This is a genomic window from Butyricimonas sp. (genome assembly GCF_019423355.1).
Classification (GTDB): Bacteria; Bacteroidota; Bacteroidia; order Bacteroidales; family Marinifilaceae; genus Butyricimonas; species Butyricimonas faecihominis.
Genome location: NZ_JAHZBP010000004.1, coordinates 115,343 through 173,013 on the forward strand (window position 1 = coordinate 115,343; position 57,671 = coordinate 173,013).

Annotated in this window: 48 protein-coding genes and 1 tRNA gene (2 of these 49 running past the window's edge); 25 read left to right on the plus strand and 24 right to left on the minus strand. The window is 43.0% G+C overall.

The features are described 5' to 3' along the window. From QVC79_RS07005 to QVC79_RS07060, 12 genes are all read right to left on the minus strand, one after another. Positions 1-377: the 5' portion of a NigD1/NigD2 family lipoprotein gene (locus QVC79_RS07005; protein WP_270592163.1), read on the minus strand. Its footprint begins 301 nt before the window's first position; 377 of the gene's 678 nt are visible here — the first part of the coding sequence; it begins with the start codon at positions 375-377; its stop codon lies beyond the left edge, outside the window. Positions 378-535: 158 nt separating this feature from the next. Then, complete coding sequence (gene phoR / locus QVC79_RS07010; protein ID WP_270592164.1) at positions 536-2,296, minus strand: sensor histidine kinase; 1,761 nt, start codon at positions 2,294-2,296, stop codon at positions 536-538. Positions 2,297-2,320: 24 nt separating this feature from the next. Further along, a complete protein-coding gene (gene phoB, locus QVC79_RS07015) occupies positions 2,321-3,004 on the minus strand; it encodes a two-component system response regulator PhoB (RefSeq protein WP_124316720.1) in 684 nt (227 codons plus the stop codon). Positions 3,005-3,015: 11 nt separating this feature from the next. Beyond that, entirely contained in the window at positions 3,016-3,693 is a 678-nt protein-coding gene (locus tag QVC79_RS07020; RefSeq protein ID WP_270592167.1) for a phosphate signaling complex PhoU family protein, read from the minus strand. Between the two features lie 90 nt (positions 3,694-3,783). After that, positions 3,784-4,551, minus strand: a complete 768-nt coding sequence (gene pstB / locus QVC79_RS07025; RefSeq protein WP_270592169.1) for a phosphate ABC transporter ATP-binding protein PstB — start codon at positions 4,549-4,551, stop codon at positions 3,784-3,786. 78 nt (positions 4,552-4,629) lie between these two features. After that, a complete protein-coding gene (pstA, locus tag QVC79_RS07030; protein ID WP_087420782.1) occupies positions 4,630-5,493 on the minus strand; it encodes a phosphate ABC transporter permease PstA in 864 nt (287 codons plus the stop codon). An 8-nt stretch (positions 5,494-5,501) separates the two neighbouring features. Then, positions 5,502-6,353 (minus strand): phosphate ABC transporter permease subunit PstC, encoded by an 852-nt coding sequence (gene pstC / locus QVC79_RS07035; RefSeq protein ID WP_087420783.1) that lies wholly within the window; start codon positions 6,351-6,353, stop codon positions 5,502-5,504. A gap of 75 nt (positions 6,354-6,428) precedes the next feature. Then, the gene (pstS, locus tag QVC79_RS07040; protein WP_270592170.1) at positions 6,429-7,487 is read right to left on the minus strand and encodes a phosphate ABC transporter substrate-binding protein PstS; all 1,059 of its coding nucleotides are present in this window, start codon (positions 7,485-7,487) and stop codon (positions 6,429-6,431) included. A 99-nt stretch (positions 7,488-7,586) separates the two neighbouring features. Further along, positions 7,587-8,573, minus strand: coding sequence for a porin (locus tag QVC79_RS07045; RefSeq protein WP_087420785.1), 987 nt, complete (start codon positions 8,571-8,573; stop codon positions 7,587-7,589). Positions 8,574-8,695: 122 nt separating this feature from the next. Then, on the minus strand, positions 8,696-9,235 hold the full coding sequence (locus QVC79_RS07050; protein WP_124318301.1) for an RsmD family RNA methyltransferase: 540 nt from the start codon (positions 9,233-9,235) through the stop codon (positions 8,696-8,698). Further along, positions 9,223-10,065: a DUF3822 family protein gene (locus QVC79_RS07055; RefSeq protein WP_270592175.1), complete on the minus strand. Its 843-nt coding sequence runs from the start codon at positions 10,063-10,065 to the stop codon at positions 9,223-9,225. The genes QVC79_RS07050 and QVC79_RS07055 overlap by 13 nt, the downstream gene beginning before the upstream one ends. A 26-nt stretch (positions 10,066-10,091) precedes the next feature. After that, positions 10,092-10,736 (minus strand): hypothetical protein, encoded by a 645-nt coding sequence (locus QVC79_RS07060; RefSeq protein WP_124318299.1) that lies wholly within the window; start codon positions 10,734-10,736, stop codon positions 10,092-10,094. 184 nt (positions 10,737-10,920) lie between these two features. Here QVC79_RS07060 and QVC79_RS07065 point away from each other — a divergent pair, with 184 nt between their 5' ends. Continuing rightward, the gene (locus tag QVC79_RS07065; RefSeq protein WP_270592179.1) at positions 10,921-12,342 is read left to right on the plus strand and encodes an ATP-dependent DNA helicase; all 1,422 of its coding nucleotides are present in this window, start codon (positions 10,921-10,923) and stop codon (positions 12,340-12,342) included. Between the two features lie 187 nt (positions 12,343-12,529). On the opposite strand, the gene QVC79_RS07070 is transcribed toward QVC79_RS07065, so the two are convergent. From QVC79_RS07070 to QVC79_RS07105, 8 genes are all read right to left on the minus strand, one after another. Beyond that, entirely contained in the window at positions 12,530-14,272 is a 1,743-nt protein-coding gene (locus tag QVC79_RS07070; RefSeq protein WP_270592181.1) for a phospho-sugar mutase, read from the minus strand. Positions 14,273-14,436: 164 nt separating this feature from the next. Then, positions 14,437-14,790, minus strand: coding sequence for a 50S ribosomal protein L19 (rplS, locus tag QVC79_RS07075; protein ID WP_027200792.1), 354 nt, complete (start codon positions 14,788-14,790; stop codon positions 14,437-14,439). A gap of 148 nt (positions 14,791-14,938) precedes the next feature. Then, positions 14,939-16,636, minus strand: coding sequence for a dipeptidase (locus QVC79_RS07080; RefSeq protein ID WP_270592183.1), 1,698 nt, complete (start codon positions 16,634-16,636; stop codon positions 14,939-14,941). A 32-nt stretch (positions 16,637-16,668) separates the two neighbouring features. Further along, positions 16,669-17,130 (minus strand): DUF4293 domain-containing protein, encoded by a 462-nt coding sequence (locus QVC79_RS07085; RefSeq protein WP_124317607.1) that lies wholly within the window; start codon positions 17,128-17,130, stop codon positions 16,669-16,671. A gap of 13 nt (positions 17,131-17,143) precedes the next feature. After that, positions 17,144-18,022 (minus strand): nucleoside phosphorylase, encoded by an 879-nt coding sequence (locus tag QVC79_RS07090; RefSeq protein ID WP_270592186.1) that lies wholly within the window; start codon positions 18,020-18,022, stop codon positions 17,144-17,146. Positions 18,023-18,202: 180 nt separating this feature from the next. Continuing rightward, complete coding sequence (gene rny, locus QVC79_RS07095; RefSeq protein WP_087420794.1) at positions 18,203-19,738, minus strand: ribonuclease Y; 1,536 nt, start codon at positions 19,736-19,738, stop codon at positions 18,203-18,205. 272 nt (positions 19,739-20,010) lie between these two features. Next, positions 20,011-20,298 carry a cell division protein ZapA gene (locus QVC79_RS07100; RefSeq protein WP_027200797.1) on the minus strand — a complete coding sequence of 96 codons (288 nt, stop codon included), beginning with the start codon at positions 20,296-20,298 and terminating at the stop codon, positions 20,011-20,013. 2 nt (positions 20,299-20,300) lie between these two features. After that, entirely contained in the window at positions 20,301-20,591 is a 291-nt protein-coding gene (locus tag QVC79_RS07105; RefSeq protein ID WP_087420795.1) for a coiled-coil domain-containing protein, read from the minus strand. Positions 20,592-20,679: 88 nt separating this feature from the next. On the opposite strand from QVC79_RS07105, the gene QVC79_RS07110 reads away from it, so the two are divergent. Both QVC79_RS07110 and QVC79_RS07115 read left to right on the plus strand, forming a co-directional pair. Continuing rightward, entirely contained in the window at positions 20,680-22,353 is a 1,674-nt protein-coding gene (locus QVC79_RS07110) for a M23 family metallopeptidase (protein WP_270592189.1), read from the plus strand. 8 nt (positions 22,354-22,361) lie between these two features. Next, entirely contained in the window at positions 22,362-22,637 is a 276-nt protein-coding gene (locus tag QVC79_RS07115; protein ID WP_124318352.1) for a tetratricopeptide repeat protein, read from the plus strand. Positions 22,638-23,076: 439 nt separating this feature from the next. Here QVC79_RS07115 and QVC79_RS07120 read toward each other — a convergent pair whose 3' ends face one another. Next, positions 23,077-23,403, minus strand: a complete 327-nt coding sequence (locus QVC79_RS07120) for a DNA-directed RNA polymerase subunit alpha C-terminal domain-containing protein (RefSeq protein WP_124318353.1) — start codon at positions 23,401-23,403, stop codon at positions 23,077-23,079. 940 nt (positions 23,404-24,343) lie between these two features. Between QVC79_RS07120 and rpsU the strand changes: the two genes are divergently transcribed. From rpsU to QVC79_RS07190, 14 genes are all read left to right on the plus strand, one after another. Continuing rightward, positions 24,344-24,535, plus strand: coding sequence for a 30S ribosomal protein S21 (gene rpsU / locus QVC79_RS07125; protein WP_027200801.1), 192 nt, complete (start codon positions 24,344-24,346; stop codon positions 24,533-24,535). 66 nt (positions 24,536-24,601) lie between these two features. After that, positions 24,602-25,513 (plus strand): tyrosine-type recombinase/integrase, encoded by a 912-nt coding sequence (locus QVC79_RS07130; protein WP_270592191.1) that lies wholly within the window; start codon positions 24,602-24,604, stop codon positions 25,511-25,513. A gap of 18 nt (positions 25,514-25,531) precedes the next feature. Continuing rightward, positions 25,532-25,828 carry a ribosome hibernation-promoting factor, HPF/YfiA family gene (hpf, locus tag QVC79_RS07135; RefSeq protein WP_027200803.1) on the plus strand — a complete coding sequence of 99 codons (297 nt, stop codon included), beginning with the start codon at positions 25,532-25,534 and terminating at the stop codon, positions 25,826-25,828. 172 nt (positions 25,829-26,000) lie between these two features. Then, complete coding sequence (gene tuf / locus QVC79_RS07140) at positions 26,001-27,188, plus strand: elongation factor Tu (protein ID WP_151411504.1); 1,188 nt, start codon at positions 26,001-26,003, stop codon at positions 27,186-27,188. Between the two features lie 89 nt (positions 27,189-27,277). Then, positions 27,278-27,350, plus strand: a tRNA-Trp gene (locus QVC79_RS07145). 19 nt (positions 27,351-27,369) lie between these two features. Further along, positions 27,370-27,561, plus strand: coding sequence for a preprotein translocase subunit SecE (secE, locus tag QVC79_RS07150; RefSeq protein WP_027200805.1), 192 nt, complete (start codon positions 27,370-27,372; stop codon positions 27,559-27,561). Positions 27,562-27,579: 18 nt separating this feature from the next. Continuing rightward, entirely contained in the window at positions 27,580-28,128 is a 549-nt protein-coding gene (gene nusG / locus QVC79_RS07155; RefSeq protein ID WP_087420801.1) for a transcription termination/antitermination protein NusG, read from the plus strand. A gap of 23 nt (positions 28,129-28,151) precedes the next feature. Then, positions 28,152-28,589: a 50S ribosomal protein L11 gene (gene rplK / locus QVC79_RS07160; RefSeq protein WP_027200807.1), complete on the plus strand. Its 438-nt coding sequence runs from the start codon at positions 28,152-28,154 to the stop codon at positions 28,587-28,589. A gap of 24 nt (positions 28,590-28,613) precedes the next feature. Then, positions 28,614-29,309, plus strand: a complete 696-nt coding sequence (gene rplA / locus QVC79_RS07165; protein WP_027200808.1) for a 50S ribosomal protein L1 — start codon at positions 28,614-28,616, stop codon at positions 29,307-29,309. Between the two features lie 29 nt (positions 29,310-29,338). Further along, complete coding sequence (gene rplJ / locus QVC79_RS07170; protein ID WP_124316710.1) at positions 29,339-29,857, plus strand: 50S ribosomal protein L10; 519 nt, start codon at positions 29,339-29,341, stop codon at positions 29,855-29,857. A gap of 42 nt (positions 29,858-29,899) precedes the next feature. Next, complete coding sequence (gene rplL, locus QVC79_RS07175) at positions 29,900-30,277, plus strand: 50S ribosomal protein L7/L12 (RefSeq protein ID WP_124316711.1); 378 nt, start codon at positions 29,900-29,902, stop codon at positions 30,275-30,277. Between the two features lie 93 nt (positions 30,278-30,370). Continuing rightward, entirely contained in the window at positions 30,371-34,183 is a 3,813-nt protein-coding gene (gene rpoB, locus QVC79_RS07180) for a DNA-directed RNA polymerase subunit beta (RefSeq protein ID WP_124316712.1), read from the plus strand. Positions 34,184-34,273: 90 nt separating this feature from the next. Continuing rightward, positions 34,274-38,518, plus strand: coding sequence for a DNA-directed RNA polymerase subunit beta' (rpoC, locus tag QVC79_RS07185; protein ID WP_124316713.1), 4,245 nt, complete (start codon positions 34,274-34,276; stop codon positions 38,516-38,518). A gap of 59 nt (positions 38,519-38,577) precedes the next feature. Continuing rightward, the gene (locus QVC79_RS07190) at positions 38,578-38,892 is read left to right on the plus strand and encodes a DUF3467 domain-containing protein (protein ID WP_124316714.1); all 315 of its coding nucleotides are present in this window, start codon (positions 38,578-38,580) and stop codon (positions 38,890-38,892) included. 70 nt (positions 38,893-38,962) lie between these two features. Here the strand turns inward: QVC79_RS07190 and corA are convergent, their stop codons facing one another. Together corA and QVC79_RS07200 are read right to left on the minus strand one after the other, a co-directional pair. Continuing rightward, complete coding sequence (corA, locus tag QVC79_RS07195; protein ID WP_270592197.1) at positions 38,963-40,024, minus strand: magnesium/cobalt transporter CorA; 1,062 nt, start codon at positions 40,022-40,024, stop codon at positions 38,963-38,965. Positions 40,025-40,063: 39 nt separating this feature from the next. Beyond that, a complete protein-coding gene (locus tag QVC79_RS07200) occupies positions 40,064-41,602 on the minus strand; it encodes a mechanosensitive ion channel family protein (RefSeq protein ID WP_206513579.1) in 1,539 nt (512 codons plus the stop codon). Positions 41,603-41,996: 394 nt separating this feature from the next. Between QVC79_RS07200 and QVC79_RS07205 the strand changes: the two genes are divergently transcribed. Together QVC79_RS07205 and QVC79_RS07210 are read left to right on the plus strand one after the other, a co-directional pair. Next, complete coding sequence (locus tag QVC79_RS07205; protein ID WP_124315988.1) at positions 41,997-43,841, plus strand: 2-oxoacid:acceptor oxidoreductase subunit alpha; 1,845 nt, start codon at positions 41,997-41,999, stop codon at positions 43,839-43,841. Positions 43,842-43,843: 2 nt separating this feature from the next. Further along, positions 43,844-44,860: a 2-oxoacid:ferredoxin oxidoreductase subunit beta gene (locus QVC79_RS07210; protein WP_124315987.1), complete on the plus strand. Its 1,017-nt coding sequence runs from the start codon at positions 43,844-43,846 to the stop codon at positions 44,858-44,860. A gap of 54 nt (positions 44,861-44,914) precedes the next feature. Here the strand turns inward: QVC79_RS07210 and QVC79_RS07215 are convergent, their stop codons facing one another. Continuing rightward, positions 44,915-47,287: a GH92 family glycosyl hydrolase gene (locus QVC79_RS07215; protein WP_270592201.1), complete on the minus strand. Its 2,373-nt coding sequence runs from the start codon at positions 47,285-47,287 to the stop codon at positions 44,915-44,917. A gap of 117 nt (positions 47,288-47,404) precedes the next feature. Between QVC79_RS07215 and QVC79_RS07220 the strand changes: the two genes are divergently transcribed. The 6 genes from QVC79_RS07220 to QVC79_RS07245 all read left to right on the plus strand — a co-directional run. After that, positions 47,405-49,558, plus strand: a complete 2,154-nt coding sequence (locus QVC79_RS07220) for a cation:proton antiporter (protein ID WP_270592202.1) — start codon at positions 47,405-47,407, stop codon at positions 49,556-49,558. A 17-nt stretch (positions 49,559-49,575) separates the two neighbouring features. Then, positions 49,576-52,185, plus strand: a complete 2,610-nt coding sequence (locus QVC79_RS07225; protein ID WP_270592203.1) for a hypothetical protein — start codon at positions 49,576-49,578, stop codon at positions 52,183-52,185. Positions 52,186-52,242: 57 nt separating this feature from the next. Continuing rightward, complete coding sequence (locus tag QVC79_RS07230; RefSeq protein WP_270592205.1) at positions 52,243-52,839, plus strand: RNA polymerase sigma factor; 597 nt, start codon at positions 52,243-52,245, stop codon at positions 52,837-52,839. Between the two features lie 58 nt (positions 52,840-52,897). Continuing rightward, on the plus strand, positions 52,898-54,100 hold the full coding sequence (locus QVC79_RS07235) for a FecR family protein (protein ID WP_270592207.1): 1,203 nt from the start codon (positions 52,898-52,900) through the stop codon (positions 54,098-54,100). A gap of 151 nt (positions 54,101-54,251) precedes the next feature. Then, positions 54,252-57,617: a TonB-dependent receptor gene (locus tag QVC79_RS07240; protein WP_270592208.1), complete on the plus strand. Its 3,366-nt coding sequence runs from the start codon at positions 54,252-54,254 to the stop codon at positions 57,615-57,617. A gap of 7 nt (positions 57,618-57,624) precedes the next feature. Then, positions 57,625-57,671, plus strand: partial view of a RagB/SusD family nutrient uptake outer membrane protein gene (locus QVC79_RS07245; protein ID WP_270592209.1) — the 5' end (the start) only. 1,366 nt of this gene lie beyond the right edge of the window; the window shows 47 of its 1,413 coding nt (coding positions 1-47); it begins with the start codon at positions 57,625-57,627; its stop codon lies off the right edge, out of view.

Below are 57,671 nucleotides of genomic sequence, written 5' to 3' on the forward strand. Positions count from 1 at the left end.
TCAATCGGATCCATACCCAAGCTGTCACTAATGGCTTCGGTATAGGGTACAATAGGTTTGGTAAGAAGCTTTTGCAGGTCGTTTACTCGCACGTAATGATCTACACTACTTCCCGGATTTGCATCTTGCAAGATGGTAAAATCCGCGTACACACGCATATTATTTTCTAAGTAACGTACCGGTACATTTGAAACGGATGGATACAATACAGGACCTTTGTCCAGTATAATTCTGTAATCCTGATCACTTGTTTTTTCAATCGTACCGACTTCTAACCAGAATTTGTCCAAGCTATACCCGTCGTCATTACAAGATGTGAAGGCGAATGTTGCCGAGAGCAAAAGAATAATTAGTGTCACTACTTTTTGATACTTCATTTTAAACCCCTTTTTATTACTCGTTGTTTTTTAGTTTTCATTACTTAGATGGATAATTGCGTGAATGGTTGCGTCTAATAATGTTAAAATCAATGGAAAAAGGCTATCATACATCGTATGATAGCCTTGATCCCTTGTTTTTGCCGGGATTTATGAATTTAGAAAAGAGTTTTTTTCAGGGAGAACAGGAATTCCAATCCCCCGTCTTTTCTATTTTTTGCCGAAATGTCTCCTTTATGGAAAAGAACGGCGTTCTTCACGATGGAGAGTCCTAGGCCGGAACCACCGTTTTGCCTGCTGCGTCCTTCGCATACACGATAGAAACGTTCGAAAATCCGGTTCAAGTGATTTTCTTCTATTCCTTGCCCCGTGTCATAGTAGGAGAAATAATAAAATTCCTTGTCTTCCATGTAGTTGTTTACCCCGATCGAAATATGATCTCCGGCATAATTGATGGAATTTTCAATGAGATTCCGGAATATAGCATAAACCAGCGTTTTATTTCCCTCGATAACCGTCTGGGGATTTATCTCGTTCTTCACGTTGATCCCGTGTGCTACGATCGGGGAATGCAGGTCATTAATGACCTCCTGCAAGGTGTTGTGAACATTCACTTGTTCCTTGTCAAAAAGTTCGGATGCCTCTTCCGTCTTGGTGATCAAGGCAATATCCCGGATTAAGTCGGATAGGCGAACGATTTGTGAATGCGTACGTTCCAAAAAGAAATGTTGCTTGTCCGGGGTAATATGGGGTTGTTCCAAAAGGGTCTCGATATAACCGCGAATACTGCTTACCGGAGTTTTTAGCTCGTGGGCGATATTATTCGTCATCTCCTGTTTTAGGAGCCTGTTTTTCTCGTTATCAGAGATGTTGTTTAGGGTGATTTCGAAACTGTTATCCGTGAAAATCAATAGTTTTACGGCAAAATGCTTGCCAGCCTTGCTGATCTTGTTCTGGTACACGGGGATGTTGGTGGTATTTGGGTTTACCGGGGTGTTCTTTTGCAAGAATTCGTTTAGTTCTTTGAAATCCGGTTGTTCCAGAAGTTTTTCGACTTTGAATGTCGGTTCGTCTAGGATAATGTTCAAGTACTGGATAAAATGCGTGTTGGCATATATCTTTTCCCGGTTAGCGGAGAAGATGGCAATTCCCTCGTCGGAGTAGTGGAAGTGACGGAGAAGTTTCTCCTGTTCCACGTTGATCTGCTTGTTGCTCTCTTCTAAAAGTTGATAGTTATGAATGATCTTTTCACCGATCTCTCCCAGTTCCGTATTCGGGAAATGAATATTGTTGTAATTAATGTTGTGATTGTCGGCCGAAACGATAAAATCTTTCAGTCCGGAAATTGCTTTCCCGAAACGATCGGAGATATAAATCAGCGAGATCAGCGTGATAAAGAATAGTAGCGTGATAAAATACAGGAATATGTTGTCCGTCTTTAAAAAGTTCTGGATCTCGATGTCGTAAGGGAGAGCCACCCGGATAAAATAATTCATGTAGTCTTTGGCAAAATAATAGTACTCGACCCCGGTACTTTTAGAAAGCCGGATGGCGGTTCCTGTTTTTTGGATTAATGCCGTTTGGATTTCCGGACGCTGCAAGTGGTTTTCGATCTCTTGTTCCTTGTCGAGACTATTGTCATAAAGAACTTTACCATCATGATCCACTATTGTTAATCGTAAGTTGGAGGGCATAAGTACGAGTACATTCTTTAAAGAATCCATTTGCCCGTTGTTTATCAGATGATGTTGTTGAACGTAACGGGCGATGATGTCGGAATAATCGTCCAGCGTGGTACGCAAGGTCTCCGTTTTATAGGCTTTTTCCCGGTTCTGTTGGAAAAAGGTAATGACAACCGTGAAGACGGCGAATACAATGAAGAAGTAAATGAACAACTTCTGTTTATAGGATAATTTCATTGGAAATAGTTTTTGTATTAACGTTTAAAGTTCCACGCAATAGCCGTACCCGGAACGATTTGCGATATGTTTTCCCTGTTCGCCCAGTTTTTTTCTCAGTCGGGTGATGTGTACGTCGACGGTGCGTTCAAGCACGTAGCTGTCGTCACTCCATACCTTATTGAGAATGTCTTCGCGGGAGAATATTTTTCCGGGAGATTGTGCCAGCATGTTTAATATTTCAAATTCCTTTTTGGTAATCGGGATGAGCCGATCGTGGATGGAGACACATTTTGTACTTAAATCGATGTGCATCTCACCTATATCGATCACCTGTTTTTTATTGGCAGCATTCAACGAACCTGCTCTTTTCAAGACGGCTTTCACTCTTGCCGAAACTTCCTTGATCGAGAAAGGTTTGGATATATAGTCGTCGCCCCCGATATTGAAACCGGTGAGCATGTCATTTTCCGTGTCTTTGGCCGTCAGAAAGATGATCGGGGTTGAGTTGTGAAGATCTTTCCGAAGTTTCTCCGCCATCTTGAACCCTGACATTCCTCCCATCATCACGTCCAGCAGGATTAGATCATATTCCTCGGTCAGCATCTTTAGAGCCTCTTCCGCGGAGGGTGCGGTGTCAACTAGGTAACCTTCGCTCTCCAAGTTGAATTTTAAAATTTCTCTCAGGTCCTCTTCATCGTCAACCACTAATATCCGTTGTTTATCCATTGCTCTAAAATTTAGTTGTTATGAATATGTTTCGCGTTCTTCCCTTCCATCAGATAAATGGCCGCTTCAGCAATGTTTGTGGCGTTGTCCCCGATTCGTTCAATGTTGTATGACATTCCACTAAGGGAAAGGGCATCCAGCATATCTTGATCTTTGATCGTTTTGCCGACAAAGTGAAGAGGTATCCCGTGAATGATTTCTTTGTGGTTGTTGTCCACGAGGTCATCCGTCCGGATAATCTCTTTTGCCAAATTCTCGTCTTCACACGTAAAGGCAAAGATAGCATTTTGTGTCATTTTTTTTACCGTTTCCAATTGTAATAAAATGGTCGGGTGGAAAGATGCGTAAAGAGAACCCTGTAATTCAACTTCCCGGAGGAAGTCGGCAATATTGAGCAACAGGTCACCGATACGTTCCAAGTAGGCCGTCATATCATGATAGGACATGATCTTTCGGCAATCACTGGCTCTGGGGCAGTAAAGTACGATGGAGTTGATGACTTCATCCCTGATTTTTACTTCCAGACCGTCAATGATAACTTCATTATGTTCGATCTTCGTGTATAATTCACCGTCTTTGTTGTTGTGGGTTGCGGTGATAACGAGTTCCATCTGTTGTAGTACGATGGTGGATAAGACTTCAAAGTCTTCTTTAATCTTTTCTAGGTATTTTTCTCTTATGGTAGTCATGTGGTGTAAGCTAAAAGTTATAAGCTAAAAGTTAATAAGGAATGTGTTTATAGAGGGAGTTCGATCTAAACTCATAAATCAAAAATTGTTTTATCCGAATTGTCCCGTCAAGTACTCTTCCGTGCGTTTGTCACTTGGGTTTGTGAACATTTTCTGGGTTTCGTCATATTCGATTAAATGACCGAGGTACATGAACATCGAGTAATCCGATATACGAGCTGCCTGTGACATATTATGTGTGACAATCAAGATTGTGAATTCGTTTTTCAGATCCAGCAACAACTCTTCGATTCGATTGGTGGCAATCGGGTCCAAGGCTGAGGTCGGCTCATCCATTAGCAAAACTTTCGGTTTTAGTGAAAGAGCCCGGGCAATGCATAACCGTTGCTGCTGACCACCGGAAAGGAAGGTCCCTTTCTTGAATAGGGAGTCTTTCACTTCGTCCCATAATCCCACGTTTTTAAGGCTTTCCTCTACTAACTGGTCTTTTTCCTGCTTGGGAAGAGAAATCCCGTTCAATTTATACCCGGCGATCACGTTGTCATAAATGCTCATCGTGGGGAACGGGTTCGGGCGTTGGAATACCATTCCCGTCATGCGTCGTACTTCCATGGGGTTTGTCTTTAATATATTTTTTCCGTTCAGGAGAATCTCTCCCGTGGTCTTGATGTCCGGGTACAATTCGTGCATCCGGTTGATCGCCCGTAACAAGGTACTCTTTCCACATCCGGAGGGGCCCATGATAGCCGTGATTTTCTTTTCTGCAATATCCGCGCTAACTTCTTCTACCGCGTTTTTTCCCGGGGTGTACGAAATGGAAACTTTTTTAAGTTGTAATATAGGATTTGTGATAACCATGATTAATTTTAGATTTTAGATTTTAAATTTTAGATTGAAAGCCTGTTTGTAATGCAATTTAAAATTTAAAATTTACAATTATTGAACTCTCCATTTTTTTGCAATTTGTTTTGCTATAATATTGAGGGTCAGAATTAACATTAACAGGAAGAGGGAGGAACTCCAGATCATGTCGATCAGGTTCGGGTCATTGTAAAACTCCCAGATCAACAAGGGAACCGCGCTCGTGGGTTTCAACACGTCCCAGTTGATAGCGGTGCTACCCAAGGCTGTTAACATCAGGGGTGCGGTTTCGCCCATAACCCGGGAGATAGCCAGCAAGATACCCGTGAACAATCCCCCGAAGGCTGCGGGTAACAATACTTTTAGAATGACACTGGTGTAGGAGGCTCCTAATGCAAGTCCGGCCTCTTTCAAACTTCCCGGGAGCATTTTTAACGTCTCTTCCGTGGAACGCACGATTAACGGGAGCATCATGATACTAAGGGCGACACTTCCCGCGAGGGCGGAATAACTACCTAGGGGTTTCACGACCCATGCATAAGCGATAATACCGATTACGATGGAAGGGCTACCTTGAATCAGATCTGTCAAGAAACGAGTGATGTTCGAAAATTTGGTCTTCGGGTGTTCCGAGAGATGAATGCCGACCATGATTCCGATAGGGATAGCAATAATTGCGGCTAGGACAACCATGAGTAACGTACCGGTAATCCCGTTTGCAATTCCGCCCGGAATAATGTCTCCCGTACCTCTGGCCAGCATGGCGTCCAAGGTACTTGGAGCGCTCTCCGTGAAAAAGTTCCAATTAATCTGTTTGTAGCCTTTTTTGATTAATTCCCAGATGATGGCGAATAACGGGATTACCGTCAGAGAGGCCAGAAAACAGGTCGTGTAGAAAAAGACCTTGTTTTTTATCGTTCTATATCTTAAACTACTCATTGTTGCAATCAATTAAGTTTCTTGATGATGAGTTTTGCCACTAGATTGATGATTGCCGTGATCAGGAATAATAGTAACCCGATGGCAATCAAGGAGCTTAATTTTAACCCGTCTGCCTCTCCGAACTGGTTTGCGATGATACTGGCCATCGTGTTACCCGTGTCTGCCAGTGAGGTGGGCAAGTTATTCGTGTTGCCGATAAGCATGGTTACTGCCATGGTTTCTCCAAGAGCCCGTCCCAGAGCTAGGATATAGCTGGCAAATACTCCGGAACCGGCAGAGGGAAAAGTGACTGTTCTGATCACCTCGTAGCGGGTGGCTCCCAAACTATATGCAGCCTCTTTCAGTTCGTTGGGAACCATGGATATGAACTCGCCACTGAGGGAGGATGCATAGGGGATGATCATGATTGCCAGAATAATGGATGAGGTCAATACTCCGAATCCTTGTGAATTGACTCCCATCTCGATGATAATCGGGCGGAAGGTATAAAATCCCCATAATCCGTACACGATCGAGGGAATTCCCGCGAGTAAATCTATAATGGAACTGATGAACGTGGCAATCTTTTTACCTCGAAAGAATTCACCCGTGAAAAGTGCCACGGGCAGAGAAAATGGGATACAGAATATAAGTGCCAGAAAAGAGGTTAGGAGGGTTCCCACGATAAAGGAAAGGGCTCCATAAGTTTCTCTGTCCGGATGGGGATCCCATTCTGTTGACCCGATAAACTGGAAGAATCCGTAATGGCTGAGAGCCGGGATCGAGCCGCTGACCAGTGAATAAATCATGCCGGCACTAATCAGTAGAATCAGGATACAACAAATAGAGAGTAGCCGTTTAAAAATAAGATCACGCATAGTTAGTTACAAGTTACAGGTTACAAGTTACAGGTTGGCAAGATTCAACTTGCAACCTGTAAACTTGTAACTTTATTAATTCAGGACTTTTTTGCCCTCGAAACTTATAGAGTTTAATAGTGTTTTGGCGTTAGCCACGGCTGATTGGGGAAGGGGAGAGTAATGAACTTTTGTAGTCAATGCTTGTGCTTCCGGGCTTAACATCCAATCGAGTAATTTCACGGTTGCCTGTGCTTGTGCTAGGCTTCTGTTTGCATAGGCTTGTTCCTTGTAAAGGATAATCCATGTGAAACAACTGATGGGGTAAGCGTCCGGTGCGGAAGAGTTCGTGATCATGGTACGGGTATCTGCCGGCATTTCGCCTTTTGCTGCTGCGGAAATACTTTCTGTATTCGGCATGATGAAGTTGCCGGAAGCGTTTTTCATTTGGGCCATCGGAATATTCAAGGAAAAAGCGTACTCTGATCCCACGTATCCGATCGCTCCGAGGGTTTGGCTGATTGTTCCGGCTACACCGGGATTACCTTTAGCTGCCAAGCCTGCCGGCCATTTCAATGATTTACCTGTACCCACGTTTTCTTTCCAATCATTGCTTACTTTCGTCAAGTAATCACTGAAAACGAAGGTGGTACCGCTACCATCTGAACGGTATACCGGGGTTAATTCTTTGTCCGGAAGAGTTACTCCGGGATTTAATTCCTGAATTTTAGCATCATTCCATTTGGTGATTTTGCCCAGATAGATGTCGGCAACCACCTCTCCGGAAAGTTTTAATTCTTTCACTTCCGGTAAATTGTAAGCCATAACCACGGCTCCCATACAAGTCGGGATGTGTACCGTTGCGTAGGGCATCTCTTGCATCTCCGCGTCAGACAGGTAGGCATCCGATCCCCCGAAATCAACAATCTTGTCTTTCAGGCTTCTGATACCACCGCCACTACCAATACCCCCGTAAGTCACGGCGTTACCCGTTTTCTCTTGGTAGGTCTTGAATGCCAAGTTGTAGAATGGTAAGGGGAAAGTAGCTCCGGCTGCAGCGATGTTCATTTTTTTGCTCTCGGACTCTTTGTTCTTCTTCGAGTTCCCGCAAGATGCAATAGCGATAGCTAAAATAAGGATCAATAAATTTTTCATTTCTGATAGTATTAATTTCAACGTCTTCTGATTCATTTATTACACTGCAAGTTTAGATGAATCTTGTTACACGAATGTTGCGCATTTGTTACATTAATGTTACAACTTGAATTCGATGTTCAGATAGACGAAAGAGCTTGATTTACCGTCTCTTGGGTTCCAAGTGGAGAAATTCGGGGCGATTTTTAGTTGTTTGATCGGGGCATATTGAACACCTACTAAGATTCGTTGTCCGTCAGCACTGCTCCAATCATCTTTGGAACCTAGGTTATCATATCTTCCGAAGAGGTTGAATTGATCTTCCAGCTTGATAGTAGAATAAACGGAGAATCCGGATTGATCGTTGTCTTCCTTGAACTTGGTGTTATACATTTGGTTATATTCAGCTCCGATGGAGAATAACTCGTGTTTGTAACCAGCGAAGAAGGCTAAATTCTGTTGATCTTTAGTCTCGTCTCCTTCGATGTTCTTACTGGCAAGATCGTAATAAGCGCGCAGAGTCAAATTCTTAACGGGAAGAATTGTTGCTCCCACGGCATACCTGTATTTGTTGTCACCGTTCAATTTTTTGTAACCTTCCCCGTTACTAATCGTGATGTCGGCAGAGAGCCATTTTGTAAATTTGTATTTACCCAAGATTCCCATATCTGCGCTGGAACCGAATTTATACTCGTCTTGGAAGGATTTCATGATATAACGATATCCCCAGAATTTTTCCTGTACGTTGAATTGTTCCAAACCGATCAAACCAAAGTCCAGCGTGAAATTACCCGTCTTCCAGCTTAACATGGCATTCTTGATATACGCCACTCTTTCGAGGTCGGAACCTGAAACTTTGGTGGAACCCATGTCAAACACAACTTTTCCGCTTAATTTTTCTGTCAAGGAGAATTGATACCCAAGGTAAGCACGATCAAGTGCGAATCCGGATTCTTTATTTGCGTTTCCAATCCCGGCATGATAGTTCGCAAAAACAGTAACAATCGGTTGTCCCTTGATTTGGAATTTCTTCTTTTCTTCTTGTTTCTGACCGAAACTACTTAAACAAATAGCAGCTAAAACCACACTAATTAAAATCCTTTTCATTTGTCAAACTTTTAGTTAATATTAAAATTAAATACCTCTTGTTTTCGGCAGCTAAAGTAGACTGAAAAGGTTTCCTAAATAATACGATTCCGTTACATCAATGTTACATTTATTAGGTTTGTTTATTGTCTTTTGAAGATCGAGAAGTTAACACTACCGTACCGGCGATGTTCGAAAAAGTTGGGTTCCGAGGAGAAGTCCACGGTGCCGGGATGTTCGATAATGGCGATTCCGTCCGGGGCCAGTAGATCGTTATTGAAAATGGCAGCCGGAATCTCGTTGATTTTTTCTAGGTTGTAAGGAGGGTCTGCGAAAATGATGTCAAAGGTCGTTCCGTTCAGTTTTTTGCAGGCGATAAACACGTCTGTTTTGAAAATGGTCATATTCTTGAATCCCAATTGGGCGGCCGTCTTTTTTATAAAGGCGTAATGGTTATAGTTGAGTTCGATAGAAACTATTTTCCCTGCCCCCCGGGATGCGAATTCGTAACTGATACTTCCCGTTCCTGCAAAAAGATCCAGTACGGAGGCATCCTCAATATCTATATAATTGTTGAGGACATTAAATAAATTCTCTTTGGCAAAATCCGTTGTCGGACGTGCTTTGAAATTTTTGTCGGGTGTGATGATTTTACCTTTGTGTGTACCGCTTATAATCCGCATCGATGAAGATTTAACAAGTGAGTAAAATGAGAACTGTTGAATTCTTTATCGTGAAGAATACCGTTTAACAGGGGTTCTTTAGCAAAATAGGGATTCGGGAGATAGAGCGAGAGTAACTCTTTCAGTTTATTATCTTTGAGCGCCGGGCCGCATATCGAAAGATGCGCTTTCTCTTGGTTGATTCCGCACTCTTTGATACAATTTAATAAAAAGTACACGATGTCAGTCATCGCTTTGTAGCTAAACGTGTTAAATAGCTGAATACCGGAGTCTCGGATAAATAACAGATCAAAATAGTTGTCCTGAATGTCTAGGAAGATCTGCTCCGTGTCTCGTAGCGCCTTGCTCATGGCACCTAGTATAAAAGGGTATGCCCCATTTACGATTTGAACCACGGGAAAATGTTCCCGTACAAAATCATGAAACGATGAAATAACCGTCTCCACGAGATAGGCTTCTATCCCCTCTATGTGGTGATAGAGGATCGTGTCATCCGGTGATACTTCTTGGTTGACCGTGTAGAGGGTGGCAATATTGGCCTTGTCGAAAAAGGCTCCCGGAACCAGTAGTTTTTCTTTGAAACACGGCATGATATATACTTTCTTGAAACGAAGGTTCAAGATCGTATCGTTCACCACGTAATTTTTTAACTTGGCCACGACGGCCTCTCTGGAATCCGCTGCATAGGGTTCGTGTACAAACACGACTAGCTTTTCCGTTTCATCATGCACGCAAAATGAAAATCCATCCGTTGCATAACGGATGGATAATATCGATTTTTTAGATGATTCGTAAGTAAAATTGGAGTCAACAAAATAAATGCTCTGCATGTATTTATTCGTTTACAAACCGGAAATTACTCCCAGTTACCCACGTTATTGTTAGCCTCTTGTACGCTACCCACTTTTAATCCCGGGTATTTGTTTAATCTTATTCTTTCACCGTTTTCCTCCAAAATGGCATCTTCGTATTCATCGAACAAGTCTTCAAAAATGACCATGTTTGAAATACGAGCCTCGAAAACAGGCACTTCAATACCGGAATCCGTCCAGATCATGTTGGTTCCCATTAAGAATTCATGTTTCTTTTTGGTAAAAGGAACATAACGAAGATCGTCAATGGGGTAGTTTTTACCGAATAATTGTTCTAAAGCGGCAACTCTGATCGTGTCACGGATAATCAACCCTTTTTTCAAAGCGTCTTGTTCCGTCATACCTTCTTCGAGTTGATCATCAGTAAGTTCTCCGATAGAACGTACGGTTTTCAATGAATCGTATTTCACGAAATTGATTAATGAATCGAAACTACTGGTGTATGTTCCATGGATACTTTTGAAAGCATCTTGAGCTGTTCTGATATCTTTCAGTTTTTGGATAACCCTATCATATCTCTGTTTTTTCAACTTCTGAAATTGAATAGGATTCTGCACGCTTTCGTAGCACATGTATCCCAGATAGAGAGCGGCAGCTGCTAAAAGAATTTGAATAATAATTTTTTTCATCTTTTTCGTCAGTATATTTATTATGTATTAAACAAGTTAGTTCTCGTTATTATTTAAGCTGTTTTTTCCTATCTTTACACGGTATTTTTTGACGATACCGTGAACAAATCCTTAATGGATTGTCGTGTCGGCAAATATAAAAAAAAAAAAGATCACAGCACACTTTTGTCTATTAAATTTAGTGATGATAAATGAACATTTTGAACGTATTGTAAAAGAGAAGTTTGGATTCGATTTTTCGCCCACGCAACAGGAGGCAATGAAGAATTTTTTAGCTTTTCTCTTTGATCGTCATCCTGAAAGTTTGTTTTTATTGAAGGGATATGCCGGAACGGGGAAAACTTCTTTGGTGGCGGCCATCGTGAATACATTACTGCAATTTGAACAACAGGTTGTTTTACTGGCTCCGACGGGGAGAGCGGCGAAAGTGTTTTCCGGTTATTCGCATCAGCCTGCTTTTACGATACATAAAAAGATTTACCGGCAGAAAAATGCACAGGAGGGAGTCGGGATATTCAACTTGGGATTTAACGGGAATGCCAACACGCTTTTTTTCGTGGATGAGGCATCCATGATCTCAATGGGTTCTCAGGATTCGAATTTTGGGACGGGGTCTTTGCTGGATGATCTGATTGAGTTCGTGTACAACGGGAGGAATAATCGCTTGGTGTTAATCGGGGATACAGCCCAATTACCCCCGATTGGCGTGGATGTCAGTCCGGCCTTGGAGGCTGATTTCTTGCAGGTGAGTTACGGAATGGAGATATATGAGGCAAACTTGACCGATATCATGCGGCAGTCGGAACAATCCGGAATCCTGTACAATGCTACTCGGGTACGGGAAATGATCGGGGCGGGACCTTTTACCAAACTCTTGCTTCGGGTAGCGGGTTTTCCGGATATTGTACGGGTAAGCGGGAGTGAACTACTGGAAGAGTTAGATCAATGTTATAGCTCTTTTGGGATGGACGAAACGATGGTGATTTGTCGGTCGAATAAACGGGCCAATCGTTTTAATGAGGGGATACGGGCTAGGATCCTTTACCGGGAAGATGCTTTCAGTAGTGGGGATAAGGTCATGATCGTGAAGAATAATTATTTCTGGGGAGCGGAGTACGATAAGGTGGATTTTATCGCGAACGGGGATATTGCCACTGTGGAGAAGGTCGGGAAATATAAGGATTTATACGGATTCCATTTTGTCAACACTCGTCTAAGTATTTACGGTTACGAGGAAGAGATCACGGCATGGGTCATGTTGGATACCTTGACCACGGAACAACCTGCATTGAGTTATGAAGATTATCGGCGGTTGTATATGGCCGTGGAAGAGGATTATACGGATATTGCTTCCAAGCAAAAACGGTTTAAGAAAATTCAAGAGAACGAATATTATAATGCCCTGCAAATTAAATTTGCCTATGCAGTCACGTGTCATAAAGCCCAAGGGGGACAATGGGATGCGGTATTTGTTGATCCGGGATGGCTGGGAGAGGATTCTTATGACGATGAGTATTGGCGTTGGTTGTATACGGCATTTACCCGGGCCCGCAAAAAATTATACTTGATTAATTTCAAGGATGAGATGATTGAGATGGAGGGATAAAAGAGAGGTGTCAAAAGTCATTTATTAAACTCCTCCGTCACTTCGTGCCACCTCCTCTATAAACAGAGGAGGTGCTGGTGATTTTTCCCGAAAATAGAGAGTATTTCAGCTCTCCCTCTGTTTATAGAGGGAGTACCCCGAAGGGGGGAGGGAGTTTGAAAAATGACTTTTGACACCTTTATGCTTTTTATTGAAGCTTCAAATCCTTGATAATAGCATCAATACGGGCGTTCGCATCCTGCTGCGCCCGTTCATAGTCATTCATATCTTTCATCTGGGCCCGGGCTTCAAAGTAAAATTTAATCTTAGGTTCAGTACCGGAAGGACGAACGGAAATCTTACTACCATCGGCCAAGAAGAATTGCAAAACGTCACTTTTCGTCTCGAAATTGAGGTGCGTTTTTTCTCCCGTTTGTAGGTTTGTTGCTTCCAAAGAGAGGTAGTCTTTTTTCAACACAACCGGACTATGATTAATCTCTTTCGGGGTGTTGTGGCGGAACTCTTCCATCATGGCTTTGATCTCTTGCGCCCCGCTTAAACCTTTGCGCACGATATAAATCATTCTCTCTTGCGAGAATCCGTATTTGGCATAGATTTCCTTGAGGAAAGAGTACAGTGTTTTATTTTGCATCTTTACCCAAGCGGCGATTTCGGCCATTAATGACGTGGCAGAAACCCCGTCTTTGTCCCGGGTAAATGCTCCCGGCATGTAGCCAAAAGATTCTTCCCCGCCACCGATGAATTTCTCCCCGCCTTCTTTGCGGATCACGTCGGCAATCCATTTGAATCCGGTGTACACGTCATAACAGATGATATGATTCTTTTCTGCGATGTCTTTAATCAATTCGGTTGTGACTATGGTTTTTACCGTGTATTCTCCACCTTTAAGCTGGTTCAGTTCTTTTTTTCTGCGGATGATGTATTCCGTGAAAATAATATTGGTCTGGTTTCCGTTCAATAGCGTCCATTCTCCCGCGTCATTTTTTACGGCAATTCCGATGCGATCCCCATCCGGGTCACAAGCCATAGCCAAATCTGCATCAATTTTGCGAGCTAGGTCCAGAGCCATTTTGAAAGCTGCCGGTTCCTCCGGGTTTGCAGATGCCACGGTCGGGAAATCCCCGTCGGGAATACTTTGTTCTGGTACGGTATGAATGTTCGTGAATCCCCAGTTACGTAAAGAGGCGGGAACAAGTTCGTAGGTAGTTCCATGTAGTGGGGTAAAGACGATCTTCAAATCGTGTTCTTTTTGTATGGCTTCCGGTGAAAGACTTAACGTTTTCACTTTATCCAAGTATTTTTTGTCAAAATTTTTTCCTAAAATGGTGATCATTTCCGGTACTCCTTCGAATTTAATATCCGAGACTTGTACTTTTTTTACTTCATCGATCACGTTCTTATCATGCGGGAGAACGAGTTGTGATCCGTCATCCCAGTATGCTTTATAACCGTTATATTCTTTCGGGTTGTGTGAGGCTGTAAGGATAACTCCTCCTTTGCATCCTAGATCCCTGATAGCAAATGACATTTCGGGTGTGGGGCGCAAGTCTTCGAACAGGTAAACGTGTATCCCGTTGGCCGAGAAAATATTGGCGGCTGTTTCTGAAAAGAGCCGGGAGTTATGACGGCAATCATGACCGATACATACGGCCTTCTTTTCATGCGGGAACATTTTGTTGATGTAGTTTGAAAAACCTTGCGTGGCAGCGCCTACCGTGTAAATGTTCATGCGGTTGGTTCCCACTCCCATGATTCCCCGTAAACCGCCGGTTCCGAATTCCAGATCGTTGTAAAACGATTCAATCAATTCTGTCGTGTCCGTGTTTTCCAATATGCGTTTTACTTCTTCGCGTGTTTTTTCATCGTATGCCTTGTCCAACCATTTTTCGGCTTTGGCTCTGGCTATTTTTATGATGTCATTATTTTCCATAAGTAATCATTTTATTTACCTTCTTGCAAAGTTAGGATTTTCTTAAATGAATAGTATGGATTTTGGAATTAAATTGTTACGTTTCAACGAAGAAATTTTGAGAAAATGTTTAAATAAAAAAGCCTCGTTTCAAACGAGGCTTTTTTATATGGCTAAAGCTTAAATTAAAATTTCTTCTCTTTAATTTTTGCTTTCTTTCCGGTAAGCTCACGGAAGTAGAAAATTCTGGATCTACGAACAACACCTCTCTTGTTCACCTCGATTGCATGAATGTAAGGAGAATTGAAAGGAATGATACGTTCTACACCCACGTTACCAGACATTTTTCTAACCGTAAAAGTCTTGGTAGTTCCTGTTCCCTTAATTTGGATAACAACACCTTTGAAAATCTGAATACGTTCTTTGTTTCCTTCTTTAATTTTGTAGTGTACGCTAATGGTATCACCCGTGTTGAATGAAGGAATTTCGATAGCGTTTTCTTGAGCAAAAGCCTGTTCCGCAATTTTAATTAAGTCCATTGTCTTTATTTTAAAAAGTTTATTTATCGAACGCAGTATTACGACTTTTGTCTTTTATGTAAGAGACTACGTACGTTTTAAAATCGAGTGGCAAAGGTAGAAAAATAAATATTCCGATGCAAGTATCGGAATATTTATTTTGTAGTGTTTATTCTACCACCTCAAGTTTTTTACCCGTTTGTTCGATAAGCATTCGGAGATACCATTCCGGTAAAGCGGGTTGCTCCACTTTCGGGTTTTTCTCTCCCGGGATTGCGGTTTTTACGTTACCATCCATGAATTTGCAGAACAGGTAACCGTAGAAATCTCTCCACGTGTCCACCAGATGATTTCCAGTGCGACAGGAGAAATCCGTGATAAATTTAATCGCTGATTCTTTGTCTTGAGCTAACATCTCTTTTGCTCCGGCATCGATCATTTGGACGAAATTCACGTATTGTTGTTCCAGCGCAACTTGTTTTGCACGAATTTCCGGGTGAATCAAGTTATAGCGTGTGTACGCGAAGTTCGTTACTTGGTTGAATACCCAGAAGGCTGCTTTATTGGTGAATTCCATCATGCTGCCGTTCCCCTCTGCGAATGCGAAAGGCACTTCCGTGGCTGCTGAATACATCGGGAAATACACGGAGCTAGCCGCATCGTCAACGCCAAACCAAAGGATTCCTCCGATTTCATCGGGTAACCAACTTCTACATTGTGCTACAAACGTGAATCCGGTTTGTTGGGTTGCTGTTGCTCTTTCGTGAACATATTCCTTCCCGTCTACTTTGAAACTCATCGGACGCCATCTGTACGGACATTCGTACGGACCGGCTCCCATATCCTTGCTCATATCCAGTTCTGTTCCTTCCAAGTGATCACGCATGAAATCCATTACTTGCATCACGTCCACTTTCTCGCTGGGTTTAATCCATAACGGCATACGGTTGGTTGCGTAACCTTTGCTATCCCGTTGAATGTTTCTTCCCGTGGCGTAATCCCAGTATTGAGCCATGTCCGGGTTCACGGCATTAAAGAATGCCCAAACACGGATTTCACAGGCACGAGCCCCGCTGAAGTCAACCGGAGCGTAAGTATCAGAAAAACTGAAATCTTTATTTTTCCCGTCTTGAGGATAGAATCCTTTTTCTTTCGCGAAAGAGATCACGTCCTTGGAATACACGGTGGTGATATTCGGATCGTAAATCTTGTTCATTTTGTCTGAAGAGATCGAAGTTTTGCCTTCTAACGGGAAAGTCGTGATACGAGCTTGGTTTGCGTGAGCGGAAACATATCCGTCCGGTACCATGCGTGCTACCCAAACAGCTCCTTTTTCTCCTTCTCCCTTACCGATGATTTCGATAATCCATACTTCGTTCGGGTCAATGATAGAGATCGACTCTCCACTACTTGCCCAACCGTATTTTTCAATCAAGTCGGTCATTATTACAATGGCTTCACGGGCATTTTTCGCACGTTGTAACGTGATATATATAGCGCTACCATAATCTATAATAGCTCCCGTTTGGGATTCCAGTTCTTTACGTCCCCCGAAAGTGGTTTCGGAAATAGCGAGCTGATGCTCGTTCATGTTTCCTACCACGTTGTACGTGTGGGCTACTTGCGGGATTTTACCCATAAATTTGCCGGTGTCCCACTCGTAAACATCGAGCATACTTCCGGCAGGCCAGTCTTGTGCGGGCCAGTGATACAATTCTCCGTATAAAACGTGGGAGTCGGCAGAATAAGTGACCATTGTCGACCCGTCTTTCGTTGCTCCTTTCGTGAATAAAAAGTTCGTGCAGGCCATCGTGTACGTGGTGCAGCAAACTAACGCTAGTGTAACCAGTAAATGTGCTTTTCTCATTTTTAGTTATTGGTTTATGATTATTTTGATAATTATCGAATTCTGTCAAAAGATTTGAGCAATTTGATGTCTTTAAGTATTCCCCTTATGGCCATGTATGTGAAAATAATACAGATCACGGGTAATATAAGGCTGAATTTATAAAGAATCTCGGCGTTCATTTTGTCTGCGAATTGATTGATGTGATACCACATCAAGATAATGGCACCGATCAATAGGATGATTTCCACGATGCATAAACGCAATTGGAGGAAACGTTTTTTGAACAGGAACACATTCACTAAGGGAACCCCGATCGTGAAAATATTCATGATTAACAAGGCCCAGTAGTGGGCTTGTAGCACGCTATTTTCTCCAATGAGAACCACGCCATAAGTAAAAAAGTTATAGCTCGCATCATTCGGGATAAGCAATTGGGCGATCGGCACGTACAATGGAATCGTCATGATGATTGCTACCACGAGCAAGTAAATAGTTTGAATCCTTTGAATCATAATTAATAAGTGATTAACGTATGAGAGAATTTAATGTATATTCAATAAGTTTCTTCATGTGCGGTTTGTAATCGGCCGAGGCATCCCCGTTGACCCGGTTAGCAATGATCAGGCAAATCGTGGTGGCCCGATGGCCCATAAGAGCTGCCAGCCCGGCAATGGCGGCACTTTCCATCTCGTAATTGACAATTTTGTAATTCCCGAATTCGAAACGGGCAATTTCATCATTCACTGTAGGCATCTCGATCGGTAAGCGAAGCACTCGTCCCTGTGGTCCGTAGAATCCGTTTGCCGTCAACGTGACGCCTTTCACGGTAACGCCTTCCGTGTGTAATTTGTCCACCAGTTCGTCAGATGCTTTTACTGCGTACGGGCGGGCTGCTAAGGGTGTCCAGTGACATTCCTTGATAAAGGCCTCCTCGAAAGCGGCATCACATACCATTTCGTTATCCCGGTAGAAACGCAATACCCCGTCTATGCCGAGGCTCATTTCCGAGATCACGAATGAATGTACGGGAACATCTGCTTGCACGGAACCGGAAGTTCCGATTCGTACTATATTTAATGTTTTCTTTTCTGCGTTTATTTCTTTGGTGTGCAAGTTGATATTGACCAAAGCATCTAGTTCATTCATCACGATGTCAATGTTATCCGCACCGATTCCGGTAGAGATAACTGACAGGCGGTGTCCCTTGTAATATCCGGTGATGGTACAGAACTCCCGGTCGCTTTTCCTGACGTCTATTTTCTCGAAATATGAGGCAATCATTTCTACTCGGGAAGGGTCACCCACGAGGATCACTTGTTCTGCCAGATCTTCGGGATGAAGGTGGAGGTGAAAGACACTCCCGTCATCGTTTGTGATTAATTCTGATGATTTTATTGGCTCCATATACTGTTTACTTTTTGAGCAACCAAATTTAGTAAAACAAATAATACCGGACAAATGTTTGGGGGTTTTTAATCCTGTCGCTCCGTTTGGATTAAAAAGTTACAGGTTACAAGTTAAGTCTTCGACTTTAAACCTGTAACCTGTAACTTAAAAGTCCGGCTATCTCGGCCGGACTTTTAATTATTTCGCGTAGTTTATAGCGCGTGTTTCTCGAATCACCGTTACTTTCACCTGTCCGGGGTAGGTCATTTCATCCTGAATCTTTTTAGCGATTTCGTATGAAATTTTCTCTGCCTCCGTGTCAGATACCTTTTCACTACCAACGACTACCCGCAATTCGCGGCCTGCTTGGATGGCGTAGGTTTTGACTACTCCGTTATAAGAAAGTGCAAGGTCTTCCATCTCTTTCAGTCGTTTGATGTATGACTCAACTACTTCCCGTCTTGCGCCCGGACGTGCGCCTGAGATGGCGTCACAAGCCTGAACGATCGGGGCGATCATCGTTGTCATTTCAATCTCTTCGTGGTGAGCACCGATAGCGTTACAAATATCCGGTTTCTCCTTGTATTTTTCTGCTAGGCGCATACCGAGGATTGCGTGCGGTAATTCCGGTTCATCATCGGGTACTTTACCAATGTCATGCAATAGTCCGGCACGTTTTGCTTTCTTCACGTTCAAGCCCAATTCCGCAGCCATGATGGCACAGAGGTTGGCTGTTTCGCGAGCGTGTTGTAACAAGTTCTGCCCGTAAGAAGAACGGTATTTCATTTTACCGACCAACCGGATCAATTCCGGGTGCAACCCGTGAATACCCAAGTCGATGGTGGTGCGTTTTCCAGTCTCGACGATCTCTTCCTCGATTTGTTTTTTCACCTTGTTGACTACTTCCTCAATCCGTGCCGGGTGAATACGTCCGTCGGTAACTAATTGGTGGAGTGAAAGGCGAGCGATTTCTCGTCTTACCGGGTCAAATCCGGAAAGTACAATTGCCTCCGGGGTGTCGTCCACGATGATTTCAACACCGGTGGCTGCTTCCAGCGCCCGGATGTTACGTCCTTCCCGTCCGATGATACGTCCTTTGATTTCATCCGAATCAATATGGAATATAGATACGGCGTTTTCAGTGGCAGTTTCCGTGGCCACCCGTTGGATGGTTTTTACCACGATCTTTTTCGCCTCCATGTTTGCCGTCATTTTTGCCTCTTCCATAATCTCGTTCACGTATGACATCGCTTCGGTTTCGGCCTCGTCTTTCAAAGAACTGATGAGTTTTTCCTTTGCCTGATCGGCAGACATCCCGGAAATGGCTTCCAGTTGTTCGATCTGTTGTTTTTTGAATTTATCCAGTTCGGCGTGTTTCTTTTCCAGTAATTCTTTTTGGGCCTCTAGCGTCTCCTGTTGTGTCTCCGCATCTTTGATCTTGCGCTGACATTCTTCCATTTTACGAGCCAATTCGGCGTCTTTTTGTTTTAGCTTATTTTCCGCGAGAAGGATTTTGCTATTGCGGGCATTCACTTGTTTTTCGTGTTCGGCCTTTATCTGCAGGAATTTCTCCTTTGCTTGCAAAATCTTGTCTTTTTTAATTACTTCCGCCTCTGCTTCCGCTTCCTTGATGATGTTTTTGCTCCTGTATTTCAAGGTCATGTTGATTAGCAGGTATCCGAGAACGAATCCCACTATCAGAGCAATAACACCGGTAATTATTATTGTTATCATATTCGTAACTTGAATTTATAGTTATATAATATATTTTGGTGTTTTTTGTTTATACAAAAAACCCGCATCATTTCTTCTTTAAAAAACCCCTGTTAGACACGGGTAGAGCTGCCGTCAGATTCAAACTTCCACCGTCCCGAAGGAACCCCGAAGGGTTGAGGCCTGTCTTTGGCTAACTAAGCTTCACTCTAATTGGTTAAGTGTTGAGTTTTCCAGTTAAATACGAAATAATGCGGGTATATCTATTTCCTTTTCAAAGAACTCTTTCTTTTTTACTCTTTCACAACTTCATCGAGCCTGCTACTAATCTTCTTCACCTCGTCCAATACCGGCTCCACGTCGTTTCGCCTTTCAGCCTCCAGCATTTTTACCGTGAATTGTAATGCGGTAACAGCTAGAAAATCAACGGGATCAGCAGTTGCGTACTTTTCCCTATATTTTGCAATCTTACTATTAATCAGTTGTGCAGCTTTTCTGATCTCCTCTTCTTCCTCTCTCTCTATGGTCAGAACGCAGGGCCTACCGGCTATATTTAGCGTAATAGTAAGTTTATCATTCATATTTAATTATTCAAAAGAGCAATACATTTATCAATCTCCCGCACAAGTTGGCTTATTCTATTTTTGGCCTCGGAACTTCCTTCTCCGGTCGAGATAGCGGCAGCCACCTTCAATGTCTTGATTTCTTCATGTAATTTCATGTTCTCACTTTTCATTCGCTCGATTTGAATCCTGAGTTCTTTCATCTCTGAATCCATCTCTCTGTTTTTGTCCAGTGAGGATATATATAGTTTTATCAGTCGTTCAACTTTTGTGTTTAGCTCGTTAATAACGGCATCTTGTTTTGCTGTCATAACATAATCTTTACACCACAAAGATAGAATAATTTCTTTTAATTATCAATAGTGTTATTAATTTTGCAATGGATTTAATGGTTTTTTTATGACAAACAAGATAATGTGGAGGGGGATTGGAGCATTGTTGTTGATGTTACTTCTTTTATCATCAAATGTTTGCGCACAAACAGACACGTTGCTTTACCCGTTGAAAAATGTTCCGCTATTGAGTGGAAATTTCGGAGAATTGAGAGCGACACACCTGCACTCCGGGCTGGATTTTAAAACCGGAGGGCGGGAAGGTCTACCGGTGATTTGCGTGAAAGACGGTGTCGTGGCACGTGTAAAGGTGTCTGCCACGGGGTACGGGAATGCCCTGTACTTGGAACACGAGGGGGGAATAACCACGGTGTATGGTCATTTAAGCCGTTTTGTACCCCGAATTGCGAAAGTCGTGAGAAATATACAATATAATAAGGAGTCATTCGAGGTGGACGAGAATATGTCGGGCTATGAACTCCGTTTTCGTGCGGGTGACACGATTGCTTATAGCGGGAATACCGGCTCTTCGGGTGGTCCTCATTTGCATTTCGAGGTGCGTGACACGAAAAGCGAGCGTGCTTTAAATCCTTTACGTTTTCTTTCGGTGAAGGATCAAACGGGACCGAGCGTGCGAGGGGTTTACGTGTATCCGATTTCAAACGAGGGGGTGCGGAATGCAACTCGTCGGGTGGAAGTGAAAAACACGGGTAACCGGGTGTTCCGGGGAGGAAAGGTCGGGGTACCCGCCGGGATGGTCGGGATTGGGATACAATCTGATGACTATATGAAAGATTCTTGGAACAAGTTGGGCGTGTATGACTTGAGCGTGAGTGCTAACGGACAGGAGGTCTTTAAAATGACCATGAACGAGCTTTCTTTTGACGAGACGTTTTTGGTTAACGAGTTGAAGGATTTTCATCATTACAGGGAAAACCGTTTGGTTTACTTGACTTTCGGGAACTATCAGGAGCAATTGTTGTCCGTTCGTAATCAGAACGGGGGATTTATCCCGGTTGAGAAAGATAGCGTGGTGGATGTTACAGTTGATTTATCGGACATTAATGGGAATCGTTCCAGTATCATGTTCCAGTTATGGGGTAAATCTCCCTCGCGGGAATTGGTATTGACGGACGAGGAAAAATTATTGATGAATCATCAAAACGATAGCTTGAAACAAGGAATATATACCCTGTGGTTGGAGGCGGATGCTTTATCCTATCCGATCGTGTGCAAGCCGGAGGTGTCTTCCCGCTTGAGAGATAGTGTCGAGACGATCGAGGTGTTTTCTACCGGGAAACAAATATACCCGTTGATGAAAAATGCCCGGTTGGTGGTTGGCGGGAAGTTCCCGGAAAAGTCCGTGATCTGTTTGCTGGAGAAAAGTAATCGTTTTTCTGCCTTGAAGACCCGATGGACGGAAGAGGGGCTTGAGGCATTTCCCCGGGTGTTGGGTGAATACACGGTTCGTCAGGACACGATTGCCCCGGTTGTTCTTTACACGGGGAGGGCCGGGCAGAAGATCCGCTTCAAGATGGTTGATGATTTGTCGGGCATCTCTTCTTATCGGGTTGAGGTAAATGGAAAATGGTGTTTGTTCACGTATGACGCGAAAAATCGCCTGCTGGAAGGTAACATAAATGAACCCGTTTTCGTGAAAGGAAAAAACAGGCTTGTCTTGAAGGTGGAGGATGCCGTGAAAAATATTGCTACCTTTGAGACGGATATTTATAAAAAGTAGAAATAACAATGAATATAGAAGAAGCAAAACAACTGGCAAAACAAGGCGATCGGGAAGGTGCAATTGCCATGCTCCGGCAAATGTTGGAACAGAATGAAGGAGAACGGGAACTCGTGCTGTTGGAACTGGGAGTGGTGTATAATGCCATGGGGGAGACAACGCAAGCGATAAACCATCTGAATGAGGTGATGCGTATAAATCCCGAAAATACAAAGGCGAAGGCTTATTTGGATATGATTAATGGAATTTTGAATTATTATTGTAAGGATTTGCTGAATCCCTGATTTATCACCGTAATTCTCTTGAAATACCGCAGTAATAATCTCGCATGATTCTTTCATCCAACTTTTCACTCCGTTGCTCGCTTATGGGGAATGGGCTATGAAAGGGCGATGGAAGGGAGTTGAAAGGGCGTGAGGAGATTATTACTTTGATAGAAGTTTGGTATTACACTGGCTTTAAGCTATGGCAATCTATTGTTCTCTTGGTTGTTTGCTGATAGTTCATTTAGACCACGGAGCATTCATCCTGTATTCTTCTTGCATTTATCTTCGATAAAATTGATTTTTGAGACGATTGTATTTGTAATTTGAGTGTGTGGTGTGGTATATTAGCTATCTGGAAAAATAGACTTGTTGGGCAGGTAAGGAAAGCGAAGTCTATGAGAAGGGGGGGCAGCGGCGAGCGAGTTCCCTCTCCCATCTTGTGATGGTATAGATTGGATTAATCCTCTTCTTCTTGTGCCAATTTTATTCCTACTGCGTTTAGCTTCGCTTCAATCTCGTTTGCTGATACACGCCCGCAGGAGCGTAAGTTTTGTATTTCGTATTTGGTGTATTTTGTTATGTCTTTCACTGTTTTTATCTCTGCCATCAATAAAACACTCATAGCCCTTGTGCTAAATCCAAACTCCCGAATGTTTGTTGCCAGTATTTGTTCTATTGTTTTGGCTTGTTTCTCCTTTTTGGTTGCGTATCCTTCCAATTCTGCAATTATTTCTTTAGCCTCGTTTAGAATCTTGATAAGTCTGTTGATTTTATCCTTTTCCATGATGTTGTGTATTTATTGGATGCAAAGATAATTTATTTGTGGTGAAAAATATCCTTGATAGCTTTATTTTTGCCTTGTAATTTGAATTAGTGAAAGTTGAGAATAAAGATTATGGTTATATAATTGATCCAGCTTTCACTGTTATTATAAAGTAATAAGCGAAGATTGTACTATTTTGTCGAAAACTTGAAAAATAGTTTAGTGCTTTTTTGTTTATGAGATAATTATTTATCATCTTTGCGCTAACAGAACGCAACACGTTCGGTTTTTATTGATAGCGTGCAATTATGCACTGTGAACGGAAACTAGCAACTTCTATATAGAGCACGGTGATTGCAACGCCTTCGTACTCGATTACGTATAGTAATATATATAGTCGGGTCGAGGCTTGCTTTTCGTCTCTATAGGTTTGCTAGACCTCCGTTACGAAGAGCAGCCCGGTCCGATTTTTAAATCTTCCGGATTGCTAAAATATAGCGCCGGATTTTTTTAATTCCGGTGCTAACAAGAAAGCAGCCGGAAACGCACAGGGGAGCCACGTTCATCTTCTCACGTTAGTAGTTTGAATCCCACCCGGCTGTTTCCTTTAAAAATAGAATTGATAGGTTGGATACTTAACGGCGAGAGAATCTGTTAACTCCTTCTCGTTTTAAGTCCATCCCTGAAACCGCCTCTTTTCCTTGAGGCGGTTTCATTTCTTCCCGCTTGTACTTCAGAACGCTAAAAACGAAATTTTATTTTTATATCTCGATTAATTGATTTATCTTTGCGCCCAGTTTTCGAATTGTTAAATATGAACTTCAATCCGCTTGAAAGGGGGTGGTCAATTATTTTTGAGATAGTAAAAAATATACATATATTTAATTAGTAAGCAGCACATTATAGTGTTGTCGGATTTTTTTATTATAAAATAAGTATTCATTTTTTAAAATTATAAATCATGATAATTGTACCATTAAAAGAAGGCGAAAATATCGAGAGAGCACTGAAAAAATTCAAAAGAAAATTCGAAAAAACCGGCGTGATTAAAGAGCTGAGAGATCGTCAGGCTTTCACCAAACCGTCTATTAGAAATAGAATGGCCCGGATGAAAGCTGCCTATCGTCAATCTTTGCAACAAGCGGAAGAATAAATCGATCACTTTCTTTGTTTTTCCAAACAAAAAACGTAACTTGCTTACGTTATTAAAATAGTAGAAATGATGCAGATAGAATTGTTCTTGAAGTATTTGAGTAGCGTGAAACGTTATTCGGAAAATACGATCATCGCGTATAAGGCGGATTTGTATCAGTTCTACGAATTTTGTGGATTGGAAGGGAATAATGAGGATTTTTCTCGAGTGACGACCAAACTCGTTAGAGAATGGGTCGTGGCAGAGATGAGGGGAGACTTGAGGGTGAACGGTACCAGAGGGAAGTTAAGTGCTGCTTCCGGTAAGCGTAAGTTGAGCAGTATAAAGGCGTTTTTTCGTTTCCTTGTAAAAGAGAAAGTGATAGAGGTGAATCCCGCTGAGAATATCAGCGGGCCGAAATTGCCGAAGCGATTGCCGGTTTTCGTGAGGGAAGAGGAGATGGAATGTACGCTGGATGATGCGGAGAAAAAGAAAGGTTTTTCCGGGTTAAGAGATTTCTTGATCTTGTTGATGGCTTATGATACGGGAATGAGGCGTTCTGAAATTGTTGGATTGAAGGTAGGGAATGTTGATCTTTCACGGCGTTGTATTCGTGTTTTCGGGAAAGGTGGAAAATGGCGAGAAATCCCAATCATGACCGAGTTGATACAGGACATCGAATGTTATTTGGATGCCCGGAGCCGCGTGGTGGAAGGGGAGCATGACATGTTTTTCGTGACCGATAAGGGAAAGCCGCTTTACGCTAATTTCGTTTATCGTTTGGTGACGAAAGAACTGGAATCACATACTTCTTTAGCAAAACGCAGCCCGCACGTGTTGCGACATTCTTTTGCCACGCACCTGTTGGATAACGGTGCGCCGATTCAAGGAATTAAAGAATTGCTGGGGCATTCCAACTTGGCAGCTACTCAGGTGTACACTCATAATTCTGTGGAGAAAATGTTGAAGATTTTTAAACAAGCTCACCCGCGAGCATAAATTATAGGAGGAAACGATATGGACATTAGAATTAATCCTGTAGGTTTTTCAGTAAATCCAGTGCTGGAGGAGTTCATTAACAAGAAGTTCTCGAAATTGGAGAAGTATCACGACGGAATTATGAGTATAGATGTTACGTTGAAATTGGAAAAAGACGATCATCTGGAAAATAAGTTAACCGAGGTGCATGTTGATGTCAAAGGGCAAGACGTGTTCGCTAAAAAGAACGCGAAAACTTTTGAAGAAACAGTGGACGAGTTGTACGATGTATTGAAGAGACAACTTGTTAAAGCGAAAGAAAAAAGAGAAAATTAAGAAAAATGATCTCATTTATTGTGAGATATGATTTTTAATTTGTACATTTGCAAGCCAAATTAAATGGGTTTTCTCGCACTTGTCCGGGTAATTTCCAGGTAAACAGCGAGTTGCTTGCATGAAATTGAGTTATTGAGATAAATTGTTTAATAATAAAAATTGTTTTAGAGTTATGGCTAAAGAACATTTTGACAGGTCCAAACCACACGTAAATATTGGTACTATCGGTCACGTTGACCACGGTAAAACTACTTTGACGGCTGCTATCACTACGGTATTGGCAAAAAAAGGTCTTTCTGAATTACGTTCATTCGATTCTATCGATAACGCACCGGAAGAAAAAGAGAGAGGTATCACCATTAACACTTCTCACGTTGAATACCAGACTGCAAATCGTCACTATGCACACGTTGACTGTCCGGGACACGCCGACTATGTAAAGAACATGGTAACTGGTGCTGCTCAGATGGACGGTGCTATCTTAGTTTGTGCCGCTACTGATGGTCCGATGCCTCAGACTCGTGAGCACATCCTTTTGGCTCGTCAGGTAAACGTTCCGAGAATCGTTGTATTCTTGAACAAGGTGGATATGGTGGACGACCCGGAAATGTTGGAGTTGGTTGAGATGGAAGTTCGTGAGTTGTTATCATTCTATCAATATGACGGAGATAATACTCCGGTTATCTTAGGTTCTGCTCTTGGAGCATTGAACGGAGAAGCAAAATGGGAAGAGAAAGTAATGGAGTTGATGGATGCAGTTGACAACTGGATTGAGTTGCCGCAACGTGCCGTTGATAAACCGTTCTTGATGCCTGTTGAGGACGTGTTCTCTATCACTGGTCGTGGAACTGTTGCTACCGGTCGTATCGAAACTGGTATCGTTCACACGGGTGATGAGTTGGAAATTATCGGTTTGGGTGCTGATGGTAAGAAAACCGTATGTACCGGAGTTGAGATGTTCCGTAAGATTCTTGACGAAGGTCAAGCTGGTGATAACGTTGGTTTGTTACTTCGTGGTATCGACAAAGACGAGATCAAACGTGGTATGGTATTGGCAAAACCGGGTTCTGTTAAACCGCACGATAAATTCAAAGCTGAGGTTTATATCTTGAAGAAAGAAGAAGGTGGTCGTCACACTCCGTTCCACAACAGATACAGACCTCAATTCTATATCCGTACCTTGGACGTTACCGGTGAGATCACTCTTCCGGAAGGACGCGAGATGGTAATGCCTGGTGATAACTTGACAATCACTGTTGAGTTGATCACTCCGGTTGCTTGTAACGTAGGTTTGCGTTTCGCTATCCGTGAAGGTGGTAGAACCGTAGGTGCTGGTCAGATCACTGAGATCTTAGACTAATACAATTTTAGATTTAATGATTTTAGATTGTAGATTCGCAATTAAAATTTGAAATTTAAAATAATGAGCCGGCTTCGGTCGGCTTACACACGGGAGTGGCTCAGTTGGTAGAGCATCGGTCTCCAAAACCGAGGGTCGGGAGTTCGAACCTCTCCTCCCGTGCAAATTAAATATAGAACAAATGAAGATTAAAAGTTATATATCAGATGTTTATAACGAGCTGGTGAATAAAGTAACTTGGCCCACGTGGTCTGAGCTCCAGAGTAGTGCAACAATTGTGATGATTGCTTCCGTTATCATAGCGTTGTGCATTTTTGCAATGGATTTTTCGTTCAGACATATCGTGACCGGTATATATAATTTGTTTTACTAAAAATCTTGGAGGTCTAACATGGCTGAAATGAAAAAAAGATGGTATGTACTTCGGACCATTGGAGGAAAAGAGAAGAAGGTAAAGGAGTACATCGAGAACGAAATCGCCAGTTTAGGGCTTCAGGATTACGTTTCACAGGTTTTAGTACCTGCAGAGAAGGTGTATCAGGTGCGTAACGGGAAAAAGTATAGCAGTGAGCGAAATCTTTATCCGGGTTACGTGTTGATCGAGGCCGCACTCGTTGGAGAAATCCCTCACATACTTCGTGACATCACGAATGTGATCGGCTTCCTGGGGGAAACCAAAGGAGGAGACCCTGTACCGATGCGTCAAGCAGAGGTAAACCGGATCTTGGGTACTGTAGATGAACTTGCGGAACAACCAGAAGAAATAAGTATCCCTTATTTCGTTGGCGAGTCAGTTAAAGTGACTGACGGACCGTTTAATGGTTTTACCGGTGTGATAGAGGAGGTGAATACGGACAAGAAACGCTTGAAAGTAATTGTCAAGATTTTCGGACGGAAAACACCACTTGAATTAAGTTTCATGCAGGTAGAAAAAGAATAACAATTATTTGATTAAAAACAATCATGGCAAAACAAGTTGAAGCTATTATCAAGCTGCAAATTAAAGCCGGAGCTGCTAATCCTTCGCCTCCAGTAGGACCGGCGTTAGGTTCTAAGGGAGTCAATATCATGGACTTCTGTAAGCAATTTAACGCTAGAACTCAAGAGCAGGCAGGAAAGATCATCCCGGTAATTATACAGGTGTATGGTGATAAATCGTTTGATTTTATTACAAAACAACCTCCTGTTGCTATTCAACTTTTGGAAGTTGCTAAAATCAAATCCGGTTCCGCAGAGCCTAATCGTAAGAAAGTGGCCTCTATCACTTGGGATCAAGTGAGAGCAATCGCTACGGACAAGATGAAAGATTTGAACGCTTTTGAAATTGAGAAAGCAATGAGTATGGTAGCTGGTACCGCCAGAAGTATGGGTATAACCGTAACCGGTGACAGACCTTTTTAATGAACTTGTAACACTTCAAACGTAATGAGTAAACTGACAAAAAATAAGAAGTTAGCTTTAGCGAAGATCGAAGGTGGAAAAGTATATTCTATCGACGAGGCCGCACAGCTTGTGAAGGAAATCACTTTCACGAAGTTTGATGCGTCAGTTGACATGGACGTTCGACTGGGTGTAGACCCGCGTAAAGCCAATCAAATGGTGCGCGGTGTATGTACTTTACCTCATGGAACCGGTAAACAAGTAAGAGTTTTGGTTTTGTGTACGCCTGATAAGGTGGAAGAAGCTAAGGCTGCCGGAGCCGATTACGTTGGATTGGATGAATATATCGAAAAATTGAAAGGCGGCTGGACCGACATCGATATTATCATCACGATGCCTTCTGTAATGGGTAAAGTAGGTGCTCTTGGTAGAATTTTGGGTCCTCGTGGATTGATGCCAAACCCGAAGAGTGGTACTGTAACCCCGGAAATCGGGAAAGCAGTAACCGAGGTGAAGGCTGGTAAGATCGACTTTAAAGTTGACAAATTCGGTATTATTCACGCTTCTATTGGTAAAGTTACATTCGAGCCGAACAAGATTATGGAGAACGCTAGAGAATTCTTGAACGTGATCAATAAATTGAAACCGGCTGCCGCTAAAGGTACTTATATCAAGAGCGTGTATCTGTCAAGTACGATGAGTCCCGGTATTCAAGTAGACCAAAAGACTTTACTTGATTAATGTAGTAATCTAAAAAGGACTTCAGTAGTATGAAAAAAGAAGATAAAAAAGTCGTAATAGAAACCTTGACGGAGCAAGTGAATTCTTACAAGCACTTGTATGTTAGTGACATTTCCGGTCTTGACGCTGTAGACACTCAGGCTTTGCGTCGGGCTTGCTTTGATGCTAACATCAAACTGGTGCAAGTGAAGAACACATTGTTGAAAAAGGCTTTGGAAAACGCTACCAACAACTACGAGGAAATTTTTTCTGCGTTGAAAGGCGATAGCGCAATCATGTTGTGCGACACCGGAAACGGTCCTGCAAAACTGATTAAAGAATTCCGTAAGACTAAAGACAAACCGGTATTCAAGGCCGCATTCGTAGAAGAATGTGCTTATGTTGGCGAGGATCAGCTTGAATCGTTGATCAGTATCAAGTCTAAAGAGGAGTTGCTTGCAGACATTATCGCAATGTTGCAGGCTCCGATGCAGAATGTTATTTCCGCATTGCAATCCGGACAAAATACTATCGCTGGTGTTGTTAAAACACTTTCTGAAAAAGAATAATTTTTATAGTTTAGTAAACAAACAATTTTAAATAGTATAGAAATGGCAGATTTGAAAAAACTTGCAGAAGAGCTAGTAAACCTTACCGTAAAAGACGTAAAAGAATTAGCTGATATTTTAAAAGAAGAGTACGGAATCGAACCTGCAGCAGCTGCTGTAGCTGTTGCTGCTCCTGCAGCTGGTGGTGCTGCTGCCGCTGAAGCAGAGCAAACAGAATTCGATGTAATTCTTAAGTCAGCTGGTGCTGCTAAATTAGCTGTTGTTAAGTTAGTGAAAGAATTGACCGGTCTTGGATTGAAAGAGGCTAAAGAAATAGTTGACAAGGCTCCGGCTCCATTGAAAGAAAAAGTTTCTAAAGAAGAGGCTAACACGCTGAAGACTCAATTAGAAGAGGCAGGAGCTGAAGTTGAACTTAAATAAAATAAAACCGGTTGGTTTTTCCAGGTTTAGAGTCTCATGTGGACTCTAAACCATTTTGTTGTTATGATTGTTTAGGTTCAAAAAAAATAATAGATGTCTTCATATAATTCAAACAATAGAATAAGCTTTGCATCGATAAAGAATCAGTTGGAATACCCTGATTTTCTTGAAGTGCAATTAAAGTCTTTCAAGGACTTTTTTCAATTAGGTACCACGCCTGAGAACAGAAAGAATGAAGGCCTTTACACGGTTTTCAAGGAGAATTTTCCTATTACTGATACTCGGAACAACTTTGTTTTGGAATTTTTGGACTATTTTATAGATCCGCCTCGCTACACGATCGAGGAGTGTCTGGGTCAGGGATTGACTTATGGCGCACCCTTGAAGGCGAAATTGAAGTTGTACTGTACAGATCCGGAACATGAAGATTTTGATACCGTTATCGAGGATGTATATTTAGGAAATGTTCCTTACATGACCCCGAAAGGTACTTTCGTGATCAATGGAGCAGAGCGAGTGGTCGTTTCTCAGTTACACAGGTCTCCCGGTGTTTTCTTCGGGCAGAGTATTCATGCGAATGGTACGAAGCTTTATTCCGCTAGAATTATTCCGTTCAAGGGTTCCTGGATCGAGTTTGCCACGGACATCAATAACGTGATGTACGCGTATATCGACCGGAAGAAAAAATTGCCGGTAACCACTCTTTTACGAGCTATCGGTTTTGAAACGGATAAGGATATTCTTGAAATATTTGGTCTGGCTGATGAAGTGAATGTTTCCCGTACGGGGTTGAAGAAAGTCGTTGGCAGACGGTTGGCTGCTCGTGTTTTGAAATCTTGGATTGAAGATTTCGTTGATGAAGATACCGGTGAAGTTGTTTCTATCGAGCGTAACGAGATTATCGTTGACCGTGAAACAGTGCTGGAGCCTGAGCATATTGATGCGATTGTCGAGTCAGGTGCGAAGACGATCCTTCTTCACAAGGAGATGCAAAATCTGGCAGATTATGCCATTATATATAACACGTTACAAAAAGACCCCTGTAACTCGGAGAAAGAGGCCGTATTACATATTTACAGGCAGTTGCGTAGTTCGGAGCCGCCTGACGAGGCTACTGCCCGCGATGTGATCGACAAGTTGTTCTTCTCTGATAAACGTTACGATTTGGGTGACGTGGGACGTTACAAGTTAAACAAGAAATTGGGACTTGCAACAGATCCGGATATCCGTGTTTTGACGAAAGAGGATATTATCGAGATCATCAAATATTTGATTCGTTTATTGAACGCTAAGACCGACGTGGACGATATTGACCACTTGAGTAATCGTCGTGTACGTACTGTCGGCGAACAATTATATAATCAATTCGGCGTGGGATTGGCCCGTATGGCCCGTACGATTCGTGAAAGAATGAACGTGCGTGACAACGAGGTATTCACCCCGGTTGATTTGATCAACTCGAAGATTTTGTCTTCCGTGATCAACTCGTTCTTCGGAACGAATGCGTTATCTCAGTTCATGGATCAGACGAATCCATTGGCCGAGATCACTCACAAGAGACGTATGTCGGCCTTGGGTCCCGGAGGTCTTTCCAGAGATCGTGCCGGATTCGAGGTGCGTGACGTACACTATACTCACTATGGTCGTTTGTGTCCGATCGAGACGCCGGAGGGACCGAATATCGGTTTGATTTCTTCTCTTTGCGTGTACGCTAAGATCAACGATCTAGGATTTATCGAAACTCCTTACCGTAAGGTGAATAATGGTATCGTGGATCTTTCCGAGGAAGGGGTACGCTACTATTCGGCAGAGGAAGAGGAGGAGTTGGTAATTGCTCAGGCAAGTTCTGCTATCGATGAAGATGGCAAGTTTACGAATAAATGGGTAAAAGCCAGAAAAGATGCGGACTTCCCGTTGGCAGCCGGAGAGGATGTCGATTTGATCGATGTTGCCCCGAATCAGATTGCATCTATCGCGGCGTCTTTGATCCCGTTCTTGGAGCATGATGATGCCAACCGAGCGTTGATGGGATCGAACATGATGCGTCAGGCAGTTCCGATTATTTCCCCGCAATCCCCGATCGTGGGAACCGGTTTGGAGGCTAATCTGATTAAGGATTCCAGAACGCAGGTTGTCGCAGAGGGACCGGGAGTGATCTCTTTTGTTGACGGACGCAAGATTGTTGTTAAATATGACCGTACGGAGGAAGAGGCTTTTGTAAGCTTTGAACCTGATACGAAAGAATATTACCTGCCGAAATACCAACGTACAAACCAGAGTACGACGATCACGTTGAAACCGATTGTGAGAAAAGGTCAACGTGTGGAAGAAGGTCAGATATTGACGGAAGGATACTCTTCAGAAAAGGGAGAATTGGCACTCGGACGGAACTTGAAAGTGGCATTCATGCCGTGGAAAGGATACAACTACGAGGATGCTATCGTGATCTCCGAGAATATCGTGCGGAATGATGTCTTTACATCTGTTCACGTGGACGAGTATTCTCTGGAAGTTCGTGAAACGAAACGTGGATTGGAAGAGTTGACGGCTGATATTCCGAACGTAAGTGAGGAGGCCACGAAGGATTTGGATGAAAACGGAATCATTCGCGTGGGGGCTCGTGTTCAACCGGGAGATATCCTGATTGGTAAGATTACCCCGAAAGGAGAGTCCGATCCTAGTCCGGAGGAAAAATTGTTGAGAGCAATCTTCGGTGATAAAGCCGGTGATGTGAAAGATGCTTCATTGAAAGCTTCTCCTTCATTGAAAGGTGTTATTATTGATAAGAAGTTGTTCCAACGTACGGTAAGTGATCGGAAAACGAAAGCTGCCGGTAAGAACATTTTGGCCGAACTGGATGAACAATTCCAACGTAAAGTCGGAGATTTGACTACTTTATTGATCGACAAATTATTCGAGTTGGTAAATGGTAAGACTTCGCAAGGCGTGAAGAATTACTTGAACGAGGATATTGTTCCGAAGGGAGTGAAGTTCTCTTACAAGATGTTGCAGAACATGGACTTCTTGCAAATCAACCCGAACAAATGGACGACCGATAAGCAGAGAAACGATATGATTCGTGACTTGTTGCATAATTATATCATCAAGTACAAGGAGATCGAAGGTCAGATTAAACGTAAGAAGTATAACGCTACCGTCGGTGACGAGCTTCCTTCTGGAATTATCAAGATGGCTAAGGTTTACGTGGCTAAGAAACGTAAATTGCAAATCGGTGATAAGATGGCAGGACGTCACGGTAACAAGGGTATTGTATCCCGCGTAGTAAGGGTAGAGGATATGCCGTTCTTGTCTGACGGAACTCCGGTTGATATTTGTTTGAACCCGCTGGGTGTACCTTCCCGTATGAACTTGGGACAGGTATTCGAAACCGTGTTGGGTTGGGCCGGAAAGAATTTGGGATTGAAGTTTGCAACTCCTATTTTCGATGGTGCCTCTTTGGACGATATCAACAAATACACGGACGAGGCAGGTGTGCCTAGATTCGGAACCACCTATCTGTATGACGGGGGAACGGGAGAACGTTTCGACCAGCCGGCAACCGTGGGTGTGATCTATATGCTGAAACTGGGACACATGGTTGATGACAAGATGCACGCTCGTTCTATCGGACCTTACTCGTTGATCACGCAGCAACCTCTTGGAGGTAAGGCTCAGTTCGGAGGTCAGCGTTTCGGAGAGATGGAGGTTTGGGCTCTTGAGGCTTTCGGAGCATCACACATCTTGCAGGAAATCTTGACCGTGAAGTCTGACGACGTGATGGGTAGAACCAAAACTTACGAGCATATCGTGAAAGGTGAACCTCTTCCGACACCCGGAATTCCGGAATCATTCAACGTATTGTTGCATGAACTTCGCGGGTTGGGATTGAGCGTTAATCTTATATAATGCAAAATTGAAAATGGAAAATTGAAAATGGAGAACCGGAAGAATTAATTTTCAATTCTCAATTTTCAATTTTCAATTAACAGATAAAATATGGCCTTCAGAAAAGACAATAAAGTAAAAAATTTTACTAAGATCGCTATTGGATTGGCTTCCCCGGAAGAAATTCTGGAACGGTCCAGTGGTGCTGTATTAAAACCGGAGACGATTAACTATCGTACTTACAAACCCGAACGCGACGGTTTGTTCTGCGAACGTATCTTCGGTCCGGTGAAGGATTACGAATGTCATTGCGGTAAATATAAACGTATTCGGTACAAGGGTATCGTTTGTGACCGTTGTGGTGTTGAGGTTACGGAGAAGAAGGTTAGACGTGAGCGTATGGGACATATCCAGTTGGTGGTTCCGGTGGCTCATATCTGGTATTTCAAGTCGTTGCCAAATAAAATCGGTTACTTGTTAGGGTTACCTTCCAAGAAACTGGATACCGTTATTTACTACGAGAGATACGTGGTTGTAAACCCGGGTATCATGGGGGATTCCGGTATCAAAACAATGGATTTCCTGACGGAAGAAGAGTATTTGGATATTCTGGATAAACTTCCAACAGATAATCAATATTTGGATGATGATGATCCAAACAAGTTCATTGCAAAGATGGGTGCGGAAGCTATTTCCATGTTGTTGGAACGTCTGAACTTGGATGATCTTTCATACGATTTAAGAAATAAAGCAAATACGGAGACTTCTCAACAGAGAAAGAACGAGGCGTTGAAACGTCTTCAGGTCGTAGAGGCTTTCCGTGAAAGTAAAGAAATTAATAAGCCGGAATGGATGATCGTGAAGGTGTTGTCTGTGATACCGCCTGAATTGCGTCCGTTGGTTCCGTTGGACGGAGGTCGTTTTGCTACTTCCGATTTGAATGATTTGTACAGACGGGTGATTATCCGTAATAATCGTTTGAAGAGATTGATCGAGATCAAGGCTCCGGATGTAATCTTGCGTAATGAAAAACGTATGTTACAGGAGGCCGTAGATTCGTTGTTCGATAACTCTCGTAAATCCAATGCGGTTAAGATTGAAAATAACAGACCGTTAAAGTCTCTTTCCGACAGTTTGAAAGGTAAACAAGGACGTTTCCGTCAGAACTTGTTGGGTAAGCGTGTTGACTACTCTGCACGTTCGGTAATCGTTGTAGGTCCGGACTTGAAGATGCACGAGTGTGGTCTTCCGAAAGACATGGCGGCTGAATTGTATATGCCGTTTATTATCCGTAAACTGATCGAGCGCGGTATCGTGAAGACGGTGAAGAGTGCCAAGAAGATCGTGGATCGTCGTGATCCGATCGTTTGGGATATTCTTGAAAACGTGTTGAAAGGTCATCCGGTATTGTTAAACCGAGCCCCGACCCTGCACCGTTTGGGTATTCAGGCATTCCAGCCGAAATTGATCGAGGGTAAAGCAATCCGTTTGCACCCGTTAGCTTGTACCGGATTCAACGCTGACTTCGACGGTGACCAGATGGCCGTACACTTGCCATTAGGTAACGAAGCTGTATTGGAAGCTCAGATTTTAATGTTGTGTTCTCATAACATTTTGAACCCGGCTAACGGTGCGCCTATCACGGTGCCTTCTCAGGATATGGTGCTCGGTTTGTACTATATCACGAAACCGAGGAAGGGTGTGAGGGGTGAAGGTTTGAAGTTCTATTCTCCGGAGGAAGTGATTATCGCTTTCAACGAGAGAGCCGTAGACTTGCATGCTGAAATCGAGGTGAAGATTGATAACGTGGACAAGGACGGTCAACCGATTAGGCATATGATCAAAACAACGGTTGGTCGTGTGATTTTGAACCAGTTCACCCCGAAAAACTATCCTTATATCAATACGTTGATTACGAAAAAAGCGTTGCGTGACATTATCGGTGACGTGTTCAAACGTTGCGGTGTGGACGTGACGGCTAAATTCTTGGATGATATTAAGGATTTGGGTTATCGTAAGGCATTTGAGGGAGGTTTGTCTTTCAACTTGGGAGACGTTATCGTTCCGGAGAACAAACAAGATTTGTTACAAGAAGGATATGACCAGGTTGAAGAGGTAATGGCGAACTATAACATGGGATTCATTACCAATAATGAAAGATATAACCAGATTATTGATATTTGGACACACGTGAACGCGAACTTGACCGCCACGTTGATGAAACAATTGGCAGCGGATGACCAAGGATTCAATTCTATCTACATGATGTTGGATTCCGGAGCCCGTGGATCTCGTGAGCAGATTCGTCAGTTGGGAGGTATGCGTGGATTGATGGCAAAACCGCAGAAATCAGGTGCTACTGGGGGACAGATTATCGAGAACCCGATCTTGGCAAACTTTAAAGAGGGACTTTCGGTGTTGGAGTACTTTATTTCAACCCACGGTGCCCGTAAGGGTTTGGCCGATACTGCGTTGAAGACTGCAGATGCCGGATATTTGACTCGTCGTTTGGTTGACGTGGCTAACGATATCACGATTACCGAGGAAGATTGCGGTACGTTGAGAGGTATTACCATTTCGGCTATCAAGAATAACGAAGAGATCGTGTCTTCTTTGTCAGAGAGAATTTTAGGACGTGTTTCCGTGCATGATATTTATCATCCGAATACGGGTGAATTGATCGTGGCCTCTGGAGATGAGATCACGGAGGTAGTTGCCGATATTATCGAGAACTCCCCGATCGAGCGTGTTGAAGTTCGTTCTGTATTGACTTGCGAGGCGAAGAAGGGCGTTTGTGCTAAATGTTACGGACGTAACTTGGCTACCAGCCGTATGGTTGAGAAAGGTGAGGCTGTCGGGGTTATCGCTGCACAGTCTATCGGTGAGCCGGGTACTCAGTTGACATTGAGAACCTTCCACGTGGGAGGTACTGCGGGAAATATTTCCAGCGAAAACTCTTTGAAGGCGAAGTATGATGGTTACGTTGAGTATGAAGAATTACGTTCTGTTGAGTACACGCAAGATAACGGAACGACCTGTGACGTGGTTGTAGGACGTTTGACGGAGTTGCGTATATTGGATAAGAACACGAATATTATATTGATTTCTCACGCTATCCCTTACGGTGCTAAGTTGTTCGTGAAGGATGGACAGGAGATCAGCAAGGGTGAATTGCTTTGTGAATGGGACCCGTTCAATGCTTTGATCATTACCGAATTCTCCGGTACGGTTGGGTTGGAAAACTTGATCGAGGGTGAAACCTATAAGGAAGAATCCGATGAAACCACCGGATTTAGGGAGATGATCATTATTGAGTTCCGTGACAAGATGAAAGCGCCTGCTTTGTGTATCAATGATGCAGAAGGAAACACGGTGAAGAGTTACAACTTGCCGGTAGGCGCCCACATTGTCGTGAAGGAAGGAGCTGAGGTTGTTGCCGGTAGTACCATTGCCAAGATTCCGAGAGCTGTTGGTAAAGCAGGCGATATCACGGGAGGTCTTCCGCGTGTTACCGAGTTGTTCGAGGCTCGTAACCCGTCGAATCCGGCCGTTGTATCGGAAATTGACGGTGAGGTAACTTACGGTAAGATCAAACGCGGTAATCGTGAAATTATCGTGACATCAAAAGCCGGAGAGGTAAAGAAATATCTGGTTTCTTTGTCTAAACAAATTTTGGTGCAGGAGAACGATTATGTACGTGCAGGTACCCCGTTATCTGACGGTGCAATTACCCCGACTGATATTTTGAATATCGAGGGACCGATCAAGGTTCAGGAGTATATCGTGAACGAGGTACAGGATGTATACCGGATGCAGGGTGTGAAGATCAATGATAAGCATTTCGAGATCATTGTACACCAGATGATGCGTAAGGTATTGATCCAAGATGCCGGAGATACGAGATTCTTAGAGAATCAGGTGGTGGATAAGAGTGAGTTCATGGAAGAAAACGATGCAATCTACGGAAAGAAAGTGGTACTGGAAGCCGGGGATTCGGATCGGGTGAAACCGGGACAGATTATCTCTGTACGTATGTTGAGAGATATTAACTCACAATTGAAACGTAGAGACTTGAAGGTGGTAGAGGCTAGAGATGCTGTACCCGCAACTTCAGCTCAGGTATTACAGGGTATTACCCGTGCTGCATTGCAGACGGCAAGCTTTATTTCTGCCGCATCATTCCAAGAAACCACGAAAGTATTGAATGAAGCTGCAATTTACGGTAAAGTCGATCCATTGGAAGGATTGAAAGAAAACGTGATTTGCGGTCACTTGATACCGGTGGGTACAGGTATGAAAGAATTTAGAAGTCTGATTGTAGGTTCTAAGGCGGATCTCGAAAGGATGGAAAAATAAAAATAGATAGAGGCGCCGCAAGGCGCCTTTATTGTTTAAACTATTAACCAAGGACTATTATGGAAGAGAAAAAACAACAATGTGATATTGAATTAGATCGGGATGTTGCACAGGGAACTTATTCGAATCTGTCAATTATTTCTCATTCTTCCTCCGAGTTTATTATTGATTTTATCCGTATTATGCCGGGGATGCCTAAGGCTGAAGTGAAAAGCCGTATTATTTTGACCCCGGAACACGCAAAACGCTTGTTACTGGCATTACAGGATAATGTTCGGAGATTTGAGATTGATTACGGGAAGATTAATTTACCGGAAGGCGGCCCTATTGCACCCATGTTCCCGATGGATTTGGAACCGCAGGGACAAGCTTGATAATTTTAGATTTGATGATTTTAGATTTTAGATTGTGTGATAAAAATCTAAAATTTGAAATCTGAAATTATTAGAGCCACTTTTTTCTTTTGAAGTAAAGGAGCATGGTGATGGTGATGATGACCATGATGCCCCAGAGGATGAAGTAGGCGTAGTGGTGTTTTAATTCGGGGATATATTCGAAGTTCATTCCGTAGATTCCGGCGATAAAGGTGAGAGGGATGAAGATCGTGGAGAAGATGGTTAGTACTTTCATGACATCGTTTTGTCGATTCCCGATGTTGGTTTGGTAAAGATTGATTTGGTCGGATATCATGGAATAATATATCTCGATGGCTTCTTGAGCCTGTACAACCAGATCATCCAAGTCGTGTAAATACGTGTAGGTGTTTTGATTAATGAGGGGGGAGTCGCAATTGGTGAAGCGGGTGGTGACCTCTTTGAACGGGCGTACGTTTTTTCGGATGTATGAAAGTTCTGTCTTGTAATGATAAAGGTCCTCGATCACTTTGGCATCTGCCTCTAAAATGGTTTTACCGCGTTCTTCGATGGCGGCTCCTAATATTTCTAGGTTAATGATATAGTTGTCAACGAGGGTGTCCAGTAGGGCGTAACAGAGGTAATCCGTCCCGAAAGAGCGGATGCGGGTTTTGCCGTCGTATAGGCGTTTCTTCACGTCTTTAAAATAATCGGCATCTGTTTCTTGAATGGTAATCAGGTAGTGAGATCCGACAATAAAAGAGATTTGTTCCATGTGTACGATCCCGTCGTCCTTGCCGAAATAGAAGGACTTGGCAATGATATATAAATGGTCGGATTCTTCGCTGAACCGCGGACGTTGGTCCGTGTTTAGAATGTCTTCCAAAAATAGAGAAGATACATCGAAGGCCTTGCCCATATCGGCAATCAGTTTGGTATTTTGCAGGCCGGATATGTTGATCCAAGTCATGTGGTCGTTGGACACGATGTCAACAATGTTTTCCATCGTTTCGGGAAAGAACTCTTTCAGGCCTTCTGAAGTGTATTGAATAACCTGAATGGAGTTTTTTGTCATTTTTTGTTTGCCGATGAAGATCAAGGAGCCGGGTGCGGCTCCTTTTGATTTCGTTCGGTCTTTAAGAAAACGGGCCATGTGCGTGCGAATTGAAAGTTAAAAACTAAAAGATAAAAGTTATTTCGAGTCTGAGTCTGCCGGTTCTATTTTCAGTTTTATGGGGTTAGAACTATCTCCCCAAGTTAGCGTGCGATACGGGAAGGGGAATTCCACGTTCTTGGCATCAAATACTTTTTTCAGACGACGGCGATATTCCCGGCCAACGGCCCATTGTTGCATGGGTTTTGTCTTGATAACAAGGCGAATGACCACGGCACTATCGGCAAAGTCGTTTACCCCGCTGATGGCCACGGGTTCGAGCATCATTTCTTTGTAAACAGGGTCATTGAACATTTCGTCTCCGACTTGTTGCATGAGCATGACGGCATTATCCGTGTCTTCCTTGTAACCGATCCCGATTTGCAGAACAATGGCAGACCATTCTTTGGTCATGTTGGAGAGCGTGTCTATTTTCCCGTTTTGGAAAATGTGTACGGTGCCTGAACTATCCCGTAGAGTAACGGTTCTTAATTCAATTTTTTCAACCAGTCCTTCTGTTCCGTTAATTACCGCCCAGTCTCCGGTGCGTAGCTGATCTTCCAAGAGAATAAAGAAACCGGATATGAAATCCCGTACTAATTCTTGAGCCCCGAAACCGACTGCTAATCCGACAATTCCGGCACTGGCGAGGATGGGGGCGATGTTGATATTGAATTTTCCGAGTAAGATCAGTAGGAAGATCACCCAAAGAAAGATTCTTCCGATACCGTATATGATCCCCGTGAGCGTGTTAATTCGTTTTTCCGCCTCGTTGTTGTCAATGTTTTCAGTCTTATGGGCTTTATTGATGGCGAGCTTTTTCATTTTTCGGGTTGTGAATCGTAAGGCTCGGAGTAGTGAAACGAATAAAATGACGAGAATAGCGATTGACGGGAGCTGGATGACACACCATGTAATTAGTTTTGTAAGCATTTCATTCCAGAATGCCGCTGTAAAGACGGCCGGAATATGTTGGGCTTCTTTCGTGTTCCAGAACACGACAATCCCATCTATTTGGGCGCTGTCAGGAATGTTTTTTTCGATGATCTGGTTTGTATTGTTATCCCACCAAGAATCATCCAGAGTTGCTTTGTTGATTAAGAAACTGGTGCTGACTTTCGGAACGGAAACGACGATCTCTCCCGAGGAAGGGAGATAGTTTATGTTGTGATAGGCATCCCGTATTTGTCCTAAATTGGAATTCAGCCCAATTCCTTCCGGGGTTTTGAATGAGGTGTCCCGAATGATGATACGATTAATAAAAGAACTAGTGTCTCCGGCAACTTCCGGGGTGGCTATAAAAAGGAGTTTGCCGTTATTGTCATATACATTGTAATCATCAAATTCTTGATTGAAGAATCCACCTTTGTTTTTGATGAGTTTGATTTGTTTCGCAGGGAATATGGAGTACAGTTGATGAATATTTGTACCTCTGGTAATGGAGCCAACATGGGTAGAACTTATGGTGTAGGGATTTTGTGAATCATCCGGGATGCCCATCAACTCCGGGATGGATGATTTTTTCCCGCAACTTATCATCGTGAGTATCAGACAGAGTAGAATTAAATAGTTTTTCATGGTAAGTGTATTTTAAATAACTTTATAGCCGTGCAGGTGTTTACTTGATAAAATTATACAAAACTTATTATCTATACAATTTAAAGACTGATTTTGTTCCATATTGAAAGGAATTTTATCACCGGAATTTTCAAACGTAACAAAAAAGTAACCGAAAAACGACGGGAAAAGATTCGTTGTTTAGAATTGTTTTATTTTATTTGTGCTGAAAAATATGTTTTTTGACATGCTCTGGCTTGATTGTCAAGGCAATATCTGAAAAGAAAAAAATACTGATACAAACTTGTTTAGATATTTCTATTGGCTACCTTTACGCATGTTTTACAACATAAAATTCGTGTGATATTATAGAATATAATTTATAATTTAATATTTAAGAACAAGTAACTAAGTCATGAGTGAAAAGACAGAAGTTATCGACAAAAAAGACATTGTAATTCGTTTCTCGGGAGATTCGGGAGATGGAATGCAATTGACCGGCCAGCAATTCTCGGATGCTGCTGCTTTATTTGGAAACGGTGTATCAACGTTTCCGGATTATCCTGCTGAAATACGCGCCCCGCAAGGTACGGTTGGTGGTGTTTCCGGGTTTCAAGTACATATTGGGAATGATCCCATTAAAACTCCGGGAGATTTTGCAGATGTGCTTGTGGCGATGAATCCTGCCGCTTTGAAGGCTAACTTGCGTTGGGCAAAAAAAGGTGCAACGATTATCGTGAACTTGGATGCATTTACCGACAAGAACATTGAAAAGGCCGGGTATAAAGAAAACCCGCTGGAAGATGTAGTCTTGCAAGATTATAACGTGGTCCCCGTGAAGATCACGACTTTAACGGAAGAGGCTTTGAAAGACAGTGGTCTGGATCAGAAATCTATCGTTAAATGTAAGAATATGTTCGCTCTTGGTATGATTTACTGGATGTTCGACCGTACGGTGGATCACACGAGAGATTTTATTAACCAGAAATTTGCCAAGAAACCGGAAATCGCAAGTGCTAACGTGAAAGTGTTGGAAAGTGGTTTCAATTATGCAGCTAATGTTCATGCTTTGGCTGTACACTTCAACGTGGCTCCCGCTCAGATCGAGAAAGGACGTTACCGGACGATTACCGGTAATAAGGCTACGGCATGGGGATTCTTGGCTGCTGCTGAAAAAGCGAATTTACCTTTGTTCTGCGGTTCTTATCCTATCACTCCGGCAACAGATATTTTACAAGAGTTGGCGTTGAGACGTGATTTGGGTGTGAAGACTTATCAGGCAGAGGACGAGATTGCCGGAATTTGTACTTCTATCGGTGCAAGTTACGTGGGTAATCTGGCTATCACGACGACTTCAGGTCCCGGTTTGGCATTGAAGAGCGAGGCTGCCGGTTTAGCCGTAATGGCGGAGTTACCATTGGTAATTGTTGACGTACAACGTGGTGGTCCTTCAACCGGTCTTCCCACGAAAACGGAACAATCCGACTTGTTGCAGGCTCTTTACGGACGTAATGGTGAAAGCCCTATGCCTGTTGTAGCTGCAAGTACCCCGGGTAACTGTTTCGACTATGCTTTCTGGGCTGCTAAAATAGCTGTAGAACATATGACTCCGGTTGTCCTGTTGACAGACGGGTTCTTGGGGAATGGCGCTCAACCGTGGAAGATTCCTTCATTGAAAGATTATCCTTCTATTACTCCGAGAGTGGCTAAAGAAGGTGATGATTATAAACCGTACGCTCGTGATCCGGAGACTTTGGCCAGAATGTGGGCTTTGCCGGGAACGAAAGGTTTGGAACACCGTATCGGTGGTTTGGAGAAGGTAAATGTAACGGGAGAGATTAGTTACGTGCCGGAAAACCACCAGATTATGACTGATTTGCGTGATGCTAAGGTGGCTAAAATTGCTGACAGCATTCCTCAACAGGAGATTTTCGGAAACCAAGACGGTGGCGATGTTCTTGTTGTTGGATGGGGTGGTACTTACGGTCACTTGTACTCGGTCGTTCGTGAATTGAGAGAAGAAGGTAAAGATGTGAGCTTGGCTCATTTCAACTTTATCAACCCGCTCCCGAAGAACACGGGTGAGGTTCTTGGTAAATTCAAGAAGATTATCGTTTGCGAGTTGAACTTGGGACAGTTTGCACAGTATTTGAGAGCTAAATTCCCGCATTACACGTATTATCAATATAACAAAGTAGCCGGATTACCTTTCACGGTAGTTGAGCTGAAAGAAAAAATAACCGAATTATTAGGAAAATAATCATGGCAGAACAATATACACCGAAAGATTTTAAGAGCAACCAAGAGATTCGTTGGTGTCCGGGTTGCGGTGACCATGGTATCATTAACTCCGTACAGAAAGCCATGGCTGAATTGGGGTACCCGAAAGAATCGTGGGCAGTTATTTCCGGAATCGGATGTTCTTCCCGTTTCCCCTATTACATGAATACTTATGGTTTTCATACGATTCATGGACGGGCTGCTGCTATCGCATCCGGAGCTAAAAGTGCTAATCCGAAATTGAATATCCTTCAAGTTTCCGGTGACGGAGATGCTTTGGCTATTGGTGGTAACCACTTTATTCATGCTATTCGTCGTAATATCGATATTACCACTTTGGTGTTCAATAACGAGATTTACGGGTTGACGAAAGGACAATATTCTCCGACCACGAAGTTGGGTACGAAAACTAAAACTTCTCCCTACGGAACAATCGAAACTCCGTTTAATCCGGGAGAGTTGGTAATCGGTGCGCAAGGAAGATTCTTCGCTCGTACGTTGGATATGAATATCAACTTGAGTGCAGAAGTTATCGAGGCCGGTGTGCGTCATAAAGGTACTGCTGTCGTGGAGATTCTTCAGAACTGCGTGATCTTTGCTGACGGGGTTCACTCTGCTATCACGGATAAAGAGATGAAGGAAGAGCGTCAATTGATCTTAAGACATGGCGAACCGATGGTTTTCGGAAAGAACAAGGACAAGGGTATCATGTTTGATATGAAGGCCGGTAAGTTGAAAGTTGTTGAGATCGGTAAGGATGGTATCACGTTGGATGATATTATGGTACATGATGCTCACAGCGAAAATCCTTCTATGCATTGGATGCTGGTACACATGAAAGCTCCGGAATATCCCGTGGCTTTAGGTGTGATCCGTGACGTGGAAGGTACGACTTATAATGATGCATTGGATGCCCAGATTGAGAACGTGAAGGCGAAGTCTTCTATCCGTTGTGTTGAAGATTTATTGAACAGCGGAGACGTTTGGGAAGTAAAATAATGGTTTTTAATATGTAGAAAAGTCCGAGTTTAAAGCTCGGACTTTTTTGTTTTGTTATTTGGAATGGGGCATGGATGCAATCCCCCAACGGGTATTTGGGGTAGAGTCCATTTGTAGTTTCAAGTGTCCGCCGTTTATAATTTCCCGACGATAGAACCAGCAATCTTCTAACGGTTGCCCGTTGAGTGTCGCGGACTGCACGTAATAATGATCGGGAGCGTTATTTTCTGTTTCAATCACGAGTGTTTTACCGGAATAGTACCGGGGATCAAGTTTAATCGTGATTTTGCGGAATTTAGGACTGCCAATTTGGTAAGAAGGGGTGATGTTGGTTCCTCCCTGTACGTCGAATAAACCCACGGCAGCCATGACATACCAGGCTCCCAATTGTCCTTGATCTTCGTCCTGTCCGTAACCGTAACCGTGTTCCGGTGTGGTACCGTAGAACTCATCACAGATTAACCGGGTGTATAGTTGTGTCAACCACGGTTTGCCGGAATAGTTGAATAGCCAAGCATCGTGTAGGCAGGGTTGATTTCCTTGATTGTATAATTTCTCGACACCGGAAAAACTATCAATCTCTTTTCCCCCACCAAATTGTGTTTTCCGGGATTCGATAAATGTTTTTTCCAGTCTTTCGTTGAAAAGATCGATTCCCATGAGGTTTATCAAACCTTGGATGTCATGGGGAACATACCATGTGTATTGTGCGGCATTCCCTTCTTGGAATCCTTTCCAGCCTTTCAGAGGGTCGAAGTCTTTCATGAAACTGCCATCCATTTCACGGGGACGCATATATTTTGTTTCCGGGTCGAATAGATTTTGGTAAGCGTACGAGTATTGTATGAGGGTATCGTAGGCGGCTGTTTTTCCGAGAGCTTTGGCCATTTGTGCCGCCGCGTAACAACTGAAGGCGTATTCCAGCGTGTGGGATGCCCCGAAGTTGCAGACCCAGTTATTGGGATACAGATAATCTTTCAAAGGAACAAAACCTTGTTTAATAAAGTATTCATTGTCGTATTTCCCGTTCCCCATATCCCGTCCTTTGTATTCTAGTTCGTTTTTACAGATGGCACTCCATGCTGTTTCGATGTTGAAATCACGAATCCCGGCTTGATAGGCGGCACATATGATTAATCCTTGGAAATTGGTTTGTACCCCGTTCGTGTATACTCCGGCAGCTTCCCCGTCGTGTAACCAACCGGAATTCTTGAAGAAGTCCAGATTTGATTTTATATAGCTGGAAAATATTTCAGGATAGGCTAAGGTCCATATTTGGGTGAGGTTCCAGAAACCGCCCCACATCCCGTCAGTATTGTGATGGGAATAGAGAGGAATTCCGTTTTTGTCTAGAGGGATCTGGCCAATCGTTTTATCATGTCGAATGTATTGTCCGTTTATGTCGTTGGCAATTCCCCTGCCGAGTAGGGCATGGTAGAGTCCGGTATAGAATTTGGTTTTATCTTCCGGGGTTCCGCCTTCTACTTGGATGCGACCGAGCAGTTCATTCCAAGTTTGACGGGCGGCATTTTTCACGTCATTGAAACTTTTGTTGGCAATTTCTGTATCCCGGTTGTTACGTGCGTTTTCAATGCTGGTATAGGATAGGCCGACTTGCATTTGTACCTGTTCATGCGCTTTTGTCGGGAAGGTGAGATATAGCCCGCATCCGGGGCCTTTTACCGTGTTGGAGTTTTCTTGTACCTTCTCGTTAATAAATGTTCCGATTGTTTGCGGTTGCTTGTCCAGCTTGGCGGCAAAGTAGATTTTTATTTTCCCGTCCGGCTGGCAGAATGTGGCATAAATCGGATAGTTTTCCACCCATCCGATCACTTCGTTAGTTTCCGGATGATACGTGACTTCTGCATCCGTGATGGTGGCACTTTCTCCTTGTTTATGCCCGATGTCAAACAGAATTCTTGACGTGGCGGATTGGGGAAAGGTATAGCGGTGAAAGCCCGTCCGGGTGGTTGCCGTGATTTCTGCTTTGATATTGTAATCCGTGAGAGTTACTGCGTAATAACCGGGAGTGGAAACTTCTGTCGCTTTGTCGATGCGTGAACGATACCCCGAATCCGGATCTTCTAATGTCCCCGGTAAGGTTTTTAATTCTCCAGTGGTAGGAATCGTTACAACGCCCCCGATTTGGAACTCGTGAAAATGGGCGAATCCTTCAATGGAAGTATGTCGATCGTCATATCCACAAGGTAGCCAACTCCCATAGCTTCCGTAAGCATTCGTGGTTGGGGCAAGTTTGGCCATTCCCATGGGGAGTGCGGCTGGGGTATAGAAAAACCAACGGCCATGTACCGAGCCGATTTGCGGATTAACCCAATCTACCGGTTGTTTCTTTTCCAGTGCAGGTTGGCATGAATAAAAACCTAGAATCAGTAAACATAGGCTAAAGAGACGGGTTGTAGTTTGCATCTTATTTTTAGGTTAAGGTGATTTCGCTTACAAATTTATCTTTTTTTACTTCTTTATTCATTAAAAAAGAATAAATTTGTAATGTAAAAGTAGAAACTCGGCTAAAATATTCCTTCTATGTTGAATCTGAATATATTAAGTGTTACATTGCCATTAACGAATCCCGTGTTAATCTTTTCTGTAATCCTTTTTATTATTCTGTTTGCCCCGCTTGTATTACATCGTTTTAAGATTCCGGATATTGTCGGTCTGATTATTGCCGGTGCTTTGATCGGGCCTTACGGCTTGCATATCATGGATCGGGATAGTAGTATCGTGTTGTTCGGGACGGTGGGTTTATTGTATATCATGTTCGTGGCGGGGCTGGAAATTGATATGGCGGATTTTAAAAAGAATAGTAAACGGAGTTTGATATTCGGTCTTTACACGTTCTTTATCCCGATGATTTTGGGAACATTTGCCGGGGTTTATTTATTGGATTTCTCTTATCCTACTTCCATTTTACTGGCGAGTATGTTTGCCTCTCACACGCTGGTGACTTACCCGATCGTGAGTAAATACGGAATCACGAAGAATCGGGCGGTTAACGTGACGATTGGCGGGACCGTGGTAACTTGTTTGCTGGCCTTGCTCGTGTTGGCGGTTATCGTGGGAATGTCCACGGGAGAGTTGACCCAAGGATTTTGGATCCAGTTAGGGGTATCGACAGTCGTGTTCGCCTTTATCGTTCTTTGGGGATTCCCTTTTGTCGGGCGCTGGTATTTCAAACGATATGATGATCGCGTGGGGCAGTTTATATTTGTTCTGGGCCTTGTTTTCTTTGCCTCTTTCTTGGCAGAGGCGGCAGGGTTGGAGGCTATTATCGGGGCATTCTTGGCGGGATTGGCATTAAATCGTTTGATTCCGAATACGTCGGCATTGATGAACCGGATTGAGTTCGTGGGGAATGCTTTGTTTATTCCGTTTTTCCTGATCGGGGTCGGAATGTTGGTAAATTTTCACGTGTTTTTGTATGATTTGACCACGATATGGGTGGCTGTTGTCATGTGTGTGGTGGCAACCGTATCGAAGTTTATCCCGGCTTGGTTGGCACAGAAGAATTTCCGGTTTACGACTTCTGAAAGGACATTGATTTTTGGATTGAGTAACGCTCAGGCAGCGGCTACTTTGGCGGCAGTTTTGGTGGGGTATAACGTTATTTTGGGAACAACTCCGGAAGGAGAACCGATTCGTTTACTGAATGAAAGCGTGCTGAACGGTACGGTCGTGATGATCTTGGTGACCTGTATTATCGCCTCTTTTGCCACGCAGAAAGGAGCGCAGGAGGTGGCTTTGGCCGAGTTTGCAGAAGATGAGAGCGTGGATAGTGAAGAAGTAGAAGATCGCATTTTGATTCCATTGAGTAATATCGAGAATGTGGAGGAGTTGGTCAGTTTGGCTGTAACGATTAAATCCAAAAAGGCGAAAGCCGTGATGACGGCTTTAAACGTGATTCAAGCGGACGAGGGGGACAGTATGGCGGAGAAGAAGGCGAATCTGTTACTGGAAAAGGCAACGAAAGCTGCTGCGGCAACAGACAATGAGTTGGTGACTTCTCTGCGTTATGATGAGGATATTGTAAATGGAATCAAAAATGCCACGAAAGAGCATAAGATAACTGATATTGTACTGGGACTTCGTAAGGAAGGGGTCATTTCTGATACTTTTTTGGGGAATCTGACAGACCGGGTGTTGTCAAAATGTGCGACGACCACGTTGGTTTACCGTCCCGCACAACCCTTGTCCACGATAAAACGTTACGTTGTGGTGGTGCCGTTTCGGGCAGAGCGAGAAATCGGTTTCCCTTACTGGGTAATTCGTGTATGGAATATGGCTAAAAATTCAAGCAGTAAGATCGTGTTTTATGCCGATACTGCTGTGTTGAATGTATTGCAGGATATACAGGCTAAGCATCATATAGAGGTGGAATTTAATGAATTCAATAATTGGGATGATTTTTTGATCATATCCCGTGATGTAAAGGAGAATGATGCTTTGATGATCGTGATGAGTAGAAGGAATTATCCCTCTTATTTGAAAAATATGACGATGATCCCGACTTATTTGAACAAGTATTTCTGTAAAAATAGTTGTATTTTGGTTTATCCGATGCAGATAGGTATTGGCGAACAGGAATTAGGGGCGTTAAAGAGTATACCTCATGCAGATTCTCATGACAGCTTGGATGATCTGGCGGATGTGTTGAGAGGATTGTTCAAGAGAAATAAATGATTTAATTCGTTTGCCGTATGAAAAAAGTGATCGTTCTTTTGGGTATTATTTTATTGGGATATGCTTTTAACGAGTTTTCTCCTTTTGAAAAGAAGTTGATCACTAATTTTACGGCACAGATCCGGGAGTTGCAACAGGAAAAAGTGTACCTGCACACGGATAAAAGCGTGTACACGGTGGGGGATAAGCTGTGGTTCCGGGCTTACCAAGTACATGCGGCTGCGGTGTTTCCCATGGTTTATAGTCACTATATCTATGTCGATTTGATCGATCGACGGGATTCCGTGATTCAGCGGGTGAAAGTTGCTGAACGGGATTCTTGTTTCTTCGGGCAGATCGAGATCCCCAAGGATTTACAACAAGGGGATTATGCTTTGCGGGCTTTTACTTATTATATGCAGAATGGAGGGGAGGATTATTTTTTCAAAAAGAAGATCCGGGTGATTAACCCGAAAGATTCAAGGGTATGGACGGATGTGACTTACACGAAGAATCGGGAAAATAATTATACGGCAACGATTCGTTTGTCTGACGGGCAGGGAGAACCATATAGCCGGACGTCGGTAACTTATATTGCCGGGGTGAAGAAGGATCAGTATTCGGTGAAACCAGCCCGGACGGATAAAGACGGGAAGTTTGAAGTGAAGATTGATACCACGATGAAAACAATCGAAGTGGAATTTCGGGATGGACAACCTTTCCCGTTTAAACGCTATATTTATATCCCCTCACAATTAAAGGATTTTGACGTGCAGTTTTTCCCGGAAGGAGGAAATTTGTTATCGGGGAATTTTCAGCAAGTGGCGTTTAAGGCTATCGGGGCTGACGGGAGAGCCGTGGAGGCCTCGGGAGAAGTGTATCAAGATTCGATCGTGATTGCTACGGTTCATACCCAGCATGACGGAATGGGAAAATTTCGTTTGCCCGTGAATCCGGGAAAGAAGTTTTATGCCGTGATGAAGACGGAGGAAGGGGTAGAAAAACGATTTGATTTGCCCGAAGTTTCGGAGACGGGATGGGGACTTTCGGTTAGCCGGAAGGATTCAATTCTGAGTTATCGGGTGATCAAAGGGGAGAATGCTATATTGCCGGAGGAATTGTACACGGTAGTGCATTGTCGGGGTATCGTTGTCGGGATAAATCGGGTAAATGGCTTGCAAAGGGGAAGTGTGAATTTGAATATTTTGCCGGAAGGGATTTCACATATCGTGTTGCTTGATGCCGCGGGAAAGGTGTATAGTCAACGATTATTCTTCGTGAAACGTAACCAGCGTCCGGAGTTGAAAATTACGACAGATAAGCCGACGTATATTGCCCGAGAGTTGGTGGAAATGGAGATCGATTTCGAAGAGGCATATAAAGGCCTGTTAGACGGATCGTTTTCAATATCTGTGACAGATGATCAAAAAGTGGTGCAGGATTCTTTGGAGGACAATATTTTATCCAATTTATTGTTGACTTCGGATTTGAAGGGATACATTGATAACCCGGCTTATTATTTCAATGATACGACACCAGAGATTGCGGATAATCTGGATTTGGTGATGATGACACACGGGTGGACTCGTTTTGACGTATCCAAGTTGGCTAGGGGGGAGTTTGATGATTTAAAATACCCGTTGGAGATCGGGCAGGTGATTTCCGGGAGAGTGAATAATTTCTGGGGGAAGAAGTCGAAGGGGGCTAATATCGTATTGATTTCCAATTATGGATTGTGTCGGATGGCAGAAACGGATGAGGCCGGGAATTTTTTGATTGACGGTCTGGCTTTCCATGACAGTACTTCATTTTTGGTGCAGGCATTAAGCGCTAAAGGACGTCGGGGGGTAACCGTGAATATAGATCAAGATGAATTTTTACCTCCACATTATACGTTGCCTAACACGTTGGAGGCAAAGAAAAAAGAGGACGATTTTTATAAGAAGTTTGGGCAGGATTATTATTACGAGAATGGGGAGAAGGTGTACGTGCTAGACGAAGTGCTCGTGTCCCGTCGGAAACAGAAAAAGAGTTATTCTTTTTACGATAATATCGCTAATTATCAGTTGGATTCGGCCCGTATTGCTGAAAATTCAGCCTTGGATATAACTTGGATCGTGCAACAGCTGCCCGGTGTGACTTTTGAAAAAGATGATGAGGGGGAAGATTGTTTCAAGCAATTCGGACGGAAATTGTACGTTTTGGTAAATGATTTTGAAGAAACGATGGATCAGATTCGTTTGATTCCGGTAGGTGCTTTGCGGAATATATCTTTGCTAGATCAGATGCAAGGAAAAATCTTTTTTGGCGATCGGGGGGCTAACGGAGTATTAATTATCTCCGCGGAACCGGGGTGGACACCGAAGGATTTGGGACGTCCTAATGTGTTACCTTTTAAAATTATGGGGTACCAGATCCCGGATGAATTCTACGTGCCTAAATACGAGATTGATTCCGTGCGTCGGGATAATCGTTATGACGAGCGCTCGACAATTTACTGGCAACCGGTTGTCAAGATCAGTAAAGATGCCCCGGCTAAATTGTCTTTCTACACGGCAGATACGTATGGAAAATATTCTGTTATCGTGGAAGGAATAACTTCAAGAGGAGTGATTTGTCGGAAACGTGTTTCCTTGATATTGAAATAATTCAATTTTTATTTGCATATTTGTCATCGTGTATGGAAGTCGAATTATACGGTGCGAATGAATCAGAGTGTACAAAATAAAAGATTTCGAGAGGAGCCGGAATATCTGGTAAAGAGATTGCGGGAGAGTGACGAAAATGCTTTTGCCTTTTTGTTGGATACTTATGGGAAATCGCTTTATTTTTATTGCAATTCTATATTGAAGAACGACACATTTGCTGAAGATATAGTTCAAGAGAGTTTTGTTCGTTTGTGGGAACGACGTAAAAATTTTGTTCAATTACTTCCTATTCGAGTTTTCTTGTATCAAACGGCCCGAAATAAATGTTTGGATCTATTAAAGCATGAACAGGTGGTCCATAAGTATGAGGCCGATATTGTTCGGGAGCTTAGTGAAGATTTTCTGGATGAAAAGATGATAGAAGAGGAGATGTTGGGACAACTTTATCGAGCCATAGAAGAACTACCAACAGAGTGCGCCCGTGTTTTTAAATTGGGGTTGGAAGGATTGAGTAATCAGGAAATTGCAGACACGTTATCTGTATCCATTCATACGGTTAAGACGCAAAAACAGAGAGCGATGTCTGTGTTGAAACAGCGTTTCGGGATAGGGACTATTTTAGTGATGTTCGGGATGACAGATTTTTTTATCTGATTTTTTCAAAAAAAACGTATTTCTTGTCATTCTTTTTGTCCGGCCAGTCGTTTCTTGTGTGAAAGAAATTGAATGTATGCTGGATGAAAAGAATATAAAAGTAGCCTCATGGATAGTGGCTCGTTTGCAGGGCGAGATTCGGCCGGAAGAAGAAAAAGCTTTGGAGGACTGGATCGCGGAAAGCGGGGAGCATCGGGAATTTTATGAACGGATGGCCGATAGGGAGTATGTCGCAAAGCGTTTAGATGAATACAAGAATTATTCTCTGGATACAATGCGGGAGCGGATGTTACCTTCTATTCGGAGAGAAGGAAAACGTACGCGTGTGATTCGTTGGTCGAGAAGAATCGCGGCTATTTTGATTCTCCCCTTGGTTGTTGGTAGCGTATTGTTGTTGAGAGAGCAAAGTGGTGTTGAATTTAAGAATCCTGTTACGGCTGATATTTTGCCGGGGCAGGAATGTGCCATATTGGAAATGGCTGATGGGCGGAGGGTTGATTTAAGTTCAGCCTGTGGAATTGAATCTTTACAGCTTGAAGGTATAATGCTGAAGAATGATTCTAATGTACTTTCTTATGAGGGGGTGCAGGGGGCGATCTCAGATTCGTTGAAATTTAATACAATTATTATTCCCCGGGGCGGGGAATACCGTTTGACCTTGGCTGACGGGACCCAAGTGTGGTTGAATTCCCAGACCCGTTTACGTTACCCGATAACGTTTTCCGGGGATAAAAGGGAAGTGTATCTAGAGGGAGAGGCTTATTTTGAGGTGACACGTACGGGAAAAATGTTTGAAGTACATTGTAAGGGGATGGACGTGCAGGTGTTAGGAACATCGTTCAATATAATGGCTTATCGAGATGAGCCAGCCATACAGACGACATTGGTGAACGGTCGGGTGCAGGTAAACTCAGAAAGAGAGACAGGTGGGTCGATCGTGATGGAGCCTGGGTATCAAGTGCAATTGGATACGTTGACCGGGAAGATGGAGATGTATGAGGTAAACGTGGCAAATTTTGTCGGTTGGAAAGAGAAACTTTTCGTGTTTGATGATGAAAATATGGAGACGATGATGCGTAAGCTGGCTCGTTGGTATGACGTGGACATTGTTATCGAATCTCCGGAATTGAGAAAATCCGTGTTTTACGGGGTAATTCGTAAATATGAGAATATTTCGAAAATACTGGATATGCTGAAAAAAACTCAAAATATAGATTATGTCATTGAGAATAAGAGAATCGTGATAAAAGAAGCCCGATAAGTTTGTCGAGGACTTATCAGGCTGCTGTAATTTTTAAACTCGCCTCGGATTGGCGTTTGATGCGAGTATTAAATAATAACTAAACAAATGTATGAAAAAAGATGAATTAATTTTCCATTTATGGCGATGGAGTAGAAAAAAAATGTTAGTGATGAAATTTGTGGTACTCATGATATTGTTGCCTGTTATTACGTTTGCAATACCTGCTTATAGTCAGAAACAAATCAAGATGGACGTTCAAGGGGTATCTCTGGAACAGGTGTTAAAAGAATTGCAAGTACAATCCGGTTATTACATTTTGTATAACAAGCAAGATGTGCAAGGGGTAAAGAATGTTAGTCTGAAGGTTGATGGAAGTTCGGTAAAAGAGGTTTTGGAATTGTGTTTACGGAATACTTCTCTGCAATATGCCATTGAGGATCAGACGATCTTGATTTCATTAAAAAAGGCTGGAATAGAACCGGAAAAGAAGGAAAGCGTGATTATTAAAGGTGTCGTGAAAGATTCTAAAGGTAGTGTTTTACCCGGGGTGACAGTTATTATTAAAGGAACAAGTGTGGGTACGGCAACCGGGATCGACGGGAATTTTTCATTGAATCTTGTTAAACAGGATACGGCAACTTTGCTTTTTTCATTTGTTGGAATGAAAACTAAAGAGGTGAAATGGACGGGGCAATCCGAGTTAAATATCGTGTTGGAAGATGAGATGAGTGAGATGGACGAAGTGGTGGTGATTGGTTACGGAACCTCTACAAAGAAGGATTTAACGGGTGCCGTGGCTAGTTTTGATACCCGGGTGATTGAAGAATCAACGGCAACGAACGTGGCGACCATGATGCAAGGACAAATTTCAGGCTTAAGTATATTGGCGGGAAGTGGGGCTCCCGGTAGTCCGGCTCGTTTGGAGATTCGAGGTGTTCCCTCTTTGAGTGGGGCAACGTCTCCTTTAATCGTGGTGGATAATGTTCCCATGACTAGTGATTTTGATATTAATGAATTGAACCCGGATGATATTCAGAGTATCGATGTTTTGAAAGGTGCTTCTTCTGCCGCAATTTACGGGTCAAGGGCAGCCGCCGGGGTTATCATGATCACGACAAAAGCGGGACGGCGTAATCAAAAGCCCGTTATTAATTACAGCTTTGATTATAGTATGACCAGTCTAGTGTCGGATATTAATACATTATCAACGGATGAATTTAAAATGTTAGTCTTGGAGGCGGCCAGTAACTCTGCCAAGGCGGCCGGATATGAGGATGTTACGCAATGGTCGACATACAAGAAGTTTGCTGATCCGAGTTTTTGGGGCGATGCAGATACTCCTTGGATGGATTATATTATGCGGGATGGTTCCCGGCAACAACATAAGGTTTCCATTCGCGGGGGTGGAGAGTTGTTCGGGTATAATGCCTCTTTGGGATATACGAACGAGTTAGGACAGGTGAAAGGAACGGAGTTTGAGAGATACACGTATGATGTTGGTTTTGATACGGATATAAACCCGTGGATAAGTGCTACCGTGAAAGTGGCAGGAACGATTACAGATCAGTTGAGTAATAATGGTAGCTTGTCGATTGCGGCAGAGGCTAGGCCTGATCTTGAACCTTATAATGAGGACGGGTCTTATTATATCCATTCGTATACTTGGTATGGACGGACGTATTACGTGGGGAATCCGATTGTCGAGATGGAAGAAAATACGAATCGGATGGAAGGTAATAACCTTCGCCTCACGGGAAATTTGGAATTTAAGATATTGCCGGAGTTGACTTTGATGACACAATATACCTACCAAACACGGAAAGGGGAAGGATACTCGTATGCTTCCAGTCAGACGGAAGAGGGGAGTTTTAATTGGAGCGACCAGAAAGGATTAGGAGTGAAGAGGCATAGTAAGACAACGAGTAAGGAGCTTGAGGTGCGTTTGTCTTATGCGAAGAGTTTTGGCGAAAAACATCGCTTGTCTGCCGTGTTAGCGAGCAACTATAATGAGGAGGATTCGGAATCTTATTCATTGGCCATGTCTGATTTCGCGGATGATTACGTGCAGAATGCTATTTGGCAGGGAACGAACCCGTATCAGTATGGAATGTTGAGTGGAAGTGCCAGTGGTTCGAAATTGTTGTCTTTTGTGGGAAGGGTTGAGTATAAATTTATGGATCGATATTTATTTACCGGAACGCTTCGGTCGGATGGTTCTTCAAAGTTCGCACCCGATTATCGGTGGGGTACTTTCCCCTCTTTTGCTGCGGCATGGATTGTTTCTGAAGAAAATTTCATGAAGGGAATTGATTGGTTGTCGTTTTTGAAAATACGAGCCGGATGGGGTAAGTCCGGTAATGGATTCGTGGGTGAATATGGTTGGAGAACGTTATATTCTTCTACTGATTATCAAGGAATGCCAGCGATGGTTCCCAGCCAGATTGGTAACGATGAGTTGAAATGGGAAGCGACGGAGCAATATGATTTGGGATTGGATTTCGGTTTCTTGCGGAATCAGAGAATACGAGGTTCATTAGGATTTTACGTGAAGAAAACGGAAGGATTGTTGTACCCGTTTACCATGGCGTTAAGTACGGGAATGACTTCAACAACAGTGAATTTTGCCAATATCGAGAATAAAGGAGTTGAGTTCGATATTTCGGCCGCAATTATTCAAAACAAAGATTGGGACTGGTCTTTCGGTTTTAATATCGGAAAGAATAAGAACAAGATCACGGGACTTGATGCGGAGTTCGTTTCTTCACCGGGTTCTACTTCATTGGGAAATACCGTTATCCAAGAGGGTAAATCGTTGGGATTGATTTATGGTTACGAGACAGATGGTGTTTTCCGTTCGCAGGAAGAAGTTGATTATTACGAGTCGTTGAATCCAGATTATATGTATCAGGAAAAGTATTCTTACCGGAAGACGATACCGGGTGATTTGAAATTTGTGGACCAGAATGGTGATGGCCGGGTGAATCGGGATTACGGTAATATGGATGATAAGGTTGTTTTGGGATGTTCCCGTCCGGATTTTGAAGGAGGTTTTAATACTCGTTTGAGATGGAAAGGATTGACATTAAGCATACAGGGAACATTTAGTTACGGGGCGCAAAAGGCTTGGCTGGCGGAAGCAAATCAATTTACTTTTTCTTCAGCCGGTACGCTAAACGTGTTGGATGTTGCTCTAAAACGTTGGACTCCGGAAAATCCGACGAGCAATTATCCATGTGTGAGAATCGACTTCTTGAATACGGACTTTACAGATTTCTCTGTTCACGATGCTTCTTTCCTTAAAATTCAAAATATAAATCTGGAGTATAAATTGCCGGAATCCATTGTGAGCAAAACGAAGATTTTTGGAAATGCCAGTGTTTTTGTTTCGGCAAATAACGTGTGTACGTTTACTTCTTATCCGGGTCCTTCTCCGGAGTCATATAGTAGTAATACTATTCAGGGAGCAGCCATAGATTCGGATGCTTACCCGAGAACACGTACGTTTAATTTTGGATTAAAATTAACTGTTAAATGATTTAGTTATGAATAGATTTATATATAGTTGGATATTCCTGCTTTGTATCTTGGC

Coding starts and splice junctions, on each gene's coding strand:
- phoR (WP_270592164.1), bottom strand. CDS start 2,296: ATGAAATTATCCTATAAACAGAAGTTGTTCATTTACTTCTTCATTGTA.
- phoB (WP_124316720.1), bottom strand. CDS start 3,004: ATGGATAAACAACGGATATTAGTGGTTGACGATGAAGAGGACCTGAGA.
- QVC79_RS07020 (WP_270592167.1), bottom strand. CDS start 3,693: ATGACTACCATAAGAGAAAAATACCTAGAAAAGATTAAAGAAGACTTT.
- pstB (WP_270592169.1), bottom strand. CDS start 4,551: ATGGTTATCACAAATCCTATATTACAACTTAAAAAAGTTTCCATTTCG.
- pstA (WP_087420782.1), bottom strand. CDS start 5,493: ATGAGTAGTTTAAGATATAGAACGATAAAAAACAAGGTCTTTTTCTAC.
- pstC (WP_087420783.1), bottom strand. CDS start 6,353: ATGCGTGATCTTATTTTTAAACGGCTACTCTCTATTTGTTGTATCCTG.
- pstS (WP_270592170.1), bottom strand. CDS start 7,487: ATGAAAAATTTATTGATCCTTATTTTAGCTATCGCTATTGCATCTTGC.
- QVC79_RS07045 (WP_087420785.1), bottom strand. CDS start 8,573: ATGAAAAGGATTTTAATTAGTGTGGTTTTAGCTGCTATTTGTTTAAGT.
- QVC79_RS07050 (WP_124318301.1), bottom strand. CDS start 9,235: ATGCGGATTATAAGCGGTACACACAAAGGTAAAATCATCACACCCGAC.
- QVC79_RS07055 (WP_270592175.1), bottom strand. CDS start 10,065: ATGCAGAGCATTTATTTTGTTGACTCCAATTTTACTTACGAATCATCT.
- QVC79_RS07060 (WP_124318299.1), bottom strand. CDS start 10,736: ATGAAAAAAATTATTATTCAAATTCTTTTAGCAGCTGCCGCTCTCTAT.
- QVC79_RS07065 (WP_270592179.1), top strand. CDS start 10,921: ATGATAAATGAACATTTTGAACGTATTGTAAAAGAGAAGTTTGGATTC.
- QVC79_RS07070 (WP_270592181.1), bottom strand. CDS start 14,272: ATGGAAAATAATGACATCATAAAAATAGCCAGAGCCAAAGCCGAAAAA.
- rplS (WP_027200792.1), bottom strand. CDS start 14,790: ATGGACTTAATTAAAATTGCGGAACAGGCTTTTGCTCAAGAAAACGCT.
- QVC79_RS07080 (WP_270592183.1), bottom strand. CDS start 16,636: ATGAGAAAAGCACATTTACTGGTTACACTAGCGTTAGTTTGCTGCACC.
- QVC79_RS07085 (WP_124317607.1), bottom strand. CDS start 17,130: ATGATTCAAAGGATTCAAACTATTTACTTGCTCGTGGTAGCAATCATC.
- QVC79_RS07090 (WP_270592186.1), bottom strand. CDS start 18,022: ATGGAGCCAATAAAATCATCAGAATTAATCACAAACGATGACGGGAGT.
- rny (WP_087420794.1), bottom strand. CDS start 19,738: ATGATAACAATAATAATTACCGGTGTTATTGCTCTGATAGTGGGATTC.
- QVC79_RS07100 (WP_027200797.1), bottom strand. CDS start 20,298: ATGAATGATAAACTTACTATTACGCTAAATATAGCCGGTAGGCCCTGC.
- QVC79_RS07105 (WP_087420795.1), bottom strand. CDS start 20,591: ATGACAGCAAAACAAGATGCCGTTATTAACGAGCTAAACACAAAAGTT.
- QVC79_RS07110 (WP_270592189.1), top strand. CDS start 20,680: ATGACAAACAAGATAATGTGGAGGGGGATTGGAGCATTGTTGTTGATG.
- QVC79_RS07115 (WP_124318352.1), top strand. CDS start 22,362: ATGAATATAGAAGAAGCAAAACAACTGGCAAAACAAGGCGATCGGGAA.
- QVC79_RS07120 (WP_124318353.1), bottom strand. CDS start 23,403: ATGGAAAAGGATAAAATCAACAGACTTATCAAGATTCTAAACGAGGCT.
- rpsU (WP_027200801.1), top strand. CDS start 24,344: ATGATAATTGTACCATTAAAAGAAGGCGAAAATATCGAGAGAGCACTG.
- QVC79_RS07130 (WP_270592191.1), top strand. CDS start 24,602: ATGATGCAGATAGAATTGTTCTTGAAGTATTTGAGTAGCGTGAAACGT.
- hpf (WP_027200803.1), top strand. CDS start 25,532: ATGGACATTAGAATTAATCCTGTAGGTTTTTCAGTAAATCCAGTGCTG.
- tuf (WP_151411504.1), top strand. CDS start 26,001: ATGGCTAAAGAACATTTTGACAGGTCCAAACCACACGTAAATATTGGT.
- secE (WP_027200805.1), top strand. CDS start 27,370: ATGAAGATTAAAAGTTATATATCAGATGTTTATAACGAGCTGGTGAAT.
- nusG (WP_087420801.1), top strand. CDS start 27,580: ATGGCTGAAATGAAAAAAAGATGGTATGTACTTCGGACCATTGGAGGA.
- rplK (WP_027200807.1), top strand. CDS start 28,152: ATGGCAAAACAAGTTGAAGCTATTATCAAGCTGCAAATTAAAGCCGGA.
- rplA (WP_027200808.1), top strand. CDS start 28,614: ATGAGTAAACTGACAAAAAATAAGAAGTTAGCTTTAGCGAAGATCGAA.
- rplJ (WP_124316710.1), top strand. CDS start 29,339: ATGAAAAAAGAAGATAAAAAAGTCGTAATAGAAACCTTGACGGAGCAA.
- rplL (WP_124316711.1), top strand. CDS start 29,900: ATGGCAGATTTGAAAAAACTTGCAGAAGAGCTAGTAAACCTTACCGTA.
- rpoB (WP_124316712.1), top strand. CDS start 30,371: ATGTCTTCATATAATTCAAACAATAGAATAAGCTTTGCATCGATAAAG.
- rpoC (WP_124316713.1), top strand. CDS start 34,274: ATGGCCTTCAGAAAAGACAATAAAGTAAAAAATTTTACTAAGATCGCT.
- QVC79_RS07190 (WP_124316714.1), top strand. CDS start 38,578: ATGGAAGAGAAAAAACAACAATGTGATATTGAATTAGATCGGGATGTT.
- corA (WP_270592197.1), bottom strand. CDS start 40,024: ATGGCCCGTTTTCTTAAAGACCGAACGAAATCAAAAGGAGCCGCACCC.
- QVC79_RS07200 (WP_206513579.1), bottom strand. CDS start 41,602: ATGAAAAACTATTTAATTCTACTCTGTCTGATACTCACGATGATAAGT.
- QVC79_RS07205 (WP_124315988.1), top strand. CDS start 41,997: ATGAGTGAAAAGACAGAAGTTATCGACAAAAAAGACATTGTAATTCGT.
- QVC79_RS07210 (WP_124315987.1), top strand. CDS start 43,844: ATGGCAGAACAATATACACCGAAAGATTTTAAGAGCAACCAAGAGATT.
- QVC79_RS07215 (WP_270592201.1), bottom strand. CDS start 47,287: ATGCAAACTACAACCCGTCTCTTTAGCCTATGTTTACTGATTCTAGGT.
- QVC79_RS07220 (WP_270592202.1), top strand. CDS start 47,405: ATGTTGAATCTGAATATATTAAGTGTTACATTGCCATTAACGAATCCC.
- QVC79_RS07225 (WP_270592203.1), top strand. CDS start 49,576: ATGAAAAAAGTGATCGTTCTTTTGGGTATTATTTTATTGGGATATGCT.
- QVC79_RS07230 (WP_270592205.1), top strand. CDS start 52,243: ATGAATCAGAGTGTACAAAATAAAAGATTTCGAGAGGAGCCGGAATAT.
- QVC79_RS07240 (WP_270592208.1), top strand. CDS start 54,252: ATGAAATTTGTGGTACTCATGATATTGTTGCCTGTTATTACGTTTGCA.